This window comes from Parabacteroides timonensis, from assembly GCF_900128505.1.
Taxonomy (GTDB): Bacteria; Bacteroidota; Bacteroidia; order Bacteroidales; family Tannerellaceae; genus Parabacteroides; species Parabacteroides timonensis.
Map to the genome: position 1 here is coordinate 1,729,179 of NZ_LT669940.1, position 57,671 is coordinate 1,786,849.

At 43.3% G+C, this 57,671-nt stretch carries 38 protein-coding genes (2 of these 38 cut by a window edge); 18 read left to right on the top strand and 20 right to left on the bottom strand.

Annotated features, from left to right (window positions below):
* A protein-coding gene (locus tag BQ7394_RS07435) for an NCS2 family permease (RefSeq protein WP_075556775.1) crosses the window boundary here: on the top strand, positions 1–230 show its 3' portion. It extends 1,066 nt beyond the left edge of the window; 230 of the gene's 1,296 nt are visible here — the last part of the coding sequence; its start codon lies off the left edge, out of view; it ends in the stop codon at positions 228–230.
* Between the two features lie 85 nt (positions 231–315).
* Here BQ7394_RS07435 and BQ7394_RS07440 read toward each other — a convergent pair whose 3' ends face one another.
* Positions 316–2,358 (bottom strand): M13 family metallopeptidase, encoded by a 2,043-nt coding sequence (locus BQ7394_RS07440; RefSeq protein WP_075556776.1) that lies wholly within the window; start codon positions 2,356–2,358, stop codon positions 316–318.
* A 156-nt stretch (positions 2,359–2,514) separates the two neighbouring features.
* Here BQ7394_RS07440 and BQ7394_RS07445 point away from each other — a divergent pair, with 156 nt between their 5' ends.
* Positions 2,515–4,854 carry a beta-galactosidase gene (locus BQ7394_RS07445; RefSeq protein ID WP_082211706.1) on the top strand — a complete coding sequence of 780 codons (2,340 nt, stop codon included), beginning with the start codon at positions 2,515–2,517 and terminating at the stop codon, positions 4,852–4,854.
* Between the two features lie 275 nt (positions 4,855–5,129).
* On the opposite strand, the gene BQ7394_RS07450 is transcribed toward BQ7394_RS07445, so the two are convergent.
* A complete protein-coding gene (locus tag BQ7394_RS07450) occupies positions 5,130–5,579 on the bottom strand; it encodes a helix-turn-helix domain-containing protein (RefSeq protein WP_075556778.1) in 450 nt (149 codons plus the stop codon).
* 622 nt (positions 5,580–6,201) lie between these two features.
* Here BQ7394_RS07450 and BQ7394_RS07455 point away from each other — a divergent pair.
* The 6 genes from BQ7394_RS07455 to BQ7394_RS07480 all read left to right on the top strand — a co-directional run bounded on the left by BQ7394_RS07455 (position 6,202) and on the right by BQ7394_RS07480 (position 14,462).
* On the top strand, positions 6,202–7,020 hold the full coding sequence (locus BQ7394_RS07455; protein WP_075556779.1) for a DUF6261 family protein: 819 nt from the start codon (positions 6,202–6,204) through the stop codon (positions 7,018–7,020).
* 206 nt (positions 7,021–7,226) lie between these two features.
* Positions 7,227–8,603 carry a glycoside hydrolase family 27 protein gene (locus tag BQ7394_RS07460; protein WP_075556780.1) on the top strand — a complete coding sequence of 459 codons (1,377 nt, stop codon included), beginning with the start codon at positions 7,227–7,229 and terminating at the stop codon, positions 8,601–8,603.
* A 31-nt stretch (positions 8,604–8,634) separates the two neighbouring features.
* Positions 8,635–11,151 carry an alpha-L-arabinofuranosidase C-terminal domain-containing protein gene (locus tag BQ7394_RS07465; RefSeq protein ID WP_075556910.1) on the top strand — a complete coding sequence of 839 codons (2,517 nt, stop codon included), beginning with the start codon at positions 8,635–8,637 and terminating at the stop codon, positions 11,149–11,151.
* A 3-nt stretch (positions 11,152–11,154) separates the two neighbouring features.
* Entirely contained in the window at positions 11,155–12,693 is a 1,539-nt protein-coding gene (locus BQ7394_RS07470; protein ID WP_075556781.1) for an alpha-N-arabinofuranosidase, read from the top strand.
* Positions 12,694–12,854: 161 nt separating this feature from the next.
* Positions 12,855–13,757, top strand: a complete 903-nt coding sequence (locus tag BQ7394_RS07475; RefSeq protein WP_075556782.1) for a glycosyltransferase family protein — start codon at positions 12,855–12,857, stop codon at positions 13,755–13,757.
* 117 nt (positions 13,758–13,874) lie between these two features.
* On the top strand, positions 13,875–14,462 hold the full coding sequence (locus tag BQ7394_RS07480) for an RNA polymerase sigma-70 factor (protein ID WP_075556911.1): 588 nt from the start codon (positions 13,875–13,877) through the stop codon (positions 14,460–14,462).
* A gap of 58 nt (positions 14,463–14,520) precedes the next feature.
* On the opposite strand, the gene BQ7394_RS07485 is transcribed toward BQ7394_RS07480, so the two are convergent.
* From BQ7394_RS07485 to BQ7394_RS07510, 6 genes are all read right to left on the bottom strand, one after another.
* Positions 14,521–16,047 carry an arylsulfatase gene (locus BQ7394_RS07485; protein ID WP_087880582.1) on the bottom strand — a complete coding sequence of 509 codons (1,527 nt, stop codon included), beginning with the start codon at positions 16,045–16,047 and terminating at the stop codon, positions 14,521–14,523.
* Between the two features lie 8 nt (positions 16,048–16,055).
* On the bottom strand, positions 16,056–18,191 hold the full coding sequence (locus BQ7394_RS07490) for an alpha-N-acetylglucosaminidase (RefSeq protein WP_075556913.1): 2,136 nt from the start codon (positions 18,189–18,191) through the stop codon (positions 16,056–16,058).
* A gap of 5 nt (positions 18,192–18,196) precedes the next feature.
* On the bottom strand, positions 18,197–19,576 hold the full coding sequence (locus BQ7394_RS07495) for a glycoside hydrolase family 27 protein (RefSeq protein ID WP_139317685.1): 1,380 nt from the start codon (positions 19,574–19,576) through the stop codon (positions 18,197–18,199).
* A gap of 92 nt (positions 19,577–19,668) precedes the next feature.
* Positions 19,669–21,207 (bottom strand): RagB/SusD family nutrient uptake outer membrane protein, encoded by a 1,539-nt coding sequence (locus BQ7394_RS07500; protein WP_082211710.1) that lies wholly within the window; start codon positions 21,205–21,207, stop codon positions 19,669–19,671.
* Positions 21,208–21,227: 20 nt separating this feature from the next.
* Positions 21,228–24,491: a TonB-dependent receptor gene (locus BQ7394_RS07505; RefSeq protein ID WP_075556785.1), complete on the bottom strand. Its 3,264-nt coding sequence runs from the start codon at positions 24,489–24,491 to the stop codon at positions 21,228–21,230.
* Between the two features lie 221 nt (positions 24,492–24,712).
* Positions 24,713–25,732, bottom strand: a complete 1,020-nt coding sequence (locus tag BQ7394_RS07510) for a FecR family protein (RefSeq protein WP_075556786.1) — start codon at positions 25,730–25,732, stop codon at positions 24,713–24,715.
* Positions 25,733–25,907: 175 nt separating this feature from the next.
* Between BQ7394_RS07510 and BQ7394_RS26075 the strand changes: the two genes are divergently transcribed.
* Positions 25,908–26,105 (top strand): hypothetical protein, encoded by a 198-nt coding sequence (locus tag BQ7394_RS26075; RefSeq protein ID WP_210436523.1) that lies wholly within the window; start codon positions 25,908–25,910, stop codon positions 26,103–26,105.
* Positions 26,106–26,245: 140 nt separating this feature from the next.
* Here the strand turns inward: BQ7394_RS26075 and BQ7394_RS07520 are convergent, their stop codons facing one another.
* From BQ7394_RS07520 to BQ7394_RS07540, 5 genes are all read right to left on the bottom strand, one after another.
* On the bottom strand, positions 26,246–27,364 hold the full coding sequence (locus BQ7394_RS07520) for a glycoside hydrolase family 43 protein (protein WP_082211716.1): 1,119 nt from the start codon (positions 27,362–27,364) through the stop codon (positions 26,246–26,248).
* Between the two features lie 18 nt (positions 27,365–27,382).
* Positions 27,383–29,407, bottom strand: a complete 2,025-nt coding sequence (locus BQ7394_RS07525; RefSeq protein WP_075556789.1) for a RagB/SusD family nutrient uptake outer membrane protein — start codon at positions 29,405–29,407, stop codon at positions 27,383–27,385.
* Between the two features lie 13 nt (positions 29,408–29,420).
* Positions 29,421–32,675, bottom strand: coding sequence for a SusC/RagA family TonB-linked outer membrane protein (locus BQ7394_RS07530; RefSeq protein ID WP_082211759.1), 3,255 nt, complete (start codon positions 32,673–32,675; stop codon positions 29,421–29,423).
* Positions 32,676–32,812: 137 nt separating this feature from the next.
* Positions 32,813–36,967, bottom strand: coding sequence for a hybrid sensor histidine kinase/response regulator transcription factor (locus BQ7394_RS07535; RefSeq protein ID WP_075556791.1), 4,155 nt, complete (start codon positions 36,965–36,967; stop codon positions 32,813–32,815).
* 108 nt (positions 36,968–37,075) lie between these two features.
* Positions 37,076–38,359 (bottom strand): DcaP family trimeric outer membrane transporter, encoded by a 1,284-nt coding sequence (locus BQ7394_RS07540; RefSeq protein ID WP_075556792.1) that lies wholly within the window; start codon positions 38,357–38,359, stop codon positions 37,076–37,078.
* Between the two features lie 126 nt (positions 38,360–38,485).
* Here BQ7394_RS07540 and BQ7394_RS07545 point away from each other — a divergent pair, with 126 nt between their 5' ends.
* From BQ7394_RS07545 to rluF, 4 genes are all read left to right on the top strand, one after another.
* A complete protein-coding gene (locus tag BQ7394_RS07545; protein ID WP_075556793.1) occupies positions 38,486–39,157 on the top strand; it encodes a peptidylprolyl isomerase in 672 nt (223 codons plus the stop codon).
* Positions 39,158–39,175: 18 nt separating this feature from the next.
* The gene (locus BQ7394_RS07550; protein ID WP_075556794.1) at positions 39,176–39,940 is read left to right on the top strand and encodes a peptidylprolyl isomerase; all 765 of its coding nucleotides are present in this window, start codon (positions 39,176–39,178) and stop codon (positions 39,938–39,940) included.
* A 265-nt stretch (positions 39,941–40,205) separates the two neighbouring features.
* Complete coding sequence (locus BQ7394_RS07555; protein WP_075556795.1) at positions 40,206–41,588, top strand: MATE family efflux transporter; 1,383 nt, start codon at positions 40,206–40,208, stop codon at positions 41,586–41,588.
* On the top strand, positions 41,572–42,489 hold the full coding sequence (gene rluF, locus BQ7394_RS07560; RefSeq protein WP_075556796.1) for a 23S rRNA pseudouridine(2604) synthase RluF: 918 nt from the start codon (positions 41,572–41,574) through the stop codon (positions 42,487–42,489). Before BQ7394_RS07555 ends, rluF begins: the two co-directional genes overlap by 17 nt.
* 100 nt (positions 42,490–42,589) lie before the next feature.
* Here the strand turns inward: rluF and BQ7394_RS07565 are convergent, their stop codons facing one another.
* Entirely contained in the window at positions 42,590–44,698 is a 2,109-nt protein-coding gene (locus BQ7394_RS07565) for a dipeptidyl-peptidase Dpp5 (RefSeq protein WP_207213402.1), read from the bottom strand.
* Positions 44,699–44,783: 85 nt separating this feature from the next.
* On the opposite strand from BQ7394_RS07565, the gene BQ7394_RS07570 reads away from it, so the two are divergent.
* From BQ7394_RS07570 to BQ7394_RS07580, 3 genes are all read left to right on the top strand, one after another.
* A complete protein-coding gene (locus BQ7394_RS07570; RefSeq protein ID WP_075556798.1) occupies positions 44,784–45,275 on the top strand; it encodes an SPOR domain-containing protein in 492 nt (163 codons plus the stop codon).
* A 147-nt stretch (positions 45,276–45,422) separates the two neighbouring features.
* Positions 45,423–46,943 (top strand): DUF6057 family protein, encoded by a 1,521-nt coding sequence (locus BQ7394_RS07575; protein ID WP_235848687.1) that lies wholly within the window; start codon positions 45,423–45,425, stop codon positions 46,941–46,943.
* The gene (locus tag BQ7394_RS07580) at positions 46,943–48,469 is read left to right on the top strand and encodes a TolB family protein (protein WP_075556800.1); all 1,527 of its coding nucleotides are present in this window, start codon (positions 46,943–46,945) and stop codon (positions 48,467–48,469) included. Before BQ7394_RS07575 ends, BQ7394_RS07580 begins: the two co-directional genes overlap by 1 nt.
* Positions 48,470–48,600: 131 nt before the next feature.
* Here the strand turns inward: BQ7394_RS07580 and BQ7394_RS07585 are convergent, their stop codons facing one another.
* Together BQ7394_RS07585 and BQ7394_RS07590 are read right to left on the bottom strand one after the other, a co-directional pair.
* Entirely contained in the window at positions 48,601–49,479 is an 879-nt protein-coding gene (locus BQ7394_RS07585; protein WP_075556801.1) for a carbohydrate kinase family protein, read from the bottom strand.
* A gap of 167 nt (positions 49,480–49,646) precedes the next feature.
* Positions 49,647–52,385, bottom strand: coding sequence for a substrate-binding domain-containing protein (locus tag BQ7394_RS07590; RefSeq protein WP_075556802.1), 2,739 nt, complete (start codon positions 52,383–52,385; stop codon positions 49,647–49,649).
* 101 nt (positions 52,386–52,486) lie between these two features.
* Here BQ7394_RS07590 and BQ7394_RS07595 point away from each other — a divergent pair, with 101 nt between their 5' ends.
* On the top strand, positions 52,487–52,960 hold the full coding sequence (locus BQ7394_RS07595) for a WbuC family cupin fold metalloprotein (protein ID WP_075556803.1): 474 nt from the start codon (positions 52,487–52,489) through the stop codon (positions 52,958–52,960).
* Positions 52,961–52,964: 4 nt separating this feature from the next.
* A complete protein-coding gene (locus tag BQ7394_RS07600) occupies positions 52,965–53,486 on the top strand; it encodes a DUF4833 domain-containing protein (protein WP_075556804.1) in 522 nt (173 codons plus the stop codon).
* Between the two features lie 74 nt (positions 53,487–53,560).
* On the opposite strand, the gene BQ7394_RS07605 is transcribed toward BQ7394_RS07600, so the two are convergent.
* The 4 genes from BQ7394_RS07605 to BQ7394_RS07620 form a co-directional block, all read right to left on the bottom strand.
* A complete protein-coding gene (locus BQ7394_RS07605) occupies positions 53,561–54,808 on the bottom strand; it encodes a DUF1015 domain-containing protein (protein ID WP_075556805.1) in 1,248 nt (415 codons plus the stop codon).
* Positions 54,809–54,820: 12 nt separating this feature from the next.
* Entirely contained in the window at positions 54,821–55,744 is a 924-nt protein-coding gene (locus tag BQ7394_RS07610; protein WP_075556806.1) for an NAD(P)-dependent oxidoreductase, read from the bottom strand.
* Between the two features lie 2 nt (positions 55,745–55,746).
* Complete coding sequence (gene serC / locus BQ7394_RS07615) at positions 55,747–56,814, bottom strand: 3-phosphoserine/phosphohydroxythreonine transaminase (RefSeq protein WP_075556807.1); 1,068 nt, start codon at positions 56,812–56,814, stop codon at positions 55,747–55,749.
* A 187-nt stretch (positions 56,815–57,001) separates the two neighbouring features.
* Positions 57,002–57,671: the 3' portion of a replication-associated recombination protein A gene (locus tag BQ7394_RS07620; RefSeq protein WP_075556808.1), read on the bottom strand. The gene runs 602 nt beyond the window's last position; 670 of the gene's 1,272 nt are visible here — the last part of the coding sequence; the start codon falls outside the window, past its right edge; the stop codon is at positions 57,002–57,004.

Sequence of the window (57,671 nt, forward strand, 5' to 3'; positions counted from 1 at the left end):
TATTTATGATGGACTCGGTATCAAAGATCGATATGGATGATATATCCGAAGCACTCCCGGCTTTCATTACCATTATCATGATGGTACTCACCTACTCCATCGCAGACGGAATGGTATTGGGATTACTTTGCTATGTACTGGTCAAGTTATTCTGCGGAAAACACAGGGATATAAGTATTACCATGTATATACTGGCTGCTCTGTTCCTTTTGAAATTTATATTTGCCTGAACAACTATTTCAGGTATAAAAAAGCGGGATAATCGTAACGACTATCCCGCTTTATACATTATATAATACTATCTGTATTCCAGTATTACCAAATCACTACGCGATCGGCAGGCATCATATACATCGGATCGCCTTCTTTGATATCGAAAGCGGTATAGAATGTGTCGATATTGCGGAGGGCGGCATTGACACGCCATTTACCTAATGAATGCGGGTCGATCTTTGTCAGACGTAGGATTTCTTCCGGACGAATGTTCTGGCCCCAAAGGGTTGCATATCCGAGGTAGAAACGTTGTTCGTTAGTGAAACCGTCTATCGGAGCCGGTGTTTTTCCGTTCAACGAATTGAGGTAAGCCAAGTGGGATACCAGCAAGCCACCCTGATCGGCAATGTTTTCACCTAATGTATAACGTCCGTTAGCATGTACACTGTCTACCACGATGATATCGTCGTACTGCTGAACCAAGCGGTCGGCACGTTCAGTGAAAAGAGCGGCGTCTTCCGGAGTCCACCAGTCGCTCAGGTTACCGTCTTTATCGTAGTTACGTCCCTGGTCGTCGAAGCCATGAGTCATTTCATGACCGATCACGACACCGATAGCCCCATAGTTTACCGCATCGTCTGCATCCGGGTTGAAGAAAGGAGGTTGCAAAATGGCAGCAGGGAAACAGATCTCATTTGTCGTAGGGTTATAATAGGCATTCACAGTCTGCGGAGTCATTCCCCAACGAGACCGATCGACCGGTTTTCCGGCCTGCGCCAGGTCGTAGTCCATTTCGAAGATATTCGAGCGGCATACGTTTGCCCAGTAAGAGTCGTCTTTGATTTCCAGTGCACTGTAATCGCGCCATTTATCAGGATAACCGATCTTTACGATAAAGGCAGAGAGTTTTTCCTGTGCCTTTGCCTTCGTTGCATCGCTCATCCATTCAAGGCCGGCGATACGTTCGGATAATGCTTTCTGTAAATTACCTACCAGTGTCAGCATCTTTTCTTTCGAAGAAGCCGGGAAATATTTAGCCACATACATCTGGCCGACAGCTTCTCCCAAAGCACCGTTCACAGTAGACAGGGAACGTTTCCAACGAGGCTGTTGTTCCTGTTTTCCGGACATTGTCTTTCCGTAGAAATCAAAATGTGTTGCCACAAAATCGTCACTCAGGTAAGGAGCGGCAGCATCGAGCAGGTTAAATGCCAGGTAATATTTCTGTTCGTCGATAGAAACATTTTTCATAAACTCTCCCAATGCGTCATAGAACGGAAGTTGTTTGGCATCCAGGTATTCGATTTCCACCAGGCCCATGCTTTCAAAATAGACATCCCAGTCGATCGGGTTGTTTTTGGCTTTGAACTCACTCAGCTTGATCTTGTTGTAATTCTTCTGGCTGTCACGCAGGTCTTCACGGCTGAAAGATATTTCGGCGATACCCGTTTCAACCTTCATTACTGCATTTACAGCCGCATCAGCCTGTTCGGGGGATGCTCCTGTCAGCGTAAACAGTTGATTGATATATTGCTTGTAAGCATCACGCATTTTCATCGTCGCTTCATCGTCCAGCAGATAATAATCGCGGTCGCCCATGCCGATACCGGCCTGGTACAATTGTACGATATTCATCGAACTGTTCTTTTCGTCGGCATCAACAAAGAGAGCAAAGAACGGAGCCATTCCTTCTTTATGTAAGACGGCGACCATTTTAGCTACATCCGCTTTTGTTCCCAGTCGTTGGATAGCATCCAGTTGGTCTTTTATAGGAGTCATTCCTTCCTTATTCAGCTTCACACTATCCAATCCCATTTCATACAGGGAACCGATCTTTTGAGCCACGCTTCCTGCTTCCTGGGGAGTGCTTCCCAGTTCATCGATAAGCGAACGAAGTTGTTCCTGATTGTTATCACGCAGTTGGTCGAATGTGCCAAAACGTGAATACTCCGGTTTCAGAGGATTTTTTTCTATCCAGCCACCACATGCATACTGATAAAAATCAGTTCCGGGCGCTACTGTTGTGTCCAGATTAGCCAGATTGATGGCGTCTACTTTTGCAGTTTCCTTCACAGGTGATTTACTGCACCCCGACATTGCAACCATACCGGCAGCAACCAACGGAATTACCATTAACTTTCTCATTTTTGTTCAACGTTTTCTTGAATTATGCCGCAAAGGTATACAAAATCAGCTAAATAGAACCATTTTTACCCTAATATGACCGATTATTATACCTAAGCCCAGTAGCAATTTATGTACTTTTACGGTCAGAAAACAGTTATAAACTTAATTTTTATCATGAATTACTCAATGAAGACCGTAACAATTCTGATGGCCCTGTTGATTTGCGTGCTAACAGGTTGTAAGAACCAATCCGGAAATGGAGGAACCTTCGAGATAGGCGACAAGACATTTCTGCTAAACGGCAAGCCTTTCGTTATAAAAGCTGCCGAAATCCATTACACACGTATCCCCGTGGAATATTGGGAACACCGTATCCAAATGTGTAAAGCCCTTGGCATGAATACCATCTGCATCTATGCATTCTGGAATATTCATGAACAGAAACCGGGAGAATTCGATTTCACCGGACAAAACGACATCGCCGCATTCTGCCGGCTGGCACAGAAATACGATATGTATATCATGCTACGTCCCGGCCCATACGTTTGCTCCGAGTGGGAAATGGGCGGACTCCCCTGGTGGTTGTTGAAAAAAGAAGATATCCAACTCCGTACGAACGATCCTTATTTCATGGAACGTACCCGTATCTATATGAATGAGATCGGAAAACAAGTGGCAGACCTGCAAATTACCCGTGGTGGTAATATTATTATGGTACAGGTGGAGAATGAATATGGTTCGTATGGCACGGACAAAGAATATATAGCCAAGAACCGGGACATCCTGCGGGAAGCCGGATTTACAGACGTTCCGCTGTTCCAGTGCGACTGGAGCTCCAACTTCCTCAACAACGCGCTCGACGACCTGGTATGGACTATCAACTTCGGAACCGGAGCCAATATAGACGAACAGTTCAAAAAGCTGAAAGAGGTTCGTCCGAACACCCCGCTGATGTGTAGCGAATTCTGGAGCGGATGGTTCGACCATTGGGGACGCAAGCATGAGACACGGGATGCGGAGACTATGATCGCCGGCCTGAAAGACATGCTCGACCGTAACATTTCTTTCTCTCTTTATATGACTCACGGAGGTACTACCTTCGGACACTGGGGTGGCGCAAACAGCCCGGCTTATTCGGCGATGTGCAGCTCATACGATTATGACGCTCCTATCAGCGAAGCCGGATGGACGACTCCGAAATATTACAAACTGCGTGAGTTCATGGCCGGTTATATGGCACCGGGCGAAGTGATGCCGGAAGTGCCGGAAGCATTCCCTGTCATTGAAATCCCGGAATTCGAATTAAATGAAACAGCCTTGTTGTTCGACAATCTGCCGGAACCGAAGACCAGCCACGATATCAAACCGATGGAACAGTTCGACCAGGGATGGGGAAGTATCTTGTACCGAACCACTCTTCCGGCAGTAAAAGCAGGTACAACACTGCTGATCGACGAAGTACACGACTGGGCACAGGTTTTCATCGACGGTAAACTGATAGGCCGTCTGGATCGCCGCCGCGGAGAAAATACGATCAAATTACCCGCTGCAGCAGCCGGTTCACAACTGGATATCCTGATCGAAGCGATGGGACGCGTCAACTTCGACAAAGCCATCCACGACCGGAAAGGGATCACCGAAAAGGTGGCTCTTATCACCGAATCGTCTACCGACGAACTGAAAGACTGGCAGGTATACAATCTCCCGGTTGACTATTCTTTCGCAAAAGACAAAAAATTCGTAACCGGTAAAAAAGCGGAAGGTCCGGCCTATTACCGTGCAACCTTCAACCTCGAAACTCCGGGTGATGTATTCCTGGATATGCAAACCTGGGGAAAAGGTATGGTTTGGGTAAACGGCAGAGCCATGGGACGTTTCTGGGAAATCGGTCCCCAGCAAACACTGTTCATGCCCGGTTGCTGGTTGAAGAAAGGTGAAAACGAAATCATCGTTCTCGACCTGAAAGGCCCGGAAAAGGCAACGATCAAAGGACTCAACCAACCGATCCTGGATATGTTGCGTGCCGAAGCACCTCTCACCAACCGCAAAGAAGGCCAGAATCTGGATCTGAAAAATGAGAAACCTGTCGGACAGGGTTCGTTAAAGGCCGGCAACGGTTGGCAGGAAGTCAGGTTCGATGCACCTGTCGAAGCCCGTCATTTCTGCTTGGAAGCATTGAATGCACAAGATGGGGGAAATATTGCCGCCATCGCTGAATTTTATCTGCTCGACGAAAACGGCAATCCACTCGGACGCCAGCACTGGCAGATCGGTTATGCCGACAGCGAAGAAACATCCGGTGGAAACTTCACAGCCGATAAAATCTATGATTTGCAGGAGTCCACCTATTGGAGCACAGCCAGGGGAGCCAAATATCCGCACCAGGTAGTGATCGACCTGCGTGAAACCGTAACAGTTTCGGGTTTCCGCTACCTGCCCCGTGCCGAAGAAGGATACCCGGGAATGATCAAAGATTACAAGGCGTATACGAGGATGACACCGTTTAAGTATTAAAACAGGGTATCGAAAATAACGAATTGTTATTTATTATTGCTCATTAAATTAAATCAGCCAGATTGTTTTTAATCTATAACAATCTGGCTGATTTTGTTTCTGCCCTTACCCTGTATTAATATTTCAGTTATTGACAGAAATGAGACAATATGACCGGCTTCGTAGGGGCAGGTTCCAAACCTGCCCGTTGTGACAAGGATTACACCCTGTTGATATTGGGCGGGTTTAGAACCCGCCCCTACGAGGTCTGTTATTTCGATTCACATTTTTCTATATTATCCTTGCTTTTCCTTCAACAACTGTTCCAGCAAGGCTGATTTTTCTTTTTCGAGGGCTACCATGCGCTCGTAAAGTTCGGTCGTTTGCTTGTTTAATTCTATGACTTTTTCGAGAGGATGTACAATGGTTTCTAATTTTTCATTATTTCCAATTATATTTCCATTATTTGAACTACCACTTTCAAATGTATTCTCAACCACCACCGACAGCGGGTTCTCCTCCAGTTCCTGAATAATTTTAGGAGATACATTAAATATATTAGCTATTTTCAGCAACGTATCCTCTTCGATCACCCGGCGACTTTCCAGACGGGAAACGGCCGATTGGTCTATTCCCAACTTTTCAGCAAAAGCACTCTGCTTGATACCTAATATCTGGCGTAATTTCCGGACATTCGCACCCTCGTTTACATTTTTGCTTCTTTTCAGTTCTGCATCTTTTTCCATACCTTATTTATTTTATTGAAGACAAATATAAGGACAAACAATTAAGTATCTGTCCAGGACAGAAAGAAAACTACATAAAATATGCAACGCGCCGCATATTTTATGCGCGAATGTTTTTTTCAGAGAACAGAAAATCACCGACCTTTGTAAAACCAAAGCCTAAGCATGATTTTAGAACCCAAAAACACATCTCCTACTAATTTTTGAAAGGGGAAATAGAGATCGATGATAGGTACATCAGATTTCATATGCTTTAAGTAGGGCATATTAATTTGTTGAAAACTGCCCGGTTCGCGAGGATAGAGCAGTTTATTTTTTGAAATTCAGGGCCAGGAATTAGGTAGGGTACTTTTAAAAGACTACATTTATAGCGTTGTATACATGCAATCACCCCATTTTATAAAAAAAATAAGATTGTATCAAAACAATTTGACTTTTGGACTGAAAAAATGAAAGTGCAGCAAGACAATCTCATTTTTTGAATGAAAAAACAAGATTGCACCGAAACAATTTCATTTTTAGAACGAAAAAATAAGATTGTATCAAAACACTGGTATTTTTTGAATGAAAAACAAGATTGCACCAAAACAAGGAACATTGTTTATTAATTAAATCTAAAGAAATGAAGGAAATTGTAGAAGTAACCAGTTTAGCAAGAGCCCGCAACGCCGAGCATTTCCAGTTCCACGCCAACGTCCTCACCTTCGCCACCCCCGCCCTGGCCACCGAGTTGAAGATCGAAAGCCTACAGAAAACCTATGCAGACCTTTTCAAACGCGAAGACGACCTCTATCTACAGGCCCGCGCTTACGAAGAAACACAGGCCATGAACGAAAAAGACCGCGAACGCGACGATCTTTTCATCTACATCAAACAAATGGTCGCCGCCATGCTCTACAGCCCGGTGCCGGAAAAAAAGACCGCAGCGCAAAAGATCGAGTTCGAGATGAGACCTTACAAAGATGCAGCCTCGAAACCGGCAGCCGAAAACACGGCGCAAGTGACCAACTGCCTCCAGGTACTGGAAAGTGAAGCCAACCAGGCGTATATCACCGCCCTGGGCCTCACCGACGTGCTTCCCCTATTGAAACAGGCGAACAATGAGTTCAATGAATTGTATGTGAACCGTTCCGACGTCAAACTCGGACGTGTCAGCAACGACAGCCTGAAAGCCGTCCGCTCGCAGGTGGACGATGCCTACCGCGCAACCGTGAAGGCTATCAATGCCCTCTGGCTGGTGAACGAGACGATTACTCACGATGCCGACCAGGCAACGAAGCTGGCCGGCCTGATCGACAATGTCAACGCATTGATCGTGCAGTTCTCCGAAACCCTCTCACGCCGCAAAGCCGGAAAAAAAACCGATATCCCCGTCGATCCGACTCCCAAACCCGATCCCACACCGGAACCCGATCCCGACGATCGCCCGGTGATCGAATAAAATAATAAAAGGCCGACTCATCACTGTTTCATTACAGAAATTTTTGAGCCGGCCTTTTTTTTGTCGGTTTCAAGGAATATTTGTATAAAAAACAATAATTCGTAGTGGTTTGGCTCAAAATAGGCCCTTTTTGACGAATTAGTGGTGCTGCGAAACAAAAATATAACGTATTTTTGACACATAATAAAAAATCACAATAGTATATCATGAAAAAACAGTTATTATTATGGGTCGCAGCGACCGTTCTATGCAGCTCTTGCGCACAGAAAAAAGAAACAAGTCAGCCCGAGCCGTTCAAAGCCGGCGAATTTAAAGAATGGGCACAAACCCCTCCTATGGGATGGAACAGTTGGGATTGTTATGGCCCGACAGTGGAAGAACACGAAGTGAAAGCGAATGCCGACTATATGGCCGACAAGCTGAAGGAATATGGCTGGGAATACATAGTAGTGGATATCCGCTGGTTCGTGGAAAACGACAAGGCAGGCGGTTACAATCAGACCGATCCCCGTTATGTATTGGATGAATACGGACGTTACCAGCCGGCCGTAAACCGTTTCCCGTCCGCTAAAGATGGAAAAGGATTCAAGGAACTGGCGGATTACGTACATGGCAAAGGTTTGAAATTCGGTATACATATTATGCGCGGCATTCCGAAAGTAGCCGTCGAAAAGAAACTGCCGGTAAAAGGTGCCGACGGGATCACTGCCGATCAGATCTATTCGCCGGAACTGCAATGCGAATGGCTAAGAGATAACTATACGGTCGTTGCCGATAAGCCGGGTGCACAGGAATATTATAATTCCATCTTCGAGCTTTATGCTTCCTGGGGAGTGGACTTTATCAAGATAGACGATTTGTCGCGCCCCTACCACCTCGGCGAGATCGAGTTAATACGAAACGCCATCGACCATTGCGGACGGCCGATCGTATTGAGCACTTCCCCCGGCGAAACTCCGGTTGCCAACGCAGACCACGTACGCAGTCATGCGAATATGTGGCGTATGGTAGACGATGTTTGGGATACCTGGCCTCATATCACCCACCTGTTCGACGTAGCCCAGAGATGGTATCCATATATTGCCCCGGGTACCTGGCCTGATTGCGATATGATCCCGCTCGGACGTATCTCTATCCGCGGAGAACGGGGTGAAGACCGTATGACCCGCCTGACCCACGACGAACAATATACATTAATGAATCTGTTCTGTATCTTCCGTTCCCCGTTGATGTTCGGTGGCGACCTGCCCAGCAACGACGAGTTTACCCTTTCTTTGTTGACAAATAAAGAAGTGCTCAGAATGCACCGCGAAGGGACGAACGTACGCCAGCTTTTCCAGCAGGACGGGAAAGCGGCTATCACTTCCGGAAACGAAAAAACGGGCGAAGTGTACCTGGCATTGTTCAACCTCAATGATGAAGGCGTATCCGTTATCGACATTCCGCTTAAAGACCTGGGGATCGAAAAGTGCCGCGTAACGGAAATGTGGAGCGACAAAGAGGTCGATCAAAAAGGAGACAAGATCAGTTGCAGCCTTCAGCCGCATGCATCCGTATTATACAAACTAACTCCCGCTAATTAACCAGTAAAGACATAGTGACATGATGAAAAAGATCAAAAGAATCATCACCTCTTTCTTAATCCTTTCAGCATGCTTCTCCGGCCCTTCCTTCGCTAAGGCCGGAGATTTAGCGAGCAAGCCCGATTCGGCCTATCTGTTCTCGTATGCCACCGACAAGGACAATAACCATAACGGGCTACATTTCGCCTGGAGTACGGACAAAAAGAACTGGCACCGTATCGGCCCCGAACACAGCTTCCTGCGTTGCGACTACGGACGTTGGGGAACGGAAAAAAGAATGCTTTCCCCCTACCTCATCCGGACATCCGACGGATTATGGCACTGTTTCTGGACTCTCAACGAATCCACCCAAACGTTTGGTCATGCGGCTTCCGCCGATCTCGTTACCTGGGGAAGACAATCGTATTCGACAACTACCGGCGACCTCAGCACTTATAATCCGTCGACACCGGCCGCTTATCCGCAGGATGGACGTTGCACGGTTGTCCTCTACGACAAACCGGAAACCGGCGTGATCCACAAAGTCCCCTGGGAGGTAGTCGACAAACTGATTGCCGCTAAAGACATGGTCGCTTACAAAGACAGGATTTACAGCGAAACCACCCAGGAAGATCCGGTGCGCTTCGCCTCCCTGAAACCGTTCAATACGACAGTCATAGTAAACGGCAACCAAAAGAAACCAATCAGCGACCTGTTGGTCGGGGCCTTTTTTGAAGATATCAATTATGCCGCCGATGGAGGCCTTTATGCCGAGTTGATACAAAACCGTGATTTCGAATACTCGCCTGCCGACAAGGAAGGAAACGATCCGGCCTGGAACAGTAAAAAGTCATGGACCCTGAAAGGGGCAAACGCCTCCTTCACCATCGACTCCACGCAACCGATCCATCCTAACAACCTGCATTATGCCGTATTAAAAACGGATCAGCCCGGCGCAGCCCTGGTTAACGAAGGTTTTGACGGCATCACGCTCAAAGCCGGCGACAAATATAAATTCTCCCTCTTCGCCCGTACACTGGACGGAAAGAACGGAAAGCTACAAGTTCGTCTGACCGGTAAGGACGGCCGTATCCATGCGGAAGGTTTCACCGGAGGATTATCACGTGAATGGAAAAAACTGCCGGTCACACTTACAGCCCTGGAAAATGTATCCGATGCACAGTTGGAGGTCGTAACCCGGACGCCCGGTACTATTGCCCTGGACATGATCTCCCTCTTCCCTGAAAAAACATTCATGAACCGTCCGAACGGCCTTCGTGCCGATCTGGCACAGGCCATTGCCGATATCCACCCGCGTTTCATACGTTTCCCCGGAGGATGTGTGGCGCATGGCGACGGACTGGATAATATGTACCGCTGGAAAAACACGATCGGCCCGTTGGAGGCACGCAAACCGCAACGTAATCTTTGGGGTTATCACCAGACAGCGGGGTTAGGTTATTTCGAATACTTCCGCTTCTGCGAAGACATCGGGGCCGAACCTGTTCCTGTCGTAGCTGCCGGCGTTCCCTGCCAGAATTCGGCTTGCACTCACCGAGGAGGCGGACAACAAGGAGGTATTCCTATGTGTGAAATGGACGGCTACGTACAGGAAATACTCGACCTGATCGAATATGCCAACGGCGATGTAAAAACCGAGTGGGGTAAAAAACGGGCCGAAGCCGGACATCCGAAGCCTTTCAACCTTAAATATATCGGTATCGGAAACGAAGACCTGATCACCGACATCTTTGAGGAACGGTTCACCATGTTGTTTAATGCCGTGAAAGAAAAACACCCGGAAATAACCGTTATCGGAACAGTCGGCCCTTATTCGGAAGGTACCGATTACGAAGAGGGATGGGAGCTTGCCAACAAACTGAATATACCGATGGTAGACGAGCATTATTACCAGAAACCGGGGTGGTTTATCCATAATCAGGATTACTACGACAAATACGACCGTTCGAAATCGAAAGTATATCTGGGTGAATATGCCGCCCACCTTCCCGGCCGCCCCAACAATCTGGAAACGGCCCTTTCGGAAGCATTGTATATGACCGCACTCGAACGCAACGGGGATGTGGTGCACATGACATCCTATGCTCCCCTGCTTGCCAAAGAAGGCCATACGCAGTGGAATCCTGATTTAATCTATTTCAATAATGAAGAGGTGAAACCGACCGTCGGATATTATGTGCAGCAACTTTACGGACAGCATGCCGGAGACGAATACCTGAACAGCCGGGTAATCCTGCCGGAAGAAAATGACGCCGTGCAGAAACGCATAGCCTCCTCCGTGGTACGCGATAGCCGAAGCAACGACCTGATCGTTAAGCTGGTCAACCTACTGCCTGTCCCGACACAAACCAGTGTATTATTAAAGGATATCCCGGTAGTTGAAGAAACAGCCACCCTGACGACACTGAGCGGCAAACCCGACGACAAACAGGCAAAGCCCGTCACTACGACGATCCGTGTCAGCAACGATTTCGACATCGACCTGCCGGCTTACTCATTCACTGTGATCCGTATCAAACAGAACAATATTAATCTTAAAAGCAAATAATCCATGAAAAAATTATTCATCAGTGCCCTGGCATTCCTGGCACTTCCCCTATTCGCCCAAAAAGATGCCAGCATCCGTGTATATCCCCAACAGGGTACACAACAGATCAGCAAACATATCTACGGTCAGTTCGCCGAACACCTCGGAACCTGTATCTATGGTGGCCTCTGGGTCGGACCGGAGTCGGATATACCCAACACACAAGGTTACCGCAACGACGTATTGCAGGCATTAAAAGAATTACATATTCCCAACCTGCGCTGGCCGGGTGGTTGCTTTGCCGACGAATACCACTGGATGGACGGCATCGGCCCTAAAGAAAACCGCCCAAAGATGGTAAACAACAACTGGGGAGGAACAATCGAAGACAACAGTTTCGGTACCCACGAATTCCTGAACCTCTGTGAACTACTGGGCTGCGAACCTTATGTCAGCGCCAATGTAGGAAGCGGGACTGTGGAGGAAATGGCTAAATGGGTCGAATATATGACCTCGGAAGGCGACAGCCCGATGGCACGCCTGCGTCGGCAAAATGGCCGCGATAAGGCATGGAACGTAAAGTTTATCGGTGTCGGCAACGAGAGTTGGGGTTGCGGAGGTAGTATGCGCCCGGAATATTATGCAGACCTGTATCGCCGCTACTCGACTTATTGCCGTAATTACGATGGCAACCGTCTGTTCAAGATCGCCAGCGGTGCCAGCGATTACGATTACAACTGGACGGAGACGCTGATGAAAAACGTAGGTGGTCGCATGGACGGTCTTTCCCTGCACTATTACACTGTGACCGGATGGAGCGGTAGCAAAGGATCCGCTACCGACTTCAACAAAGAGGATTATTACTGGACGATGGGCAAATGCCTCGAAATAGAAGATGTTATCAAAAAACACATCACCATCATGGACAAATACGATCCGAAAAAGAACGTAGCCCTGATGCTCGACGAATGGGGTACCTGGTGGGACGAAGAACCGGGAACTATCAATGGTCACCTTTACCAGCAAAACACAATGCGGGATGCTTTCGTAGCCGCCCTCTCCCTAAATGTATTCCATAAATACACCGACCGTCTGAAAATGACCAATATCGCCCAGATCGTAAATGTACTTCAGTCCATGATCCTGACCAACGGTCCGAAAATGATGCTGACCCCGACGTACCATGTCTTCGAAATGTATAAAGTACATCAGGATGCCACATTCCTTCCGATGGACCTGATCTGCGACAAGACCCTGGTACGTGACAACCGGGAAGTTCCGATGCTGAGTGCCTCCGCCTCTAAAGACAAAAGCGGAGTGATCCATATCACATTGGCAAACGTGGATACGGACAACGCACAAAATATCACCCTCGACCTGCAAGGACAAAAAATAACCGGTGTGAACGGCCGTATCCTCACCTCACCTTCCATCAACGACCACAACACTTTTGAAAAGCCCGATTTCGTAAAACCGGTAGCTTTCAACGGTGCAAAAGTGGAAAAAGGCCAGCTTAAAATAAATATGCCGGCTAAATCGATCGTCGTTCTGGAGGTAAAATAAGAGTCCCAACCGATATGCACGTATCGATAGCTCCGATACGTGTTTATCGATGGTGTCGATATTTACAGTGTATTTTATCAGGTTGAGCAAGTGGATAAACAGAAATTGTTTTCTACCTTTGCCTGCAGAATGAAAAATACATTATCTAAAATAAAAGAATTATGAAACCTACATTATTTGTATTAGCAGCCGGAATGGGTAGCCGCTACGGGGGCTTGAAACAGCTTGACGGTCTGGGCCCTAATGGTGAAACAATCATGGACTACTCTATTTTCGACGCTATCCGCGGTGGATTTGGAAAATTAGTTTTTGTTATCCGTGAATCATTTGAAAAAGATTTCCGCGAAAAGATCATTTCCAAATACGAAAATCATATTCCTGTTGAAGTTGTATTCCAGGACCTGAATAGCCTGCCGGAAGGCTTCACTTGCCCGGAAGGCCGCGAAAAACCCTGGGGTACCAATCATGCTGTCCTGATGGGTAAAGATGTTATCAAAGAACCGTTTGCCGTTATCAACGCCGACGATTTCTACGGACGCGACAGCTTCGCCGTATTAGGTAAAGCGCTGACAGAAATGTACGGTAAGAAAAATGACTACTGTATGGTAGGCTACCGTGTTGGTAATACATTGAGCGAAAGTGGTTCAGTAGCCCGTGGCGTTTGCGAAACAAATGCAGAAGGTTACCTGACAGGCGTTGTAGAACGTACAGCTATCGAACGTATCGACGGTGATATCCAGTTTATCGACGAAAACGGCAAGAAAGTGGTTCTGGACGAAAATACTCCGGTATCCATGAATATGTGGGGATTCACTCCCGATTACTTTGCTTATTCAGAAGAATTCTTCAAAGACTTCCTGAAAAAGAATATGGGTAACCTGAAAAGCGAATATTTCATTCCGCTAATGGTTAACGAGCTGATCACAAACGGTACAGCCCGTGTTAAAGTATGGGACACTACTTCCAAATGGTTCGGTGTAACTTATGCCGCCGACCGTCAGGGCGTAGTAGATAAGATCCAGGCATTGGTAGATGCAGGAGAATATCCGAGCAAGTTATTTTAATTGATAAAACATATATGTAAATTCCCGGAAGGAATACCGTTGTCGGTAATTCTTTTCGGGAATTTCTTTTATTCTGAAAAATGTAGTAATATTGCATACTACTTACAGAGAGGATACATGGGGATCAGAGAAAATACGGATACTGAATTAGTTAACCTTCTTATACGGGATGATGAAACTGCTTTTAGCGAATTATATATCCGCTATAAAGACAAGTTGTATTACTTCTGTCTTAATCTGCTCAAGTCAAAAGAGGAAGCGAATGATATTGTCCAGGAAATCTTTATCCGTATCTGGGAGTCCCGAAACTTTATTAACCCAGATTTGTCCTTCTCTTCCTTCCTTTACACAATGGCTCGTAACCGAATATTGAATTATTTCCGGGATATAGATATCGACGTCAAAGTAAAGTCTATACTTGCACAAAGAACCCCTGTAGAAGAAGAGATCATCGAGTCCGAGCTAATCTATACAGAATATCAGAAAATACTGAAAGAAGCAATAGAAGCATTGCCTCCTCAAAGGAAAAAGATATTTAACATGAGTCGGGAAGATAATATGACTCACAAAGAAATTGCCGCCCAATTAGGAATATCGGTTAACACCGTTCAGGAGCATATATCCGAATCTCTGCGTTTCATTAAAAATCATTTCAACAAGTATACAGATATATCTTTAAGCTTATTGCTTTATATTGTTATATAAGAAGAGGAATAAAATCTGTTTGATACCGATTATTATTCCTCCCCTTTTTATATTCGGGTTACATTTCAAAGCTTTTTACTACCGGATCTATATGAGCCTCCGACATCATTTGTTCCAATTGCTTAACAATATCGGGATGTTCAGTGGCTATATCATGTTGTTCAGTAGGGTCGTCTTTCAGGTTATACAAACTCATTTGAGTATTTCCCTTCTTTATGTCAGGAATATACCCCTTCCAGTCTCCTACTCGAATGGCTTTCGAGCCACCCCCTTCCGGATACTCCCAATATAAGTATTCATGTTCCGGCTGCATTTTCCCTTGCAACACAGGAAAAAAGCTGATCCCATCTAACTGATTAACAGTCACTCCTGCAATATCCGCCAAAGTGGGCATCACATCCCAGAATGCAGAAACATGGTTGGTTATTGTTCCAGGTTTTATCAGTCCCGGCCAAGTAGCAATCATCGGCACACGAATACCTCCTTCACGAAGAGAAGCCTTCCCCCAACCCTGATCCGAGTTAAAAGGTCTTGCACTATCAAACCAGCGGGAATCGGTACCTCCGTTAAATGTCGGCCCATTATCACTGGTAAAAATCACCAACGTATTTTCATAAATTCCCAGATCCTTCAATTGTTGTATAAGTGCTCCGATCTGCTCATCCCAGTAACTGATCATTGCAGCATAAGTTGCATGAGGATATCTGCACGGGAAATATCCTTTATTTCCCGTATAAGGAACTTCATCTCCAAATTTATCCACATAATGTTTCACCCAACGTTCAGGAGCCTGGAGCGGGACATGAGGTAGAGGAGTTGTCCACATCATAAAGAAAGGAACATCCTTATTTCCATTGATAAATGAAGTAATTTCCTTGAACATCAAATCCGGTGCATATTCTTTCTGAGTGTATTTTGCATAACTTTCTAAAGCCATTGTATCAACTCCTGCATTCAGTTTTGTTCCGGGTTCCAATAAAACATTTGATAAATACTCCCGGTTTTCATTTCTGTACAAAAACGGCGGGAAATAGGTATGTGCCTGACGCTGACAATTATATCCATAGAAAAAATCGAATCCGACTTTATTCGGAGTACTCTCAGACCCGGGATAACCCAATCCCCATTTTCCAATGCAAGCAGTGGTATATCCAGCGGATTTCATCATAGAGGCCAGTGTTTGCGTTCCTGCAAGTAGTGGGCGTTGTCCCTCTAATGTAGAGTCAGCCAACATAGCCTCATGACTCCACACATCCCCTCTTTCCGGCATCTCATCATTCCCACGGATATAAGAGTGCCCTGTATGTTTTCCGGTTAGTAATACACAACGTGAAGGAGCAGATACAGCTGTCCCAGAATAATGCTGTGTAAAACGTATCCCATTTTCGGCTAGTTTATCGATATTAGGAGTTTCAATTTGTTTCTGACCATAACATCCCAGTTCTGCATATCCCAGATCATCGGCTAAAATATATATAATATTCGGCTGTTTCTGTTTTGTTTCCAGTTTGGTCTGACAAGAGGATAAGGCCATTATACCCAAAACAGACAAACCGGTATTCTTTATTAATACAAAATCTTTCATATTTACGTCTAATTAAAGTTTATACAATCTTCCACCAGCTTATATAAGTCCGGCTTTGAAGAGACTGGAAGGGCATGCGGTTTAGTCCATGCTTCCTCCAGAGGATAATAATCCGGCTCCGGAACCTGCTCTCCATGAACAGTTTGTATCAACCAGTCGAAAAACATTTCCCAGCGGGGATAATAATATTCTTTCAGTAACCCACTCCACTCACGATGCGCATAATCGATCAACTGACTCTTCTCATCAGACCAAGTTGTAATCAATACACGCGCATTATATTCGAATAAGTCTTTATCGACTGGATCTGTCACGCAATTTCTGGCCTGAGTAATCCAGCTTGAAACCGACAGTTCAGATCGGCAAGACAGTAACTGATCTTGCAACAGAATCAGATCCAAAAACTTTTGAGAATAATAAGTCACCGAATCTACATCCTTATTTTTATAACACCGAATTATTTGATGATACAGGACACGTCCTTTATTAGCAACTAGTTGCCTGGTAAAATCTACCAGATCGTATTCATAAGCATCATGTCCTTTATATTTGTCCTTCACACTAGCAAATAATTTCACACCTTCTTCGAACTCACTTTCCTCGTAATAGATTCGTGCACTTCCCCAAGCCGATACTGTACGGACTTTTAAAGAAGGACGAGCACAAAAATAACTTTCTGAAGGACGACGATGTCCTTTATATGTACCGTAAGCTGTTTTATAGAGTATATCCCAAGCTTTATTCAACACTTCATCAGGATACCCATATCTGTAAGTAGCATAATCATGTAGCCAGTTTGTTAGCTCCGGAACTGAATCTCTCCAACGCATTTCACAAGCCAGATCGAAAACTACCGGGTTTGTACCGATACCTTCAGGAACATTTCCGATACCTTTGAGCCAAGGAAATGTCATGGTATTAGTACGAGCTCGCACTGGTTCCGAAGCAATCGCATCCAAACGTCCATGTAATCCGATATTACCACCCCAGTTAGTGATATTTGCCCACACCCATGGAAATCCGCCAAAAGCATTCCGTTCGCTCCAACGATCCCAATATTCAGCACACAAATCTATTATAATCGTATTCTTTTTCGATAAACCTGCCAATAACTCTTCTGTCGGATTTCCACCCCATGACTGAATAACCCAGACACTACCGGGAACAGCATTTTGCATAGCCTCCTGAACACATTCAGCAGCTTCCGTCACGTTTATATTCTCTGTTTTTCCCCCTTCGTGAAACAAATCACCTGCATAATAATGGACTGTTCCATATAGTTTCTCATACTCTTCATACCACACAGATGCCATTTCTTCAAATAAAGGATCAATTGGATTTAGTACCGGAGGACGATCAAAATTAATCCATTTCCCTTGTCCGATAATATCTGCTTCCGGATATTTAGTAGAAAGATTTCCCGGAACCATACCAAAAAATGCCTGAAAAACAGGTTCCATCCCGTATGCTTTCATCCGTGCCAAAATCTTTTTCTGCAACTCTTCCTGCCTGTTGAACCAGCTATCAGGTAATGGGCCTCCCATTCCTTCCAAATTCCCCATCAAGAACCAGCCCAGATAAGCTGGCCCCGGAATAAACTCTTTTATCTCTTTCTCCGAATAATTGAACCTTTTCAGCATATTACGCCACACACATTCAACTCCCACCATCGCCATTGGAGTAGTAATACCGTTCATTGCCATCCGGTCTATTTCGCGTTCCCATTCTTCCCACCCCCAGAAAGCCATAGAGTAGCTGAAAGTGCAATAATTCAGATAAAATCCTGTACGAAGGGGAGTTTGCATTCTGACCTTCTCCTCTAATATTGGTAGTTTTTCCGGTATTTGAGTTTGATTACCACACCAGGAAAAAGAACTGTTACAGTAATATTTTAGATACCAATTCAAACCGGATGCCAAACTAACAGGGGAATTCCCTCGTATCTGTATTTGCTGTCCGACAGAACTTAATTCAAAATAATCTTCCTCTGTCGGTAATATTTCCGTTTTAAATATAAACTGTTTTTCATATCCGGGAAGAACCCTTTTTACCAGATCCTCCAAAACATCAGTTGCTTTTACATTGCATACTGTTGCTACACAAAAAAGACCGATAAATAAAACTCTTATTTTCAAATTCTTCATATCAATCAAATATCATATCTAATGAAAACAACTCCCCGTCCGGGTATAGTTATTTCTATCTCTTTATTTTCTATCACAACTTGTTTATTATTCCATATATCATACAACCGAGAATTTTCTGTAAGAGTCAATACACTAATATCAAATTTCATATACTCTTTTCCAAAATCGGTTCTATTAAATATTCCTATCCACCCTTTATTCGATTCAATATCCTTTACCTTCCATATTTCCACTCCATCTTTTTCAAAAATGAGTTTTCCCATTTTTCCATTTTGATTACATGCCAGAATTTCCGGATTTATCAACAAACTGTAAGAATACTCATCCATTGTCAACAAATCACCTCCTATCATCAAAGGAGAAGCAGACAAAGCACGCATCGTGATAAATGTTTTCATTTGATCCTTACTTAACTCACTTTCCCTGGTATATCCTTTTCCCGCATATAAAGCACTTTTACTTATGTCTTCTTTGTTTAATGTAGCCGGAGACATTAATTGAAGTTTACCAAACGGTATCATATCCATATCCAGCCAAAATCCGGGAGTTTCATAACCACTCCATTTTTTCCATGCGGTGAAACATTTATCGATATCAGATTGTGTATCCCATACATCACCGGTCACACGCAACATATTGGCTTGTTTATAAACATCAATATATTCTACCGGAGCACGATCACCTGGAGATAAACTGATTACCATATCCCTGCCACACTGCTTAACAGCATGAACCAATGCCTCTATCTCTTTCGGATAAGGAACAATATCGTCTACCTTTATGAAATCGACACCCCATGCAGCCAATTGGTCAATTAAGCTGTTATAAAAAGTCTGTGCACCGGGTTTAGACATATCCACTCCATAATTATAATGACACCAGTTACAGATATTTACTGTATCTGCAATATCTCGTGCATGATAATCCGTTCCTTTAATAGGTAAATTCAACTCTACTGCCTTCCGAGGTATACCTCGCATCAGATGAAGGCCAAACTTCAACCCTTTTGCATGACATTTATTTATCAATTCAAGAAAGCCATTCGGAAAATAACAGATAGAAGGTTGTAACAATCCAAATTCATTAATATTTACATCTGAAGCATGTCGTTCTATAGAATAAATTGTTCCCGGCCGCAGTTTATATTCCCCAAACCAACCGTTATCTATCACAAAATATTCATAGCCGAAAGGCAGATATTTATCAGCCAATACTTCCAGATTATCAAATGCAGCCTTTTCGTGGAGATAGACTCCATAGCTATCAAAACTATTCCATCCCAAAGGAGGTTTTACAGCTAACGGACTTCCTTGAGCAAAACCACCACATACGTATAAAGGAAGTAAGGCTACTATAATCAATTGTTTAAATCTATTTTTCACAATTTTATATATTAGATCGGAGACAAATAATATGGCACACAGATAGAAGTCATTATAAAACAAATCTGTGTGCCATATCTATCCGAAGATATTTAATAACCCGGATTATTAACTCCTAAATTAGGATTCTTTATAAACTCTTCATCAGGAACTTTAAATAAGACATGATGCGGTTTTATGTTTGTTGCAGCTCTGGGATTTTCATCTTTCAAAGCCTGAACTGCATTATAAAGATAATCATACCCCCAATGGATCAGATACCAGCGACGGACACCTTCACCACATAATTCCCATCTGTTCTCGTTGACAATCGCCTTCTTTATCTCTTCTTTGGATAAAGAAGAGGCATAATTATGACTACTATCTCCAAATGCCCGTTCACGTAAAACATTTAATAATGCAATAGCTTCCGCCGGTTTGTTCAGCTCATTTGCAGCCTCAGCCTGAATAAGATAAAGCTCAGCTAAACGAATATGATGAATATCACGACTTCCATTATTAGCTTTTTCATCAAAAGCAATCCACTTCAACATATAATGCCCGGATCCACCGCCATCACCACCATCAAAAGTTATTTTTGTTCCGTCTGTCATCGTCAGTCCATTCCAATCCATTATATCCTTACGGGTATCGCCTGCTTCAAAGCTTGCCAAAAGATTTTTTGTCGTATTAAACATCCCCCATCCCTGAAACAACTCCCCTGAAGAAGAGACAATTGTTCCGTCTGGACGAATAGCCTTTTTTCCTTCTTTGAACAAAGCATCTACTTTTCCACTTTCATCACGTCCACGAGGGTTTGTAAAAGAATGGATCTGACTACCTTTAACATCTGTCAAACCGGGGATAACAAATATCAATTCATCATTAAACTTATTCTTGAAGTCAAATATCTGATTAAAATCATTCAATAATTTATGAGGAGACGATTGGATAACTTCTTTCGATAAATCATAAGCCTTCTGCCACTGGTTATCCAATAAACAAACTCGTGCCATTATAGATTTTGCACTCCAGGATGTTACACGACCTTGATCTTTCACCTCTCTTTTTCCAGGTAACGTACTAGCTGCATACTCCAGATCTGCAATAATTTGTTCCAATACTTCTGATTTCGGAGTACGTGCAACGGTAGAGACTTCTTCTACATTCAACTCATCCAGCCACATTGGAACATCTCCCCACATCAACACCAGGTTGTTATAGAAAAATGCTCTCAGGAAACGAGCTTCTGCTATAATACTATTTTTAAACTCTTCTTTCAATGCAGACTTTTCTGTACGAGCAATCACCATATTGGCCGAACCGATTGCCGCATAATGATTTTTCCAAAAAGTAGAATATTCAACTGTCGGAGCATCCATTTGGTAGTATTGATAAACATCTACACGCGGACTTTGTCTCGTAACCATATTATCTACACCAATATCTGCAATGAAAATTTTTTCATAATCACCTATATATATATCATGTAAATAACCATATACGCCATATAACGCAGATGTTACCTCATCTTCCGTATTAAAGAAACCTTGTGGTGAAACAAAATCTTTCGGATCCTCATTCAACAGATTACTGCATGAGTTGAATGATAAAACCATCAGTACCAGTAAATTTATTATTATTCGTTTCATTTCAAATACGTATTAAATTATTAAAACTGTGCTTTTAAACCAATCAGGAATGTTCTACTCTGAGGATAAGCATTTTGATCAAATCCCCGGCGTGTAGCTTCCGTTTCCAAATCTCCCACATTCACATCCGGTGAGTAACCGAAATATTTAGTCAGTGTAAACACATTGGAAACCGTTCCATAGACCTGTAATGACTTTAACACATTTTGCTTTGGCAATGGGATATCATATTGCACATTTATATTCTTCAAACGCAGATAAGAACCATCGTGTAAATATAAACTACATCCGCCGTTAAATTCTCCACCGGCATACGTATCAAAGATATTGGTAAAAGCGCTACCTGCTTTAGGATAATATCCATTAGGGTTACTTTCGCTCCAACGATCCCGGTTTCTGCCATAAACATTCCCATTAAATCCTGTATCCATACCTCTTCCCGATAAGTCGTACACATCATTGCCATAACTGAAGTCAAAGAACAAACCGAATGTAAAACGTCTGAAAGTAAAATCATTGCCAAAACCTCCATAGAATTTAGGTTCAGCATTTCCTATGATCTGTCCATCATGTATATTAATAATATCATCATCATTCAGGTCCTCCAGTTTAGGATCACCAGGTTTATGTTTGGAACCTTCGGTAATCTCATTTTCTTTCCATGTTCCCAAATACTTTACACCAAAGAAAGTTCCCATCGGTTCACCAACGATCAATCGAGATCCCCTTCCATTTTCAAGGAAGTCCTTTCCACCAAGATCCAGTATCTTATTCCTGTTTGCTGAAATTGAGAGATTTGTTGACCATTTAAAGTCCTTCTTATCGATATTAACAGAATTCACTGAAATCTCAAATCCCTGATTTCTTACAGCACCGACATTTTCGAGTATAGATTCAAAACCTGTTTGGTATGGCAACTCTCTCTTAAGAAGCAAGTCGGTTGTCTTTTTATAATAATAATCGATCTCCAAGCCTAAACGCCCTTCCAAAAAACCGGCATCTAAACCGACATCTACCTGTTTTGTTTTCTCCCAACCCAGATTCTTATTTGCAGAACTTTCTGGGGCAAACGAAATAACTTCTTGTCCACCTATCACAGTAGAACCACTCTTCAATTTATCAATCACTGAATAGGGATCAATAGCCTGGCTACCGGAAGTTCCGTAAGAAGCTCTTAATTTCAGATTTGAAAACAAATTAAGAGATTTGATGAACTCTTCTTCCGATGCTCTCCATGCCAATGCTACTGAAGGGAAAAAGGCCCATTTATTACCTTCCGAAAGCCGAGAAGAACCATCCTGACGGCCGGACACTGTCAACATATATCTACTCTTATACGTGTAATTTGCTCTAAACAGATAAGAGACCAATCCCCATTCCTTTTCGCCAGTCTGAATATCACGTGTTACAGGATCACCGGTTTCCATTGCATGATATAAACTTACATCATTTTTAAAACCACTTGCTGAACCTTCCAAAAATTCGTATTGATACTTCTGCCAGGTGAAACCGCCTAATGCAGAAATAAAATGATCTCCTAATGTAATATTGTAACTGATTGTATTTTCATTCTGATAAGTAATAGGAAACTCAGTACGAACCTTTGCGTAACCACCTGTTTTATTAAAAACACGAGTTGGCAGATTTACCGATTCATATCGATTCTGTTTGCTATTACTGATATCAAAACCGAAAGAAGACTTTAATACCAGATTTTTAAAGAGTGTCAATTGCGCATATACATTCCCCAGCCCTCTAAATTTTCTTGTCTTATCCTGAATGTATTCACGCTGGGCAACCGGACTATTATAAACATTACCACTGATTTGATTGACATCGAAATAAGATCCATCTTCATTGTATATCGGTGCAGTAGGTAGCAAATCATGTCCACCGACAAACGGATTATCCCGATTCGTCATAGAAGCGGTTAGTGTGGCTCCCAACTGGAATGCTTTTCCTATTTTCTGATCGACATTGAAACGTATTTGGTAACGCTCAAAACCAGACTCATACATAATACCTTCCTGGTTGAAGTAGTTCATTGACAAATAATAATTACCGTCCTTCATTGACTTGGATAAACTCAAATTATGGTCGGTGATAGGAGCTGACGAACGAAACATCTGATCCTGCCAATTAGTATTATTCACTTGAGAAGGATCTTTAAACGGATGTGGACGACCATAATATTCAGCATATTCATTCTGAAAAACAGCAGCTTCCGACCCATTCAGAAGATCCAGCTTTTTAACCGGTGTCTGTAATCCATAATATCCACTATAAGTCAACTTCAGCCCTTCTGCTCCATCTCCTCTCTTAGTAGTAATTAAAATTACACCGTTTGCACCACGAGATCCATATATAGCTGTAGATGATGCATCTTTCAGTACTTCAATAGAAGCAATATCCGCCGGATTTATCGTGCTTAAATCACCTCCTCCAATAATGCCATCGATAACATATAAAGGCTCATTACCTGCATTAATAGAATTACCACCACGAATACGAATTGTTGTACTAGCACCAGGAGAACCGTTTGCTGATGTTATTTGCATACCACTGACACGTCCCTGCAAAGCTTGGTCAATACGAGATACCGGCATACTCTCAATTGCTGCAGCTTTCACTGTGCCGACCGATCCGGTCAAATCACTTTTACGAACTACACCGTAACCCACTACTACAATTTCGTCCAGCTTTTGTGTATCCTCAGATAAAGTGATATCAATCCTACTTTCTGCTCCAATCGCTATCTCTTTACTTAAATAACCGATATAGGATATAAGTAATATTCCAGTATCCGGCACATCCAGAGAAAAATCTCCGTCCACTCCCGTTATAGTACCATTAGTTGTTCCCTTCACAACTACATTTGCCCCGATAATTGGTTCTCCGTTATTATCACGGATAATACCTGTCAATTTCTTATTTTGCTGAATTGCCTGTGGTTCGAAAGAAACGATACGGCTCCGACTCACTGAAATCGTATTATTTATCTTCTTAAAATACAATCCGGTTTGTTGTGATAATTCATCTAAAATAGCATCTATAGAACCATTCTTAATCTGTACATTGACATTTTTCAAGTCTTTCAGTACTGATTCGTCATAAAAGAAATTAAAACCAGTGATTTTACTCAGTTGTTCAAAAGCATCGCTCACTGAAGTTTGCTTCACGACATAAGTGATATTGTTTTCTTTAAGACTCTGCCCCCAAACTCCCTCCGCACAAAGTAACTGGGAAGATAAAGCAATAGCGCATACGGTTAACGAAGTTCGCATAACAGTCTTGTTTAATATTAGATTATAATTCATACATTTGTAATGTTTTAATGAATGATGTTTGTTAAGACAGGCAGAAAATCCTTACAACCCAGTGGCTCAATACTGTTTTAAAGGTTTCTGCTGAAAATTAATGAAAGCAGCGGTGTGACAGCACTGCTGCTTTTTTAATACGTTGTTTCCTGGTATTCTACATAGGCATTCTCATTAATAGGTTCGACTTAAAGTTTATCATATATAATTATATTATCCCCTTCCTGACGGCTATGGAGGCCGGTAGTAAAGCAAATGGCCTCGATAACCGCTTCTATATTTTTATTATCGTGTGTCCCGGTAATTTTATAATCGCGATTCTTACATTGCAGAATCACCTTGCAGTTGTATGTGCGGTTGATAGTTTTTATTACCTCCCGGATCGGTTCTTTGTTGAAGTATAAAGAACCCTGTATCCATTTAATATAGTTGTTTTCCTGAATGGTTTCCTTGCTGACATTACCGTCTACCTTATTGACAGAAAGATGTTCGTTGGGAGACACGGACAACTGAAGATCCTGATCGTCTACATTAACACGAACCTTACCGGTCGATACGGTCAGTTTTATAAAATCGTCTTCTTTGTATGATTTAAAATCGAAGGAAGTACCCAACACCCTGACCCGGGCTTCTCCACTCTTTATGATGAAGGGTTTATTCGGATCAGGAGCCACATCAAAAAAGCCTTCTCCTTCCATTTCCAGGACACGTTCTTCCTTATTGAAGTCGGCAGGAATGCGTAACTTGGTATCGGAGTTAAGGATAATTTTTGTGCCATCAGACAACACTATATTTTTCTTTTCTCCTTTATTGGAAACCTTTTCCGTGTAAGTAAGCTGCGGAGACGGACGGTCGAGTACTTTCAATAATCCGAATGTTACACTGAATGCCAGGATCAATATAGCAGCAATACGATAAAAACCGTTTAAACGGTTTTTATCTCTAACCTCAGGGTTAGAGATTTTCCTATCCTTTCTTTTTACTCCAGATAAAAGTAAAGAAACCTCTTCATGCAATTCTTTTTCCCTTTCACCTTCCGGTCGGGACATATTTTTATCGATGGTCTCCCACAAAGGCTTAACCACCAGATCAAGTTCTGCATGATTATCCGGCGACTTCAACCAGTGAAGCAATGCGTGCAATTCCTGCTCCGAACATTGGTTCTTTATGTATTTCTGCAGGAGTAATATGATGATTGTATCTTGCATATATATCTTTATTAGACGACCGTTTTCCAGTCCGTTTATAAAGGATACACACAATACTTTCTTATCTAGGGGTAAGCATTACACATTTAACACATATTAATGTTTTAAAAGTTATATCTCTTATCCCACCATAACCTTGTTCCGGCATTATCCGGTCCATCCAAAGCCGTTACCAATGAATTATACGTTACCTTCTTCCACAACGTTCGTACCCGGTAATGGTTTACCTTCGGCATCTACAACCCTCCCTGTGATCTTTCTTTCCAAAGGAAATACTCCGACATTACCGATAATCGGTACGGTCGGAGTATTCTCTCCTTTTGCATATACTGATAATAACAATAGTAAGAACGTTACTATCCGTTTCCATTGAAAATACATATTGCTTATTTAATTATCCCTCAATAACGACAAAGGTATACAAAAAAGCAATACAACAAAGCAATACAACAAAGCAATACAACAAAGCAATACAACAAAGTAAAGCTTTGATTTTTAAACATTCTGGTTTAATTAATCAGCAAAGAAATCCAAACTCCACTTATCTATCCACTTCAATACCGGCAATCCGTTCTCAAATTGGATCGGAAGCCAGATATAACGGGCATCGGAAGGATGCTTCGGCATCCACCGGTCAGCCATAAAGACAAATGCATCTTTTTTCCCGGCCACAGGAAAAATAAACGTGCTTTGCGAATGAAAAGTCAGTTCGGCATCAGCTCCCCGGCAAGGGTTAGGGTGTTGCGTCCAAGGCCCCCAGATAGAGGATGCTGTAAACATACGCGCTTCATTCGGATCCCACCCTGTGCAGCCGGAAGTTATCAAATAATAGGTACCATTTTTCTTAAAGATAGCCGGAGCTTCATTATGTCCTCCGGGGAAAATACGGATATATCTTCCTGTATGTCCCTGATAATCGTCTGTCAACTCGGCAATATTCAAAGTCAGGTTTTCTTCCGAAGAATAGATGTGATATGCCTTTTGGTCGTCATCCACATAGATCGTCATATCACGCGACATCTGGCCACCTTCCATATCCCGGCGAACAAACAAGCCTTCTTCCACGGCTTTACGCCACTCGGGTGTCCACCATTCAGCAAAATCGTCCGCTGTTACTTTTAAATAACGGTATTCTTCCGGTATATTCTCCGGCCAAAAACCGGCACAAGGACGGTAGGAACGGATAAAACGATAAGGACCTGTAATCTTGTCGCTTACTGCTATCCCTACACGGGCCGCCGCATATCCTTTACCTTTCAGTTCCAGATGAAACCACATCACATATTTGTTTGTCTTTTCATTATATACCACCTTGGGACGTTCCAGTATGCAACCGCTTTCAATATCACTGTAGGAACCTTCCGGCATGACAGGCAGCGCGATCCCTTCGTTCTTCCAGTGAACAAGATCCCGTGAAGAATAACAAGTCACACCATTCAGCGCGACACTGGTCGTATCACTCTTATATTCTCCAAACCAATAATAAGTATTATCGGCATAAAGCATACCGCCTCCATGGGCATTCACATGGACACCTTTATCATCGGGCCAGATAGTGCCGGGTACTATATCCTGTGCCTGACTTGACAGGCACAGGATAACAAAAATCATCAGACTGACTATTCTTTTCATACGTAGATTCAAAAGCAGTTATTCGATAGCCCCCTGATTTGCTGAAGTCGGCCAGCCCGGATTCTGATAGATAGGAGATAGCGAGATATCACCACCATTGGCAGAGATCATCAGGTGCTGGATACAGATGGGTTGCAAATAATGCGCCATCGCCCAACGGTATCCGTCTTTAGCTACCGAACGGCCTGATATCTCGTAAGGGCGAAGGTATTCGCTCAATGCCGGATCAGACACGTTGGCACTCGGATTATCCAAGCCATATACCAAACGAGTAGAACCGTCCTCATTCTTATACCATTCGTTCATGCCGCCCCACAGACGGAAACCTTCAATATGGTATGGGGTCTTGATCATCTGATCCATTGCACGCCAACGGCACAGATCCATGAAACGCAAACCTTCAGCCATTAGTTCGCAACGACGTTCGCGACGAATATTATACAAAGTCGGATCGATCAAATTTCCGGCAGAATAGGCACCCCAGTCATTCTTTGCCTCTTCACTCATGCGGGTTGCAGCAATCGTTTTATTATAATCGGTATCCATTTTGGCACGGGCACGAATGGCGCGCCAGTAATTCTGAGCTGTTGCATCCAGCGATCCATTCTTCTCATAGCAGGCTTCCATATAATTCAGATATGCTTCCACACCACGGAAAGTAATCGATCCGGTATAGCTGGCGCCGTTGGCACACTGGTTCTGGTAATATGAGTTACCTTTCCGCAAAGCATAACCTGTCGTATAAGTCTTTTCCAAAGAAGATTCCAGGATAGCAGGATTGGGTTCAACCAGTACAGCATGGGTTCCTTCGGTCGATTCGAACAGAACATTCTTTTGTCCCGGTTCCTTCAGGAAGATATTCAGACGGGAGTCGCGCCCAATGCGTACATCGGTAATTGTTTTATCTCCTTTATAACCGGAAGAGGCGTAAATAGGCATACCGTCACTCATCAGGAAGCCATCCACCATACCACGGGTTACCCCTACTCCATAGTCACCATTCTGCGCACCTACCACCACACAATGGGTTTGTCCAAGTCCTTTACTGTATGGACGCCACAATAGAACCTCACTGTAACCGGACAAATCTACATCTCCGAACATATCCATATAAGGGTTTACAGGATCAGCAGCATCTTGTTGCACCAGACCGGTATTCTCCACCAGTGGAGTTGCATCGGCCACCTGCTTGGCTGCATCCATGGCTTGTGTAAGGAAATATTCTATTTCACCATCGATACTACCGGAAGGGAACTGGTAATTTGCATTATACTCTTTATCCTTCCCTGGCCACCCCTGCCCGTTAGGCACAAAGGCAGTACCTTTAAAGTACTTCAACCAGGTCCCTTCGAACAAGGCAACACGCGACTTCAAGAGCAAAGCCGCTTCTTTTGAGATACGGGTCTTGTTCTTATCCGGAGTTGTCGCCATCAGCATAATAGCCGAGTCGAGATCAGAGATAATGAAACGGGCCACTTCATTACGCGGGGAACGCTGACTGGCTTCGATCAGCGGTTCCATCTGGTCGGGCAGCGTATGACGGATAATAGGGAAGTCACCAAACTTCTGGTATCGTTTGAAATATTCGTGAGCACGAAGGAAATAGATCTCTCCTACATAATGGTTGATATTATCAGCACTTCCGGTAATCTTATGTTCTGCCAGCTTTGGCAATACATTATCCAGAAAATAGTTACAACTATATATGCGTTCGAAAAACCAGTTACGTTTATTCTTATCGCCATCTTCCGTCTGAGCGGTTCTCCACTGTCCCGGAACAAACTTGTTATCATACGTTTTCGTTGCCTGGTTGTCGGTATGCTCGTCGGTACCGAACGTTCCGTAACTCCATTCACCATGTGAAGGCAAGATATCCGTATATAAACCATTGGCATAGGTAGCCAGCTGGGATTCTTCATTGAGATATTTATCAGGAGTGATCTGTGACATAGGAGACTGCTCCAGATAGTCGTTACAGGAAGCCAATGTTCCTAACAAAGCGATACCTGCAAATTGTTTGAATAATTTATGTATGTGTTTCATCGTCAATTAGCTATTAAAGAGTAACATTTATACCGAATGAGATCGTTTTTGAAAGCGGGTAAGCATTACCGTTACCTTTCTTCGTGTTATCATTGACCTTACCGCCGTTAATCGTTTCCGGGTCGAACATATTGGCCATACCTGTACCTGTCCAGAGATTTTCACCTGATACGAAAATACGTAGCCTGGAAACATAGAACTTATTCGTCAGGTTTGCCGGTAGCGTATATCCTAACTGAACATTTTTCAAACGGATATAAGAGGCATTCTGCAAATAACGGCTCTGCGTCTTCTGATTCTTTCCTCCGGTATTAAAGATTGGACGCGGATAATAAGCATCCAGGTTTGCAGGAAGATCGTTGGAAGCCTCGGCACGGAAGTAATCAGCATGTTCTTTGAAACCGGCCGACCACCACATATTATCCGTCACACCCCAGAAGTATTCGCTATCTTGCCAGAAGTCACGCTTCATCACTCCCTGAAAGAAAGCACGGAAATCGAATCCTTTATAGTCAGCACCCAAATCGATACCGAACTGGAAACGTGGGGTATTGTTTCCTAATAGCTTATAGTCCCCATGATCGTCGATCGTATTGGCTCCGTTATTAATCTGTCCGTCGCCATTAAGGTCTTTGTACATAATATCACCGGCATCCCAGCTTGTACCCAGAGCTTCCTGTCCACCATTAGGTAGCGTAGCCAGGTGGGCATCCATTTCATCTTTAGTTTTTGCAATACCGATCGTCTCATATCCCCAGATCTCTCCCAATTTCTGTCCTGCACGATACTTATCGAGTGTTCCGGTCGGGTTCGGATAACGGGTGATCTCTGTCTGTGCATCAGACAAAATAAACTTAGCGCTATAACCCAGGCCATTCTTCAGCCGGTCGTTCCAACCGATCTCCAGGTCAAATCCATAAGTTTTCAAGTCTGTATTATTTGTCTTCGGGACATCTGCACCCAGAGATGCCGGTAACTCGGGAGCCGGACCGATCATATCCAACGTCAAACGATTATAATAATCGAACGAACCGGTCAAACGGTTATTCAACAGACCGAAATCAACACCTATATTCCAGTTACGGACACGTTCCCATCCCAATGTAGAACTGATCAGACCCGGTACATAAGCCGCATTCGGCTTGATACCGTTCTGTAGCCATTTACCATCACTCGCTTTTACTTCCAATATTTGATAAGAAGGATACCAGCTTGTTGTATTCTGGTTACCCAATTCCCCATACGAACCACGTAGTTTCAATGTGCCTACATACTCTGCCAACGGCTCCCAGAAACCTTCGCGGGCAATATTCCATCCCAGAGAGAAAGAAGGGAACAGATTCCAACGCTGATCTTTATGGAAACGGGAAGTACCGTCGTAACGAAGGTTCACTTCTGCCAGATACCGGCCTTCGTAATCATAGTTGATACGTCCGAAAAAGCCCGCGGTAGTCCAACGTTGACGGGCACCGTTCACCGACGGAGTTACCAATCCACCGCTATAATCCAGACCGGATGTGAGGTCTACCTCCGGTAAACCAGAGATAATAATACCGTCACGCTGCAAACCGAACTTCGTCTGGCGCATCATTTCCGACTGGAAACCCACCATTGCTTTGAAGTTATGGCCCGACTCCAGATTATAGCTATATTCGGTATAGGCATTCAGGTTCATATAGTTTTCTTTATAATAATCTTCATGAACATTCGAGCCTGTACCATAAATTACCGGATTGCCGTCTACATCATGATTGAATGTTTGCTGCGAGTCCCAGTGACGGTTGGCAGACATGATACGATAGTTGAAGTCGACATGCGTGATCCAGTTCTTCACCGGTTCCAATATCAAAGAAGCCTGCTGATAAATATTATCGGTCTGCGTATAATCGCGTCCTCCGGTAGCCAGCCCCAATGCAGGCGAAGGGGAAGAATAAAGATAACCGTTCGGATCATACAGAGGCAAAACAGGCCAGCCCTGACGTCCGAGGTCAGAATACAAACCATCAGTCAAAGCAGAAGGGCGTCCGTAATCTTCACGGGTGAAACGGGTACTATAATTCAACTTAGCCCAATCGGTCAGGGTAGCATTGATCTTTCCTGTTGCAGTATAACGATCGTATGTATCCTGGTTAAATACCATCAATCCATTCTGATCCAAATAGTTGAACGAGGCATAATAACTTATTTTATCAGAACCTCCGTTGATACTGAAATTATGTTCCTGCGAGAAAGCCCAGTCGCGGTACAAAGCATCATACCAGTCTACATTATCATTACCTTCAGCATAGCCGTCAGCCCAGTACTGCGGGTTATTAGGGTTCGCGATAACAGAATTTGTAATCTTTCCGTCACGATAATCTTTAATACGTTGCAAACGCTCCGGAGTAAAAAATAGTCCGTTACCTGCATTCACATTGGCATCATTGAAATAAGTGGCGAAGGTATAAGAATCCATCATATCGGGAGTTTTTACCGGATCGCTCCAACGAAAACTATTGTTATAATTAATTACCGGTTTACCGCTGCGTCCACTTTTGGTAGTAATGAGTATCACACCGAAAGGTGCACGTGACCCATAGATAGAAGAAGCTGCCGCATCTTTCAGTATGGAAATATTTTCTATATCCTGCGGATTGATGGAATTGATATCACCTTCCATCCCATCGATAAGTACCAACGGACTGCCGCTCGATCCTTCACCGATTGTGGCTGTACCACGTATATTAATATCCGCTTTCGTTTCCAGACTACCTCCGGCAGATGAGATCTGCAGCCCGGGAACCAGACCTTGCAATGCCTGCGTAGCATTCATTACCGGACGTGCTTCCAGTGCTTCGCTATCTACCGTTCCCACAGAACCTGTCAGATTCACTTTCTTCTGGGTACCGAAACCGACGACTACCACTTCATCCAACGCTTGGCTATCTTCCACCAGTCTGATATTAAAAGCTGTTTGATTTCTTACAGGCATCTCCTGAGCAAGATATCCGATATAGGATATTTGCAGGATAGCATCCGACGGGACATCCAGATTGAATTGCCCATCAATGTCTGTCATGGTTCCGATTGTAGTTCCTTTCACAATAACATTTGCCCCGATTACCGGTTCGCCGTTTGTATCCTTAACGACTCCGGAAATCTTTTTACTCTGTTGCGGGTTCGCCGCATCACTTTGCCGAAGGATAGGATCAACTCCGGCAGCATTTCCGTATAATACGGGACAGGCACTTAAAAGCGCGGCTGCCAACACAAAACTGTGTGCTTTCATGCAATACAAATTTAATGGTTTAACATTGCGGTTCATTTTCTTCCGCAAATGTGACCATTAACAGAACAAGTGTAGTCTACACATGATTACAAAAAGTCTGTAAACAAGCACAATACCTATTTACAGACATCTTTAATCTATAATTCGTCCTCTCCGGCAACCTCCGGATGATAACGTTCCATATACTCGGAGGGAAGCATACCGAACTCCTTCCGGAAACAGGCGCTAAAGTATTTCGGATCGTTAAATCCGACAGCGTATGCCAGTTCGGAAATGCGTACCCGCTTCTTCTCTTCGATAATCTGACAAGCTGCTTTCAAACGGATATTACGGATAAATGCAGAAGTATTCAGCCCGGTAAGCGATTTAAGTTTCTTGTAAAGAGTAGACTTACTGGTAGCCATTTCTTCCATGAATTGCTGCTGGTCGAATTCCGGGTTATCCAGATGCTTCTGTACACAATTGATTGCCCGCTGTAGGAAATCTTCATCCAAACTGGTGTAATTCAATTCCTGAGCTTCAAAGACAAGCTGCTTCTTAAAGTCACGGGCTGTACGTTCCTTCCCCCTCAGCAGGTTCCTTATACGAGCATGGAGCAACGAGAGGTTAAAAGGTTTGCTTAGGAAACCGTCGGCACCGGACTCATAGGCTTCAATACGGTCTTCTTCTTTATTTTTGGCAGTAAGCAGGATGATCGGGATATGGCAAATATCCAAATTTCCCTTCACATAACGACACAGTTCTACTCCATTCATCTCCGGCATCATTACATCGGAGACGATCAGGTCGATATCATTCGACTCGATCACCTGAATAGCCTCCTTTCCATTATGTGCCGTATATACAGGGTATTCGCGACCCAAAAGTTTAACCATCAGGGCCAGAAGATCCTCATTATCTTCCACCAATAATAAAGAATACCCGCTTTTCTCTTTCGATACCTCTTCGATATTATCATTATCCGGCAGTAACATTTGACTGTCAGCAGGTGCAATCGCTTCATCAATTTGTTCATCCTTATATGCCGAACGGGATACCGGCAAAATGACAATAAAGGTTGCTCCCTGCCCTTCTTCACTTTCCACACGGATAGTTCCTTTATGTAAAGCAACCAGGTCTTTTACCAGCGAAAGACCGATACCGGTACCTATCGTATTAAAACGCCTGTAATCACCTTCATAGAAACGCTTGAAAAGGTTCTTCATACCTTCTTTGGAAATCCCCTGACCGTTATCCTGTACGGAAAGGGTTACAATATTTTCCTCTTCATCAAGAGATAAGCGAACATCTACGGTGCCTCCTTCCTGATTGTACTTCGAAGCATTGGAAAGCAGGTTGTACAATATCTTATCCAGTTTGTCCGGATCAAAATACCCGATAATCATATCCGGTTGACAAGAAAAACGAAACAACATTCTTTTTTTCTTCATCAAGGGACGGAAAGCTTCCACTTCCTTACGGACAAAAGCAGCCAAGTCGGCCTCGGATACTTTCAGCTTCAGATTGCCTGTCTCAGCCTTCCTGAATTCCAATATTTGTTGCAACAAGCGTATCAGACGATTTATATTATCAGACATTACCTTATAAAAATCATCCAGTTGGGGCGCCTGCATCTTCATTTCATCCAGCGAAGCCGACAGAATAGTAAGAGGTGTCAGGAATTCATGAGTGATATTGGTAAAGAACTGTAACTTTGCATGATTGATCTCCTTGGTCTTAACCAGTTCCATCTTCTGTAACTCCTGCGCCTGTTTCTCACGAATACGTTGTTTCAGAATACGATAAGTGACAAACACGATCGACGATAGTAACAATATATATAATGTATAGGCCCAAGTCGTCTTCCAAGGCGGAGGTAATATACGAATCTGTAATACCCGCTCCTGCTCATTCCACAGTCCATTCTCATTCGAACCTTTCAGATGGAACGTATAAAGACCGCTCTTCAGGTTATTATAGTTGGCAACACGGCTGGATGCACCCGTATATTGCCAGTCAGTATCATACCCTACCAGTTTATAAGCATACTTATTTTTAGAAGGATTGGCATAACTCAAAGAAGAAAACTCTATACTGAAATGATTCCGGTTATAATCGAGAACCAGCTCATCAGCAAAATCGGAAGAGTTGGAAGTTATTTCCTTTCTGACTTCCGGTGAGAATTCATCCAACGGCGTATTAAAGATAGAGATATTGGTGATAGCGACAGGTGGAACCACCTCATCCTCCTTTACTCTCTGAGGATAAAAGCTGGCATAACCGTTGTGCCCCCCGAAATATAACCGTCCATCTTTAGCCTTAGCCACAGCATCCCGGATAAACGAGTTATCAGGCAGCCCATCCGTAGTGGTATAGGTTCGCGACGAAGCCGTTGAAGCATCCGGTGAAACAGTCAGACGAATAAGGCCGGAACCGGTTCCCAACCAAAGATTTCCGCTTTCGTCTTCCTGGATATTGTTTATCACATCTGTCTGTAAGTTATACCGTCTGTTTACCGAGATAAAAGAATCGCTGTCTTTATCATATAAATTCAAACCGCCACCATCAGAGCCAGCCCATAAATTTCCTCGTGAATCTTCATATAAGCATTGGAGCCATTCGTAAATAAGTTTGCCGTTTGCCATATTATACAAATAGAACCGTAACTGATCCGGCCGGGAGACATCTCCGGAAACACGGATAATGCCATGATTACTTCCCAGCCAGATATTTCCGTCCTTTGTCTCTTCAATAGCATAATAACAATGTCTAACCGGAGTACCATCAGGTTCCGTCCGGTAATCACTCAATGAAATCCCGGTACCGTCAGACCGATAAACGGCAAGTCCGCTACGGCAACCTATCCATACATTCTTATACCTGTCTTCCAGCATATTGAAAACAAAACCATCCGGCAACCAGGGAGTATTTCCTTCATTCAAATGCCGTATCTTGTTTCCAGAGGCATCCTTATCATAGATAGTGATGCCACTCCCCCATGTTCCAAACCATATTTCCCGTTCATCCGGACGCTCTATTATGTGGTTGATCGTATATAAATAAGGAGTAGGCTGCCTGAAATCGGGATGATCGATGTAAAAAACCGGCTGCCCGGCATCTTTCTCCTGGATGACCAAGCCGTAACTGCCAACTCCCATCCAGAGAGTTTGCTCACTATCCATAAACAAGCTGCGCACAGAATTACTGAACAGCCTATGCCTGACGGATTCCAGATTATTCTTCTGAAAAGGAGAATGCCGCATATTAATGGAATAAACTCCACCTCCCATCATGCCGAGCCACATAATTCCGGAACGGTCACGAATAATGGCATCCAACTCATTATACGGCAATTTATAGGATTGACTTTCCGGTAAATAATTCACAAATGTGTCTTCTTTAGACTCCAGATCCAGAATACTCAGGCCGCTGCGGGTTCCGATCCAAAGCGTATTGCTTCCGGTTTCTTCTTCTATACAGTAAATAATATTATCGGATAGACTTTGCTTATTATCCGGCCGGTTGAGATACTGTTTCCAGGTTACCGTCTCCGGCGTTTCCGGATTATTCAGTCGGTATAGGCCTCTGTCCCACGTCCCGACCCATAAAGTCTGATAACTGTCTTCGAATAAGACATGGACAGAATTCCGGTCGTCCATCCGAGGATAGCTGATAAAAGCATCCTTATCCGTCTCGTAGCGTAAAAGCCCGACGGCCCATGTTCCGATCCAAAGTCGTCCTCTACTATCTTCCAATATGGATTTAACTCCAACAAGCGGGTTGCCGCTTGTTGATTTATCGTATACGATAAATGAGCCTCTTTCAGGGATATACCTGTACAATCCGTCATCCATACCAATCCAGACATTATTATCTTTCGATACATGTAAAACGGAAACCACTTTATTCTGCAACCGGCTATCCTCTATTTTATGGATTTGTCCGGTTGTCATATCTAATACATTCAAGCCATTATTGGTCCCGATCCAAAGATTATGACTATGATCCTCTGCAATTGATTTGACCTGATTGTCTGCCAATATGCCCGGAGTAAACAGATTATCCTTATAAGTACGGATACGGTATCCGTCGTAACGGCACAATCCTGAATTCGTTGCAATCCAGATATACCCCTTCTGATCCTGTATGATTTGTGTGATCTCTTCCGAAGGTAAATCCTCAAACGAGGATATTCTATCAAAATGAAGGTTCTTAACAGAAACATTATCAGCCAGCAAACGGTCTTGTGTACCCCATAATAGCAACGACATCAACAACAGGTTAAACAGGCAAAAACGTGATGTGTTTTTCATGTGTGTCTTCTTAAATTATTTATGCAAAAGTAATAAAAAAAGAAGCATCATCGCCTTCTTCCGCAATGATGCTTCTTCCTTATTGTATTATCAACAGACAGATCTTCTTTAGAAGCTATACTGAACCGCCAGGTTCATCCGGTTGGCATGACGTGTCTGATCGTTGAAATCCGTGCGCCATCCTCTCAGGTATTCGGCTCCTACCTGCAGATCGGGAGTTATATTCCAGAACAGGTTAGCCACCAGATACTGACCATAACGATATTGTTCCGACGGAGTTGCAGGGTAATCGTTGTCACTGTACAAACGGGATTGGCTGTAAGTACTTGAAACAAATACTTTCGGTGTGATATTATACTGCAAACCGGCATACCATCCCATCATCGGAAGTACCTGCATACGGCCGGCTTTGGCCGGATCGGGAACAATATCCACGTTCAGGTTACTCAAATCGTTCATGTACTGGCTGATACCTTTACCGTAGACACCTTGTCCGTACACCTGTACTTTACTACAAAGATTGAAGGTCGTAGAAAGTAAAACACCCCAGCCGGTTTCCGATTCGGCTTTATTGGCCACCAGGTTATCATACGTCATACTTCTTACGATAGCGGCTGCACGCAAATGGCTTTTTGAGTTCCATCCGTATTGCAGATAAGCCGGGAAGTTAGGCATACGCTGGGAACCGATACTTAAATTATCATTGGTAATTCCGTCTACTACCGGCATTTCCACACCGATACCGGCTTTCCATCCTTTTCCGAAGGCACGTTCGTAACGGAACTGGGTAGCGTGATAGATAGCCATCCCGTTCGGTCCGGCGAAATCGATCGTCGGTGGAATAGCAGCCAGATCCATAAATGAACCGTAGTCATACCCGAGTGTGAAGCCCAATAAAGAAGCATACGCATTTCTCAACTCAAACCCTTTACCGTCACCACGGAAGTTTCCGGCAGTATAAACCACAAAGTCTCCCAGATGCTTGGTATGTCCTACCAATTTCAGGAAGACCGTACTGGTCGTTGCATCCATCTGAAACTGGTTTCTAACATGTGAAGCGCCTTTGTTGGGAATCAGCGCCGGATAGAAATCAATATCCTTGGAAATACCGCCAAAGTCATACTCGGCTGTTGCTTTTACATATCCGCCGATACCTAAAGCGAATCGCCCCTTACGATCGGTCAGCAGGAAACGAGGGATACCCGGTTCATGGAAACGCGGACTCTGTGTTTCGTTCAGTATCCGGATAATTTCATCCCCCGCCTTGTCGCGGGATATAAACATGATGGAATTAGGCTCCTCATCCTTAATGATCACTTTCTGAGCCTGCGCATGGGAGGAGAAAATTCCTAACCCGAGCAAAAGGACTGCTCCTTTAACAAATGCTTTCATAAATGTGTTTTGTTTAGACGTTTTACCAGTAAGGAACAAGCGTTGGTTGAAAAGGTTGTGTTAAAAGGTTGCGTTAACGACTAAAAGTAACTATTTTTGTTGCCTTAATAACAAAATAAAACGAAGATGAAAAAGCTGTTTGCTATATGTTTATTAGTTGCCGGATTATTGACATCCGTTCATTCGCAAGCGCAGGATGTTGAGACACTTGTTCAGATCGATACCGACATGGGAAAGATTAAGGTGAAGTTGTTCAACGACACCCCCCAACACCGGGATAATTTTATCAAAAATGTAAAAGAAAAACGTTACGACGGTCTACTGTTCCACCGTGTGATCAAACAGTTTATGATACAAGGCGGCGACATCAATTCGAAAGATGCACCTATCGAACAACATCTAGGCGACGGCGATCCGGGTTATACGATTCCGGCAGAGATCGTTTATCCGAAATATTTCCACAAACGCGGCATGCTATGTGCAGCCCGTACCAGCGACGACGAAAATCCGGAACGCGCCTCATCAGGCACACAGTTCTATATTGTAACCGGAAAGTTCTACACTGAAATGGAACTGGATAAGATGGAGAAAAGCGACAATAAAACCTTTACCCCCGAAGAACGCCAGGCCTATATGCTTGAAGGCGGGGCTCCCCATCTGGATAACAAATATACCGTCTTCGGTGAAGTTGTTAAAGGAATGAAAGTTGTAGATAAAATCCAGTTTGTCGAAACAAATGAGGACGACAGGCCGTTAAAGAATATAAAGATCAAGACAATGACTATTGTCGATAAATAATCATTAAACAAAATAAGAATGGAAACGCAAGCAAAAGAGACACAGGTGCTGATGAAAACCAGCCTGGGTAACATCAAACTGAAACTATACAACGAAACACCGAAACATCGCGATAACTTTATCAAACTGGTAGAGGACGGAACTTACAACGGCCTGCTTTTCCACCGTGTGATCAAGGACTTCATGGTGCAAGGTGGTGATGTAACCTCAAAAGATGCTCCTATGAATAAACAGCTAGGTGCCGGCGACCTGGGATATACCGTACCGGCCGAATTTGTTTATCCGAAATATTTCCATAAAAAAGGGGCTCTCTCTGCCGCCCGTACCAGTGACGAGGTTAATCCGGAGAAAGAATCTTCTGCTTCCCAGTTCTATATCGTCACCGGAAAGGTTTACAAAGACGCCGAACTGGACCAGATGGAGAAACAAAAAGAAGGTCGTCTGAAACAAGCGATCTTTGCACGCTTGCAAAAAGAAAACAGTGCCAAGATCAAAGCGGCTTACCAAAGTGGCGACAAAGCCGAACTGGCTGTTATCCGCGATACGCTGATCGGCAAGACCGAACTCGAAGCCGAAAAGCGTAAGGATGAAGCCAAGCTGACTCCCGAACAGCGTGAGGCTTACAAAACAATCGGAGGTGTTCCTTTCCTGGATAATGAATATACGGTTTATGGCGAAGTGGTAGAAGGATTGGACATTGTGGATGCCATCCAAGATGTCAAGACCAACCGACAGGACCGTCCGTTGGAAAATGTGGTTATCGAATCAGTGGAAATAATATAAGTAAGCGGTATTCCAATCCGTAGCATATAGTAACACGCCGGTTTCCTTGGGAGGATATTACAGTTTCCTGCTGAAGAAACCGGCGTTTCCTTAGGAGGAAACTACAATTTCCTGCCGAGGGAACTAGAGTTTCCTGCGCAGGGAACTCTAGTTCCCAAAGCAAGAAACTACGAGGAAACTGTAATCAATTATGTCTTAGCCGCATAACCTATTTTCGCCAATTCACTAATCCGACATTAAACAGACTAATATTCGACAGAATTACATGATACAACTCTCTGCTTACAAAGAACATTATAAAGAAACGATACGCCTGGGTGTTCCGATCATGTTGGGACAGTTGGGCATTATCATTGTCGGGTTTGCCGACAACATCATGGTGGGACATCACAGCACCAACGAACTGGCTGCCGCCTCATTCGTCAATAATTTCTTCAATCTGGCTTTTATCTTCGGGATGGGTTTCTCATACGGTCTCACTCCTATTATCGGCGGACTTCATGCCAACAAGGAATATCACCAAGCCGGCGAGACACTGAAGAACAGCCTTTTTATTAACTTCATCGTCGGTGTCCTGTTGAGTTGTCTGATGCTTCTTCTCTTACTGAATATCGATATACTGAAACAGCCGGAAGAGTTGATGCCGTATATCGTTCCTTATTATATCCTGCAACTATTCTCAGTAATATTCGCCATGCTGTTCAATTCTTTCAAGCAGTTCAGCGACGGTACGACCGATACGGTTACGCCGATGTGGATCATGCTGGGGGCGAATGTGCTGAATATCATCGGTAATTATTTCCTTATTTATGGTAAATGCGGTGTACCCGAACTGGGGCTGACAGGGGCCGGTATTTCTACGCTCGTCAGCCGCATCCTGACTTTTGTTGTTTTCTTTATTTTATTTACCCAGAGGGAAAAATACAAAGAATATCTGAAAGGTTTCAAAGAGGGTCTTGTCAACCGGCTGAATCTCTCTAAGCTGATACGTTTAGGCTTTCCGGTCGGGTTGTTGATGGGAGTTGAAACAGGGTCGTTCAGCCTAAGTGTTATTATGATGGGCTGGATAGGAAGTACGGCGTTGGCAGCGCATCAGGTATTGGGGGTTATCACCACGCTGGGATTTATGGTTTACTATGGAATAGCGGCAGCTGTTACGATACGGGTCAGCGTATTTAAAGGGTATAGCGATTGGCTGAATATCCGTCAGGCTTCCTTTGCCGGGCTGCATCTGATTATGGGGGTTGCCGTTCTGTTCGTTTCATTTATCATGTTATTCCATAAGAATATGGGGTATTTGTTTACGCCGGAGCATGATGTGGTGGCGATGGTGGCGTTGCTGTCGTGGTCGGTCGTTCTTTATCAGTTCGGCGACGGACTGCAAATTTTGTTTGCCAACGCCTTGCGCGGCATATCCGATGTGAAATATATGGCTTACTGCGCTTTTATCTGCCACTTCGGGTTGGCACTGCCGATCGGGTATGTCTGCGGATTTGTTTTCGATTGGGGAGCGATCGGTATCTGGTGTGGTTTTCCGATCAGCCTGACAACGTTAGGTATATTGCTTTGGAGGAGATTCGATAAATTATATTATCTTTGCGCCTTCACTAAATCAGATTCCAGTTTTCACAATGCAAATACGAATTAATAAATACATTAGCGAAAGCGGATTCTGTTCGCGACGAGAAGCCGACAAATATATCGAGCAAGGTGCCGTTACCCTTGACGGGAAAAGGGTAGAAATGGGAGCTCAGGTCTCTCCCGGACAAGTGGTGAGAGTATTCGGCGAGATCATCAGCGGTAAAGCTGAATCTATTATCATCGTTTACAACAAACCGGTAGGCATTGTCAGCACAACCGATCCGGCTGAACGCGACAACGTAATAAATGCTATCGGGCATTCCGAACGCATCTTCCCCATCGGTCGCCTGGACAAAGATTCTCAGGGGTTGTTATTGCTTACCAATGAAGGGGATATAGTCAACAAGATACTCCGCGTCAACAACAATCATGATAAAGAATATTTCGTAACGGTAGATAAACCGGTTACGGCTGATTTTATCAAGCGTATGCAGGGAGGCATTCCCATTTTAGGAGTCGTCACCCGTAAATGCGAGATTACCCAGAAGGGAATAAACTCGTTTAATATCGTTTTACGCCAGGGACTCAACCGGCAGATTCGCCGTATGTGCGAGTATTTAGGCTATAATGTCACGAAACTGCAACGCACCCGTATCATGCACATCTACCTGGACAACCTGAAAATCGGGCAATATCGCAACCTCAATCCCGAAGAGTCCGAAACATTGTACAAGAAGATTGCCAACTCAGTGAAAACAGAAGAGGCCTCAGCTAAGAAAGGTAAACCTGCCGGGAAAAGCAGTACTGCTCCTAAAAACAGTACGGTTGCCAAAAGTCAACAGGCCAAGTCTTCCCCCGCTAAAAAAGAACGGTCAGCATCGGGTAGCAACTTCAAATCGGCTAAGCCGGCAGCCGGCAGAAAAACGTCTTACAACCCTAAGAGCAAGACGCAAAGACGCTCCAGGTAAGCATGTGAGAGTTATTCAATAGAGAGAAAAAAAGGTGAATGGTTATGCAAACCATTCACCTTTTTAATAACCATTCACCCACGCCATACGCGCTGTTTTATTAATTCTTCTTCAACCACTGATCCAGCCATTCGAAGAAAGTACGTTGCCACAATACTCCGTTCTGCGGTTTCAAAACCCAATGATTTTCATCCGGGTAGATCAACAGTTCGGCAGGAACACCGCGAAGTACGGCAGCATTGAAAGCAGCCATTCCCTGACCGGCAAGGATACGGTAATCCTTTTCCCCGTGAATACACAGGATGGGAGTATCCCATTTGTCTACAAACAGGTGCGGAGAGTTAGCAAATGTACGTTGAGCTACCGGATTGTTCTTTTCCCAGTAAGCACCACCCATATCCCAGTTGGCGAACCACATTTCTTCTGTTTCCAGATATTGCATTTCCATATTGAAGATACCGTCATGAGCAATAAAAGCTTTGAAGCGTTTATCATGATGACCGGCCAACCAGTAAACGGAGAAGCCGCCGAAACTGGCACCCACACATCCCAGACGATCTTTATCTACATAGGGTTCTTTTGCCATCTCGTCAATTGCTGTGAAATAATCTTTCATACACTGACCACCGTAATCGCCACTGATAGCTTCATTCCACTCTTTTCCGAAGCCAGGCAAACCACGACGGTTGGGAGCTACGATTATATAATCGTTGGCAGCCATAATCTGGAAGTTCCAACGGTAAGACCAGAACTGGCTAACCGGACTCTGAGGACCACCCTGGCAGAACAATAAAGTAGGATATTTTTTATTCGGGTCGAAATTGACAGGATAGATCACCCAGGTAAGCATTTCCTTGCCATCGGTAGTTTTCATCCAACGTTCTTCCACCTTACCCATTGTGAGCTGATCGTAAATATACTGGTTTTCAGTGGTCAACTGAGCAACAGCATGATCGCCTGCCAGATCGATAGCATAGATTTCATCACCCATACTCATAGAATGACGTTTTGCCAGCAATTTGTTATCGCCACACAAAGTCACACCCTCGTAATCATACATTCCACTTGTCAACGGAGTGAGTGTATTACCGGTTGTCAGGTCTATTTGGTATACCTGGCTCTCACCATGCCATACGCCTGTAAAATACAACTTCTGAGCATCTTTGCTCCAGCAGAACCCATCGACACTGGAATCGAAGTCTTTACTTACGAAAGTCTTCTCACCCGTTTCAAGATTCATTACCATCAAACGGTTCTGATCAGATTCATAACCGTCATGTTCCATACTCAACCAGGCAATACTTTTACCGTCAGGAGAGTATTGCGGATTAGTATCATATCCCATCATACCTTCACTGATATTTACCGTCTGCTTCGTATTCAGATCATACACATAAATATCCGAGTTAGTAGAAAGACTGTATTCTTTTCCTGTTTTCTTACGGCTTGTATAAGCGACTTTGTCAGAAGTTGTATTCCATGCCAGTTGTTCGATACCGCCAAAAGGCTTCAACGGAGATTCGAACAGTTCACCTTCCATCACATCGACAGGATTACTTATTTTGCTTCCATCGAAGTCGGCAACGAAAGGATGCGGAGCGGTTGTCACCCATTCATCCCAATGCTTATACATCAGGTCTGTAACAATTATACCTGTTGCCTTATCCAGATCCGGGTACTTGTCGGCAGTACTCGGAACAGTCTTTACTTGCGAAATAAAAAGAACTTTCTTTTCGTCCGGCGAGAAAGCAAATCCTTCGATATCGCCATCATAGTCGGACAGTTGCTTACGACCGGTTCCGTCCGGATTCATTTCCCAGAGTTGGCTGCTACCGCTTTCACCCGAAAGGAAAGCGATCTTTGTTCCTCCTTTAATCCAGGTTGCTTCATTTTCCGAGAAAGGAGTGTGAGTGATCTGCTTGTTGTCAGATCCGTCGGCGTTCATTACAAATACTTCCCGGTTACTAGTGTTCAACGGAACACTGTAATAGGCAACCGTATAAACGACTTTTTGTCCGTCCGGAGATACGTTCATCCCTCCGATACGGCCCATAGCCCAAAGAGCCTCAGGCGTCATTCGTCCGTCGGTAATCTTGATTTCCGAGCGTCCGATAACGGGTCTTGTGTCCTCTGCTTTTTTAGCATCTTGGTTACAAGCACCTAGTAATACGGATGTTGCCATAACCATTGTTGCAATAGATTTATTCATGTACATTATAATATATTATATTCTGTGTGCGAAATTAGTAAATATAATTTATATCTTTGCACAAGTAATTTAAGAACTGAACAGTATGAACAAGATTTGGTTATTTGGAGCCGCTATAAGTATGGTATTAGCATTCGGCTCATGTAAACCTAAACAGAGTGCTTATAAGGCTGCTTACGAACAAGCCAAAGAAAAAGAATCTACAGCTCCTGTTGAGGTAGTAGAACAAGAAGAAGAGGTGGTAGAGGAAGTCGCTCCGGTTTCCAAACCCAGAACTTCAACTGCAACAACACGTGCGGAAAGAATTAATGCTGCACAAGGTGAAGATGCAAGCCGTCTGAAACGTTACAGTGTAGTAATCGGTAGCTTCAAAAACAAAACAAATGCTTACGCCCTGAAAGAACGTATGCAGAATGATGGCTACAATGCAGTGTTAGGTGAAAACGAACAAGGTATGTTGCGTGTAATCGTTGCCAGCTTCAATGATAAAGCCGATGCAGCCGACAGCCGCGACGCTATTAAATCTAAATATGCTCCTAACTTCCAGGATGCATGGTTGCTGGAAAGACAGTATTGATTGGATGATTAATAGAAGATTTATATATAAGTAAATTACTTATTATCAATAATCAGAAAAGGGATATTCGTTACCGGATAATCCCTTTTCATGTATTAAGACCTCTAGTCTTTCTTTTTTGTATATTTAACCGTTAAAGCTAGTATGATGTTAAAGACTTTTTTGAAATCGACCATCCCATTGTTTCCGCTATTATCCTTCTTCGGATTCTGGTTTTTCACAGGCATATTATATAAAGATATGTTTTATATGGCGGAACAACATAGTTTATTTGTTTTTGACCGCCAGGTTATGCAGTTTATCCTGAACCAACCGTTTGGTGAAGCGCTTTGTATAGGACGTTTCCTGCTGTTATCCTTTCATGAACCCATACTGGGTGGAATGTTACTCTCATTGATCCTGACCGCTACGGTAGGTCTGCTTAAATATATCTTCTCTTTACAAGGGAAATGGGAATGGCTTTCCCTCCTACCCTCCATTCTGGTTATATGGTATTTAGTTCAGAAAGGCTCGAATCTTTATTACCAACAAGAACCTTCGGTTGTCTTTCTATGGCCGATTGCCTTATTATTATGTACCGGAGTTATCGCAATTTTAAAAAGATGCTTTTTCAAAAAAGAGAAACAAAAAATAACTCCTTCAAATCGTTTCTCATGGGGAATCTCTGTTCTCTTGTTCGCCACACTCTATATTTATAGCTGGACTGGCAAAGAAAATGAACGTTTAACAGCTACATCACAGCGTCTTATGCAAGAACAAGACTGGAATAGTATGATCGAAATAACACAAAAAGCCAAGCATCCAACCCGTAGCGTTGCCGCTTATCATGCCATTGCTCTCCTTCAGACCAACCAGCTACTAACCCGTTTATTCGAGATCCCTTATCAGTATCCGGATCCGGGATTAATTAATCGCGGTGGCCAGCCGGATGACGGAACCGACCTATATCTGGCCGATTGTTGCTTCGCGACCGGACTGCTCTATCAGGCCTATCATCAGGCAATGGAACGAATGGTTATCGACGGCCCGAATTGCTATACATTGAAACAACTGTTCTTTTGTTCATTACTGAATGAGGAATATGTGCTGGCTAACAAATATTTATATCTACTGATGCAAGTTCCCACCGAAAGAGGGTTTGTACACAAATATATGCCTCTGGTCGCTAACCCTGAGAAGATCATGACTCATCCTTATTTTAATAAAATATTGGAATTGGTTCCTATGGAAGATCACTTCGAGCAGGAATACCGCTCACCGGTTTTTGTAGGATATAACGTACAGATAACGAACGCACGGAATTTACAGGCATTCGAAGTATCATTGGCGGCTTGCTTATACACAAAAATATTACCGGAAACTTTCAACCGGACTCGCCCTTATGCAGGAAAACAATTACCTCCCCTGGTTGAACAGGCAATCGTCTTATATAGCCTGACCAGCAATGCTGATATTCTGAAATATTTCAAAATCAATCCGCAAACGACAAGCCGGGTAAAAGAGTTTGTTACCCGCTACGTCAGGAATGGTTCTGTCGACCCGGATAACTTTGAAGAGTTAAGAAAGGAATATAGTAACTTCTATCCTTATTACTTTTATTGCGAAAATATAATTAATGAAGCTGAGATGGCTAAATATCAATCATTAATGAAAGGAGGCGTCAACTAATGAAAAAACAAATAATATACATACTGAATCTGACGTTGGCATTGCATCTTTGCCTGTTTACTGCCTGTTCGTCAAAACCCGGAGTACCTGCTGCCTATACAGATGCACAGCAATCGGTATCTATCTATCCAGACTATAAAGATATCATCATTCCTCCTAATATAGCTCCGCTTAATTTTCTGGTACGTTCTCCCGGTAAAGAGTTCGTTGCGGTTTTAGCCGGGAAACATTCACAGTTGGAAGTATCTTCTTCCGGAACGTCTTCAATCTGTTTTAAAGAACCAGACTGGCTGGATTTTATTCGCAAGCATACAGGAGAGCCACTGAAAATGACAATCTATGCAAATACCGGGAAAGAATGGGTACGCTATCCATCCTATACAATCGGGATCGCCGACGAAAATATCGATCCTTACATTTCTTATCGTCTGATCGAACCGGGATATTCGCTTTATCGCCAATTGGGATTATATCAACGCAACCTGACAACATTTGAGGAACAGCCTATTTACGAAAATAATCGTACGTTCGATTTCCATGAGAATCATTGCGTAAACTGCCACAACTATCAGAATTACAGTACACGGAACATGCTTTTTCATGTCCGGACGAATCATAGCGGAACAATTATTGCACGTGGAGAAAAAATCGAGAAGGTCGATTTCCGTCATGATTCGATTCTCGGTGGGGCTGTCTATCCGTCCTGGCACCCGAATAGAGATTGGATCGTGTTCTCCTCTAATAAAACCGGACAGGCTTTCCATACGATGAACCGGGAGAAGGTTGAAGTGATAGACCAGGCTTCGGATATTATATTTTATGATATTGAACAAAAGAAAGTCAGGAATATATTCAAAACAGACAGTTTGCTGGAAACATTTCCTTGTTGGTCACCAGACGGCAACCGGATTTATTATTGTGTAGCCGACCTGAATACCTTACGTTCAGATTCCGGGGCGATAACGATTGCTGATTTTCTACGTAAATACGATCGTTTACATTACAATATAATGAGCTTGCCCTTCGATTCCTCTTCCTGTAGTTTCGGTGAACCGGTAATAGAAGTGGATTGCTCTGCACGCGGACAAAGTGCATCCGTTCCCCGCATAAGTCCGGACGGACGGTTCCTGCTTTTCACTCAAGGCAATTATGGACAATTCCATATCTGGCATAAAAGTGCTGATCTATATGTAAAGAATTTAGAGAACGATTCCATATACCCTTTAGATGAAGCAAACAGCAAAGACGCCGACAGTTATCATAGCTGGAGCAGCAACGGCCGATGGATCGTTTTCAGTTCGCGCAGGGACGATGGCTCTTATACTCGTTTGTACATTACTTACTTCGATAAGGAGGGACAAGCCCACAAGGCATTTCTGTTACCTCAACAAAGCCCGGAACAAAATATGACCTTACTGAAAAGTTATAACGTGCCGGAACTGACAACAGACAAGATTAATATAATGCCGGACACCTTTAAGAAAATAATATACCAAGTTCAGGCAGAATCCGTCACTTACCATTAAATATAAAAGGCCCGGAGGATACCGGACCTTTCTTACCAACCTAAATTAAAAACCTAAAACTAACCATCTTTTTGCCTTAAAACATAAACGTAAACCTATACATAATTATCTAGCATTGAAACATCCATAATTTATTCGTATGCAGGCCATGCTCCCTGGTTGGAACAAACAAACGCTGCAATCTTCACGGCATACCGATGTGCCTCACTCAGTTTCACCCCATTTAACAGAGACATTATCAGGGCAGCCGAAAATGCATCACCCGCTCCTACCGTATCGATCACTTCCACTTTCGGGGTCTGTAACGTTGAAACTTCTTCCGGTGTGTAAACCGTACTGTATGAAGCACCGGCAGTCAGTACCACCATTCTTAAGTTATAATTCTTCATAAACCAGGTAGCGATCTTCTCTTCAGAACCTGTTAAGTCAAATAACTCTTTCAGTCGAAGTAGCTCCTCGTCATTCATCTTCAACACATTCGCCAGATAAAGCGATTCCTCTATCAATACTTTATCATAATAGTGCTGACGCAAATTAATATCAAACAAACGATAAGCCGTGTCCGGAGCAAAAGAAAGAATTGCCTGAATAGCATCACGCGATTGTAAGGAACGCTGTCCTAATGTCCCGAAACAGATAGCATCTACACGTTCTGCCAGATCGACAGCAACCGATGTTGGCGATATATGATCCCATGCAACCCTTTCAGTAATCGTGTATTCGGGAATCCCGTCCTCTTTCAATTCAACATTGACTGTCCCGGTAGGATAAGGAACTTTATCTATCAAATACCGAATGGAATTTTTATCCAGTTCGTTCAATATCTCACGTCCGTTATCATCGTCACCAATGGCACTGATAGCATATCCCTCCGCTCCCAGACGGGAAGCATGGTAAACAAAATTGATCGGCGCACCACCTGCTGTCTTTCCTGTAGGAAGTAAGTCCCAAAGGAGCTCACCTATACCGACTACAACCGGCTTTCTATTTTGTCGTTTCATTTGTTCCATTGTGCAGATATTCCACTGTTCAAATTGCTTGCTAACTTTTGATGATGCAAAACTAAAAGAAGGAATAAATACCGACAATAACATATGCTACAAGATCGATAACAATCGTTACATAATAAATTTAGTATCGACAACAATACACAGATGTTACATAGATGTAACGAGCGTTATTCTTTTCCCAAATATTCGGTAGGTGTAATATTATACAAGGCTTTAAAACATTTGGAAAAGTATGCCGGAGAGGCGAAACCGGTAGCATAGGCTACTTCATTCACATTGTATGCCTTTTGTTGTAACATGGCGGCAGCCCGCTTCAACCGATAATTCCGCAAAAAGTCGGTAGGTGTTATTCCGGCCAGTTCTTTTACTTTCCGGTAGAGGTGTACCCGGGAAAGCCCGATCATCTCACTGGCTTTCTCTATACTGAAGTCGGAGTCTGCATACGACTCTTCTATCAGTTTCATGAACTTACTCATGAATAACTCATCCATACTTTCCACCTTTCCGAATTTCATATCCGAAGAACCGGACGATTGAAATTCCTGCGCAAGTGTATCCCGTAAGCGTGCCCGTTCTTCCAGCCGTTTAACGATACGCAATTTAACTTCTTCCATATTGAAAGGCTTCTGGATATATTCATCCGCCCCACTGGCTATCCCATACATACGCTGTTTATCGTCAGACAGGGCAGTAAGCAAGATTACAGGGATATGACTGAATGCGATATCTGATTTTATCTTCTTACATAACTCATATCCATTCATTTCCGGCATCATGATATCGCTCATAACCATAGAAACATCTTCTCTTTGTAATATTTCCCAAGCCTTTATCCCATTCTCGGCCAACAGAATGCGGAAGTTCTGTTTCAGTTCTTTCTGTAAGTATGCGCCAATATCAGGATCATCCTCAGCAATAAGAATAGTATAATCGTAAGTACGTTTTACAATCTCCTCCATTTCTTTCGTATCCAGATTGGCTACTCCACTGGACAGTTCGGTCACAGAAGGAGCAAATGTACAGGTTTCATCAAAATGAGATTTGCCTTTGGGGAGTTCGACGGTAAAGACTGTCAACTTACCGGGTGTACTTTGTACCTCGATATGTCCTTTATGCATACTGACAAATTCATAGGTAAGATGAAGACCTATGCCTGTTCCGGTTATATAATTCTGATCGCCGGTAAAGAATTGTTCAAATACGGAAGAAAGGTTTTCAGAAGGAATACCTATTCCATTATCTTCCACAGACAAAATCACATAACCTGCATGATCCTGCAAACGGATGGTCACAGTTCCCCCATCCGGGGTAAATTTAAAAGCATTTGACAACAGATTAGCTAATATCTTCTCCATTTTATCCGTATCCACCCAAAGAAGTACGGAAGGCATATCATGGTAAAAAGAATAGTTGATCTGTTTACTCTGTGCCATATTTTCAAAATAGGACTTTACCTCCTCAACAAAGGTTACCAGTTCGACTTGCGTAACACGCATATTCATTTTATTACTCTCCACCTTACGGAAGTCAAGCAGTTGATTGACTACACGCTTCAATCGTTCCGCATTCTTCCCGATAATATGGATATCATCGGTTAACGGCGAGTTCTCCGGCAGTTCTTTCGATAATTTATTCAGTGGCCCCAAAATAAGAGTTAGCGGTGTTTTTATTTCGTGGGACACATTGGTGAAAAATTGAAGTTTCCGGGCTGTTGCCTGTTCAATCTTACGATTGGCTATAGCCAGTTCCTCCTTTTGCTGTTCGACCTGGATATTCGTTTGTTTCAGTTCGTGATTCTTTCTTTGTACCTTTCGATTGATATGTACCACATACAAGGCTAACAGGATCAATAACCCCATCAGCAACAGAATCATTGCTACCGAGTTTTGCAGGAAACGGTATTGTGAAAAGATCTCATCCAGGTTATTACGTTGTTTCTCGATTTGTTCCTGATAGTTAGTCAACTGTTCAGACTGCAGGTACATGGTTCCGGCATTCCCCTTATCAATCAGGGCAGACGTCAGGGCGTATTTCTTGGATACGAATTGACCGGTCAATATCTGCCAGGCCACTTTGATTGCCGTACTTCCTCCTGTCGGATACAGGAACGAAGCCGTTAAATATCCATTCCTGACAGCTTCTATTCCATGCCCCACACCCGGTAACGCATCTATACCGATAAACTTGATCCTCTCTCCTGCCTTCGGGTCTTTTGTCATAATTACTTCCCTGGCAGCCATGGCCATCAGATCGTTATGAGCATAAACGATATCGATATCGTTAAACGACCCCAAGGCCGCAACATTAGTTTTTGTTTCTTCATTATGCCACCCCCCCATCACCTCTTTCAAGGTAATAACATCATTCCCTATCAATGCATCGACAAATCCCTGGTGACGTTCGCGGGCAGAAGAAGAGCCTTTCCTCCCCCACACTTCCACAATTGTTGTCTTTTCTTTCAGTAATGAATTTACAAACAAGGCAGCAGAGCGTCCGATTTCATAATTATCCGCTCCAATAAACGCTGTGTATTCATTCGATTCAATCTTCCGGTCGATGATAATTGTGGGTATTCCGGCCCGAAATGCTTCAACGGCAATCGGTGTCAGAGGTTTGGATTCATTTGGAGATATAATGAGAAGATCTACCTTTTGTTTGATAAACTTCTGAATATCGGCAATCTGTCTCTCGTTATCTTCCGCAGCATCTTTTATTTTTAATTTCAGGTTAGGATAATCGGAGGCTTTCACCTGCAAATCCAGTAACATAGCCTTTTGCCAAGGATCGTTGCTGAAACATTGTGAGACTCCTATGACATAGGTCTTTTCCTTTTCTTCCCGCTTACAAGATAAGACCAGGGAGAGAAGAAAAATCACAAAGCAGAAACGATGAATAAAAGACCTCATGTATATGTTGATTTTTAGGTTCTGCACAAATGTAAGGATTATCAGTATAACAACCAAGATTTATTTTGTACATTCGTAGCTCAAAATAAAACTTATACGACATGAAAATAATTAATGAACAGCTACTTGACGAAACAACAGCCAGAGCAAAACAATCACCCCGGCTGCGCATGAATTATAATTTTCATGAAAAGCTGGACGATCCGGTCAACCGACTGTTAAACGCAATGGAACCGGAAACCTATATTCGCCCGCATCGTCATCTCAACCCTAATAAGGATGAAATATTCCTGCTTCTCCGTGGCAAAGCAATGCTTTTCCTTTTTGACGAAAAGGGAAACATTACCGAAAAGCTGTTACTCGATCCAAAGGCCGGATCGTATGGTGCGGAGATCGCCCCGGGTATATGGCATTGCCTGCTTGTTCTGGAGTCGGGTACTGTCGTCTATGAAGTGAAACCAGGGCCTTTTGCTCCCTTACACCCGGAAAACATGGCTCCATGGAGCCCGGAACCGGATGATGAAACAGGTATCAGGAAATACTTGGATTATCTGTCATCCCAAATAAAGATATAACATCATGAAACATATACTTATAATTCTCCTATCCTGTTGCTTGCTGATATCTGCATCTGTTTCTGCTACCAATCCGGATGAAGATACCTATCCAACTGCAGAAAGGCTTTTTCATATCGCCCGCAGTACCAATAAAAACTTAGTTTGCTATGACATTAATCTGGAGAATGGTAAGCTAAATACTAAATCACCGCTTAATGTCTACTGGGTGAACCGTGAAGAACGTCCGGGAGAAACAAACGGATTAAGTTATTTCCAACGTAAGATGGCTTACGGATATAAACTTGTATCGACAGGAGACGATTCGGCCGAAGTTACATTAAGTGCCTATCCTGCTAAAGTACTAACTATTTGCAGGAAGGATGGCGAATATATTTGTCTGGCTACTATCGACAACCAACAGGCAAAACTCGAATCGCTCTATGTCAAAACAAAACCAAGCAATCCGCTAGGAGTCGAATATGTAGAACTGCAAGGAATAGCGACAGACACTGGAACAAAAGTGACCGAAAGGATAAAGAAATAAAAGAAAGCGGATATGTCAGCTATTTGAACTGCATATCCGCTTTTCTATTTATAAAATATAATTTACTTATTCTTTTATACCAATTTATGAATAACCAGTCCCGAACGTAGTTTGGGTTCAAACCAGGTTGTCTTAGGAGGCATGATATTACCGGTATCGGCTATATCCATCAATTGTTTCATAGTGACGGGATAGAGAGCCAGGGCTACTTTCATTTCTCCACTGTCTACACGGCGTTTCAATTCGCCCAAGCCACGGATACCACCTACGAAGTCAATTCGTTTATCTGAGCGTAAGTCCTTAATACCAAGCACTTCATCCAGTATTAAATTGGAAGAAATCGTAACGTCAAGCACACCGATCGGATCATTGTCGTTGTATGTTCCCGGTTTAGCTGTCAGGGAATACCATTTACCTCCCAAATAGAGAGAGAAGTTATGCAATCCTGTCGGTTTATAGATCTCCGTACCTTTATCTTCTACTGTAAAGTTTGTAGCCACTTTTGCCAGAAACTCTTCTTCCGTAAGTCCGTTCAGGTCTTTGACAACACGGTTATAGTCGATAATAGTCAACTGATTAGCCGGGAAACAAACAGCCATGAAGTAGTTATATTCCTCATCTCCACGATGATTCGGGTTTTGCTTCGCTTTCTCCGCTCCTACCAAAGCTGCCGCTGCCGAACGGTGATGACCATCAGCTATATACAATGAAGGCATCGCTTCAAATAATTCGGTGATACGAGCAATATCTTTATCTTCGTCAATGATCCAGAAAGTATGGCCAAACCCATCCAATTCTGCCACGAAGTCATATTCCGGAGCATTCGCCGTATATTTCTTTACGATAGCATCCAGTTCCGAATTGTCAGGATAAGCAAAAAATACCGGTTCGATATTGGCATTATTCACACGAACATGCTTCATACGGTCTTCTTCTTTATCACGACGGGTCAATTCATGTTTCTTGATATTACCTTTCAGATAATCATCTACATAAGCACATACAACCAGGCCATACTGTGTACGTCCGTTCATAGTCTGTGCATATACATAATATTGTTCCTTCTGATCCTGAACCAACCAACCTTTCTCCTGAAACAACCGGAAGTTTTCAGCAGCCTTTTCATAAACAGCCGGATCATGTTCGTCTGTTCCTACCGGAAAATCTATTTCCGGCTTAATAATATGATATAATGACTTTTCGTTTCCTTTTGCTTCTTCACGTGCTTCTTCTGAATTCAATACATCATAAGGGCGTGAAGCGACTTCTTTTATTAAATCTTTCGGCGGACGGATGCCTTTAAAAGGTTTTATCTTTGCCATAATGTTGCGGATTTATTTATTAACTCTGAACTTCTCGTTACCATTCTGAATGAAATCCACGATTTGTTTTGCAGCAGCAATACCGGCATTGATATTTGCTTCGGAAGTCTGTGCACCCATCTTTTTAGGAGTAGCAAAGTAACGATCCGGATATTTGGCAGCCAGATCTGCATCGATAGCAGGCTTAATATCTGTAATATACTTAAAGTCAGGACGTTCTTCCATCATCTTGCTCAAACCTGCTTCGTCAATCACTTCTTTACGGGCTGTATTGATAACAATAGCCCCTTTAGGCATAGAGTTCATCAATTCAAAATTGATAGAACCTTTTGTTTCAGCCGTTGCCGGGATATGAAGAGAAACGATCTGACAGGTTTTGAACAAGTCGGCAGTAGAAGCAACCGCTTTGACACCATCTTTTTCAATTACCTCTGCCGGACAGAATGCATCATAAGCATATACATCCATACCAAATCCTTTGGCAACGCGGGCTACATTGCGTCCGACATTACCATAGGCCAGGATACCGAGCTTTTTACCCATCAGTTCTGTACCGGAAGTTCCGTTATAGAAATTTCTGACAGCATAAACCAACATACCGAAAACAAGTTCAGCCACGGCATTGGAATTCTGTCCTGGAGTATTCATTACACATACATTATGAGCCGTAGCAGCAGCCAGGTCTACATTGTCGTAACCGGCACCGGCACGAACAACGATCTTCAGTTCTTTAGCAGCATCCAACACAGGAGCATCGATAATATCACTGCGGATAATAACTGCATTCGCATCTTTTACAGCATCCAGTAATTGGGCTTTATCCGTATACTTTTCCAGAAGAGCCAGCTCGTAACCTGCTGCTTCCACCACTTCACGGATACCTTTCACTGCTATCGCAGCGAAAGGTTTATCTGTAGCAACTAATACCTTTGTCATGATTAATGCTGTTTTTCAAATTCTTTCATTGTAGCAACCAAAGCTTCCACGCTGGCCTTAGGCATCGCGTTATAAAGAGAGGCACGGAATCCGCCAACTGAACGGTGTCCTTTAATACCTACCATACCGGCAGCTGAAGCGAATTTACTGAATTCATCTTCCAGTTCTTTATATTCGTCGTTCATTACGAAGCAAACGTTCATAATAGAACGGTCTTCTACAGCGGCAGTACCTTTGAATAATTTATTACGGTCAATTTCATCATAAAGGATAGCTGCTTTTTCAAGGTTCATCTTTTCGATAGCAGCTACACCGCCCAGTTCCTTATACCATTTCAATGTTTGCAGAGCTGCAAAAATAGGGAATACAGGAGGCGTATTGAACATAGAATCTTTCTTGATGTGCGTATTGTAATTCAGCATTGTAGGGATAGCACGATCTACATGACCCAAAGCATCCGTACGCACAATAGCCAATGTTACACCTGCAGGAGCCAGGTTCTTCTGGGCACCGGCATAAATAATATCATATTTGGATATATCGATCGGACGAGAGAAAATGTCGGAAGACATATCAGATACCAAACGAACCTTCATATCCGGATCGTAACGCATTTCCGTACCATAGATCGTATTATTGGATGTAAAATGGAAATAATCCGAATCTTCAGCAACCTGATAACCTTTCGGGATAAAAGTATAGTTTGCATCTTTTGAAGAAGCGACAACGTCTACTTCTCCGAACAACTTAGCTTCTTTGATCGCATTAGAGGCCCATGTTCCCGTATCCAGATAAGAAGCTTTCTTATTCAGCAAGTTGAAAGGAACCATACAGAACTGCATGCTGGCACCACCGCCCAGAAATACAACCTCGTAACCAGCCGGAACATCCAGAAGTTCTTTAATCAATGCTCTGGCTTCGTCGTTTACTGCAACAAATTCTTTACCTCTATGAGATACTTCAAGAATCGATAACCCTGTACCCGCGAAATTTTCAACAGCTGCTGCTGCATTTTTAATCGTGTATTCGCTCAGAATAGAAGGTCCTGCAGAAAAATTGTGCTTCTTCATATCAATTTCTTTTTAATGTTATATATTATTTAAGTAACGTGTTTTTTAAAACAGGCGGCTAATGTACGAATTTAATTGAAATGAAGAAATCAAAAAGTATAAATTATTAGCAAAAAGCAACATTTACTTCTTTTCTAACATCTTTTATACAGCAGTTCTTCCTTTTTCAATTATTAATTGTCAATTATCAAAACCGGTCTCCCCATAGCTTTTTCATTTGCTCGACCAGTTTTTGTTCCGCCGGATTATTCTGTCCTTTCCAGAAGCGTTGATTAAGCACTTCTTTAGGCAAATACTCCTGTTTAACAAAGTTATCTTTATAATCATGAGCATATTTATACTCTTTGCCATAATCCAACTCTTTCATCAAAGCTGTCGGTGCATTACGCAGATGAAGCGGGACAGGCAGGTTACCGGTACGTTCCACCAATGCCAGCGCATCATTTATTGCCATATAAGCCGAATTACTTTTAGGGCTACTAGCCAGATAAACAGTCGTCTCCGCCAAGATGATCCGTCCTTCAGGCCAACCGATTTTCTTCAAAGCATCAAAACAGGCATTTGCCAATAACAGGGCATTCGGATTAGCCAGGCCGATATCTTCGGCTGCTGAAATCACAAGTCGCCGGGCGATGAACTCCGGATCCTCCCCTCCTGCCACCATACGGGCCAGCCAATAAATAGCACCGTCAGGATCACTTCCCCGAATTGATTTGATAAAAGCAGAAATTATATCATAATGCATTTCACCGCCTTTATCATAAGCAGCCGGATTCTCCTGCAAACGCTCTACAACCCTTTCATCGGTTATTTCTATCTTATCCGTCTCTTCGGCAGAGACAACCAACTCCAGGATA

What these genes read in the sequence shown, in the direction of transcription:
- BQ7394_RS07555 (WP_075556795.1), top strand. Translation starts at nt 40,206, where the DNA reads ATGATACAACTCTCTGCTTACAAAGAACATTATAAAGAAACGATACGC.
- BQ7394_RS07530 (WP_082211759.1), bottom strand. Translation starts at nt 32,675, where the DNA reads ATGAAAGCACACAGTTTTGTGTTGGCAGCCGCGCTTTTAAGTGCCTGT.
- BQ7394_RS07440 (WP_075556776.1), bottom strand. Translation starts at nt 2,358, where the DNA reads ATGAGAAAGTTAATGGTAATTCCGTTGGTTGCTGCCGGTATGGTTGCA.
- BQ7394_RS07590 (WP_075556802.1), bottom strand. Translation starts at nt 52,385, where the DNA reads ATGAGGTCTTTTATTCATCGTTTCTGCTTTGTGATTTTTCTTCTCTCC.
- BQ7394_RS07550 (WP_075556794.1), top strand. Translation starts at nt 39,176, where the DNA reads ATGGAAACGCAAGCAAAAGAGACACAGGTGCTGATGAAAACCAGCCTG.
- BQ7394_RS07585 (WP_075556801.1), bottom strand. Translation starts at nt 49,479, where the DNA reads ATGGAACAAATGAAACGACAAAATAGAAAGCCGGTTGTAGTCGGTATA.
- BQ7394_RS07510 (WP_075556786.1), bottom strand. Translation starts at nt 25,732, where the DNA reads ATGCAAGATACAATCATCATATTACTCCTGCAGAAATACATAAAGAAC.
- BQ7394_RS07565 (WP_207213402.1), bottom strand. Translation starts at nt 44,698, where the DNA reads ATGAATAAATCTATTGCAACAATGGTTATGGCAACATCCGTATTACTA.
- BQ7394_RS07470 (WP_075556781.1), top strand. Translation starts at nt 11,155, where the DNA reads ATGAAAAAATTATTCATCAGTGCCCTGGCATTCCTGGCACTTCCCCTA.
- BQ7394_RS07525 (WP_075556789.1), bottom strand. Translation starts at nt 29,407, where the DNA reads ATGAAACACATACATAAATTATTCAAACAATTTGCAGGTATCGCTTTG.
- BQ7394_RS07575 (WP_235848687.1), top strand. Translation starts at nt 45,423, where the DNA reads ATGTTAAAGACTTTTTTGAAATCGACCATCCCATTGTTTCCGCTATTA.
- BQ7394_RS07445 (WP_082211706.1), top strand. Translation starts at nt 2,515, where the DNA reads ATGAATTACTCAATGAAGACCGTAACAATTCTGATGGCCCTGTTGATT.
- BQ7394_RS07605 (WP_075556805.1), bottom strand. Translation starts at nt 54,808, where the DNA reads ATGGCAAAGATAAAACCTTTTAAAGGCATCCGTCCGCCGAAAGATTTA.
- serC (WP_075556807.1), bottom strand. Translation starts at nt 56,814, where the DNA reads ATGAAGAAGCACAATTTTTCTGCAGGACCTTCTATTCTGAGCGAATAC.
- BQ7394_RS07520 (WP_082211716.1), bottom strand. Translation starts at nt 27,364, where the DNA reads ATGAAAAGAATAGTCAGTCTGATGATTTTTGTTATCCTGTGCCTGTCA.
- BQ7394_RS07545 (WP_075556793.1), top strand. Translation starts at nt 38,486, where the DNA reads ATGAAAAAGCTGTTTGCTATATGTTTATTAGTTGCCGGATTATTGACA.
- BQ7394_RS07610 (WP_075556806.1), bottom strand. Translation starts at nt 55,744, where the DNA reads ATGACAAAGGTATTAGTTGCTACAGATAAACCTTTCGCTGCGATAGCA.
- BQ7394_RS07540 (WP_075556792.1), bottom strand. Translation starts at nt 38,359, where the DNA reads ATGAAAGCATTTGTTAAAGGAGCAGTCCTTTTGCTCGGGTTAGGAATT.
- BQ7394_RS07455 (WP_075556779.1), top strand. Translation starts at nt 6,202, where the DNA reads ATGAAGGAAATTGTAGAAGTAACCAGTTTAGCAAGAGCCCGCAACGCC.
- BQ7394_RS07600 (WP_075556804.1), top strand. Translation starts at nt 52,965, where the DNA reads ATGAAACATATACTTATAATTCTCCTATCCTGTTGCTTGCTGATATCT.
- BQ7394_RS07480 (WP_075556911.1), top strand. Translation starts at nt 13,875, where the DNA reads ATGGGGATCAGAGAAAATACGGATACTGAATTAGTTAACCTTCTTATA.
- BQ7394_RS07490 (WP_075556913.1), bottom strand. Translation starts at nt 18,191, where the DNA reads ATGAAGAATTTGAAAATAAGAGTTTTATTTATCGGTCTTTTTTGTGTA.
- BQ7394_RS07570 (WP_075556798.1), top strand. Translation starts at nt 44,784, where the DNA reads ATGAACAAGATTTGGTTATTTGGAGCCGCTATAAGTATGGTATTAGCA.
- BQ7394_RS07450 (WP_075556778.1), bottom strand. Translation starts at nt 5,579, where the DNA reads ATGGAAAAAGATGCAGAACTGAAAAGAAGCAAAAATGTAAACGAGGGT.
- BQ7394_RS07460 (WP_075556780.1), top strand. Translation starts at nt 7,227, where the DNA reads ATGAAAAAACAGTTATTATTATGGGTCGCAGCGACCGTTCTATGCAGC.
- BQ7394_RS07505 (WP_075556785.1), bottom strand. Translation starts at nt 24,491, where the DNA reads ATGCGAACTTCGTTAACCGTATGCGCTATTGCTTTATCTTCCCAGTTA.
- BQ7394_RS07475 (WP_075556782.1), top strand. Translation starts at nt 12,855, where the DNA reads ATGAAACCTACATTATTTGTATTAGCAGCCGGAATGGGTAGCCGCTAC.
- BQ7394_RS07580 (WP_075556800.1), top strand. Translation starts at nt 46,943, where the DNA reads ATGAAAAAACAAATAATATACATACTGAATCTGACGTTGGCATTGCAT.
- BQ7394_RS07500 (WP_082211710.1), bottom strand. Translation starts at nt 21,207, where the DNA reads ATGAAACGAATAATAATAAATTTACTGGTACTGATGGTTTTATCATTC.
- BQ7394_RS07535 (WP_075556791.1), bottom strand. Translation starts at nt 36,967, where the DNA reads ATGAAAAACACATCACGTTTTTGCCTGTTTAACCTGTTGTTGATGTCG.
- rluF (WP_075556796.1), top strand. Translation starts at nt 41,572, where the DNA reads ATGCAAATACGAATTAATAAATACATTAGCGAAAGCGGATTCTGTTCG.
- BQ7394_RS07485 (WP_087880582.1), bottom strand. Translation starts at nt 16,047, where the DNA reads ATGAAAGATTTTGTATTAATAAAGAATACCGGTTTGTCTGTTTTGGGT.
- BQ7394_RS07595 (WP_075556803.1), top strand. Translation starts at nt 52,487, where the DNA reads ATGAAAATAATTAATGAACAGCTACTTGACGAAACAACAGCCAGAGCA.
- BQ7394_RS26075 (WP_210436523.1), top strand. Translation starts at nt 25,908, where the DNA reads ATGAATTATACGTTACCTTCTTCCACAACGTTCGTACCCGGTAATGGT.